50 protein-coding genes (2 of these 50 running past the window's edge) are annotated in these 56,439 nt (G+C 70.1%); 34 read left to right on the top strand and 16 right to left on the bottom strand.

The features are described from left to right. The 5 genes from AC3WXD_RS02175 to AC3WXD_RS02155 all read right to left on the bottom strand — a co-directional run. Positions 1-513, bottom strand: partial view of an arginase family protein gene (locus tag AC3WXD_RS02175; RefSeq protein WP_492323348.1) — the 5' portion only. It extends 405 nt beyond the left edge of the window; 513 of the gene's 918 nt are visible here — the first part of the coding sequence; its start codon is at positions 511-513; its stop codon lies off the left edge, out of view. A gap of 557 nt (positions 514-1,070) precedes the next feature. Next, positions 1,071-2,327 carry an alanine transaminase gene (gene alaC, locus AC3WXD_RS02170; protein ID WP_020204961.1) on the bottom strand — a complete coding sequence of 419 codons (1,257 nt, stop codon included), beginning with the start codon at positions 2,325-2,327 and terminating at the stop codon, positions 1,071-1,073. Between the two features lie 154 nt (positions 2,328-2,481). Further along, the gene (locus AC3WXD_RS02165; RefSeq protein WP_020204962.1) at positions 2,482-2,961 is read right to left on the bottom strand and encodes a winged helix-turn-helix transcriptional regulator; all 480 of its coding nucleotides are present in this window, start codon (positions 2,959-2,961) and stop codon (positions 2,482-2,484) included. Between the two features lie 138 nt (positions 2,962-3,099). Beyond that, a complete protein-coding gene (locus AC3WXD_RS02160; protein WP_059411892.1) occupies positions 3,100-3,915 on the bottom strand; it encodes a siderophore-interacting protein in 816 nt (271 codons plus the stop codon). Positions 3,916-4,007: 92 nt separating this feature from the next. Further along, positions 4,008-4,736 (bottom strand): PadR family transcriptional regulator, encoded by a 729-nt coding sequence (locus AC3WXD_RS02155; protein ID WP_492322933.1) that lies wholly within the window; start codon positions 4,734-4,736, stop codon positions 4,008-4,010. 527 nt (positions 4,737-5,263) lie between these two features. Between AC3WXD_RS02155 and trpB the strand changes: the two genes are divergently transcribed. The 5 genes from trpB (at position 5,264) to AC3WXD_RS02130 (ending at position 10,521) form a co-directional block, all read left to right on the top strand. Continuing rightward, positions 5,264-6,454, top strand: a complete 1,191-nt coding sequence (gene trpB, locus AC3WXD_RS02150) for a tryptophan synthase subunit beta (protein WP_492322932.1) — start codon at positions 5,264-5,266, stop codon at positions 6,452-6,454. Between the two features lie 2 nt (positions 6,455-6,456). After that, positions 6,457-7,272 carry a tryptophan synthase subunit alpha gene (gene trpA, locus AC3WXD_RS02145; RefSeq protein WP_492322931.1) on the top strand — a complete coding sequence of 272 codons (816 nt, stop codon included), beginning with the start codon at positions 6,457-6,459 and terminating at the stop codon, positions 7,270-7,272. 42 nt (positions 7,273-7,314) lie between these two features. Next, positions 7,315-8,226: a DMT family transporter gene (locus AC3WXD_RS02140; RefSeq protein ID WP_492322930.1), complete on the top strand. Its 912-nt coding sequence runs from the start codon at positions 7,315-7,317 to the stop codon at positions 8,224-8,226. 752 nt (positions 8,227-8,978) lie between these two features. Then, positions 8,979-9,377: an RT0821/Lpp0805 family surface protein gene (locus AC3WXD_RS02135; protein WP_020204968.1), complete on the top strand. Its 399-nt coding sequence runs from the start codon at positions 8,979-8,981 to the stop codon at positions 9,375-9,377. A 70-nt stretch (positions 9,378-9,447) separates the two neighbouring features. Continuing rightward, entirely contained in the window at positions 9,448-10,521 is a 1,074-nt protein-coding gene (locus AC3WXD_RS02130) for an NAD(P)-dependent alcohol dehydrogenase (protein ID WP_020204969.1), read from the top strand. 84 nt (positions 10,522-10,605) lie between these two features. On the opposite strand, the gene AC3WXD_RS02125 is transcribed toward AC3WXD_RS02130, so the two are convergent. The 3 genes from AC3WXD_RS02125 to AC3WXD_RS02115 all read right to left on the bottom strand — a co-directional run bounded on the left by AC3WXD_RS02125 (position 10,606) and on the right by AC3WXD_RS02115 (position 15,803). Beyond that, positions 10,606-12,165, bottom strand: coding sequence for an esterase-like activity of phytase family protein (locus AC3WXD_RS02125; protein ID WP_492322929.1), 1,560 nt, complete (start codon positions 12,163-12,165; stop codon positions 10,606-10,608). A 91-nt stretch (positions 12,166-12,256) separates the two neighbouring features. After that, positions 12,257-14,482, bottom strand: a complete 2,226-nt coding sequence (locus tag AC3WXD_RS02120; RefSeq protein WP_492322928.1) for a metallophosphoesterase — start codon at positions 14,480-14,482, stop codon at positions 12,257-12,259. A gap of 502 nt (positions 14,483-14,984) precedes the next feature. Next, a complete protein-coding gene (locus AC3WXD_RS02115; protein ID WP_059411822.1) occupies positions 14,985-15,803 on the bottom strand; it encodes a MetQ/NlpA family ABC transporter substrate-binding protein in 819 nt (272 codons plus the stop codon). A 239-nt stretch (positions 15,804-16,042) separates the two neighbouring features. On the opposite strand from AC3WXD_RS02115, the gene AC3WXD_RS02110 reads away from it, so the two are divergent. After that, positions 16,043-16,423, top strand: a complete 381-nt coding sequence (locus AC3WXD_RS02110) for a hypothetical protein (protein ID WP_155888303.1) — start codon at positions 16,043-16,045, stop codon at positions 16,421-16,423. A 91-nt stretch (positions 16,424-16,514) separates the two neighbouring features. On the opposite strand, the gene AC3WXD_RS02105 is transcribed toward AC3WXD_RS02110, so the two are convergent. Next, positions 16,515-17,270, bottom strand: a complete 756-nt coding sequence (locus tag AC3WXD_RS02105; RefSeq protein ID WP_020205762.1) for a sulfite exporter TauE/SafE family protein — start codon at positions 17,268-17,270, stop codon at positions 16,515-16,517. 240 nt (positions 17,271-17,510) lie between these two features. Here AC3WXD_RS02105 and AC3WXD_RS02100 point away from each other — a divergent pair, with 240 nt between their 5' ends. From AC3WXD_RS02100 to AC3WXD_RS02085, 4 genes are all read left to right on the top strand, one after another. Continuing rightward, a complete protein-coding gene (locus tag AC3WXD_RS02100; protein ID WP_492322927.1) occupies positions 17,511-18,725 on the top strand; it encodes a DSD1 family PLP-dependent enzyme in 1,215 nt (404 codons plus the stop codon). 384 nt (positions 18,726-19,109) lie between these two features. Beyond that, on the top strand, positions 19,110-20,555 hold the full coding sequence (locus tag AC3WXD_RS02095; RefSeq protein ID WP_492322926.1) for a cytochrome ubiquinol oxidase subunit I: 1,446 nt from the start codon (positions 19,110-19,112) through the stop codon (positions 20,553-20,555). 2 nt (positions 20,556-20,557) lie between these two features. Then, positions 20,558-21,565, top strand: a complete 1,008-nt coding sequence (gene cydB, locus AC3WXD_RS02090; protein WP_029044195.1) for a cytochrome d ubiquinol oxidase subunit II — start codon at positions 20,558-20,560, stop codon at positions 21,563-21,565. Then, positions 21,565-21,720: a DUF2474 family protein gene (locus AC3WXD_RS02085; RefSeq protein ID WP_492322925.1), complete on the top strand. Its 156-nt coding sequence runs from the start codon at positions 21,565-21,567 to the stop codon at positions 21,718-21,720. Before cydB ends, AC3WXD_RS02085 begins: the two co-directional genes overlap by 1 nt. Positions 21,721-21,750: 30 nt before the next feature. Here AC3WXD_RS02085 and AC3WXD_RS02080 read toward each other — a convergent pair whose 3' ends face one another. Beyond that, positions 21,751-22,290: an ankyrin repeat domain-containing protein gene (locus AC3WXD_RS02080; RefSeq protein ID WP_492322924.1), complete on the bottom strand. Its 540-nt coding sequence runs from the start codon at positions 22,288-22,290 to the stop codon at positions 21,751-21,753. Positions 22,291-22,438: 148 nt separating this feature from the next. Continuing rightward, a complete protein-coding gene (locus AC3WXD_RS02075; RefSeq protein WP_020205756.1) occupies positions 22,439-23,206 on the bottom strand; it encodes an SDR family NAD(P)-dependent oxidoreductase in 768 nt (255 codons plus the stop codon). Between the two features lie 139 nt (positions 23,207-23,345). Here AC3WXD_RS02075 and AC3WXD_RS02070 point away from each other — a divergent pair, with 139 nt between their 5' ends. The 9 genes from AC3WXD_RS02070 (at position 23,346) to AC3WXD_RS02030 (ending at position 33,812) form a co-directional block, all read left to right on the top strand. Then, positions 23,346-23,942 carry a TetR/AcrR family transcriptional regulator gene (locus AC3WXD_RS02070; RefSeq protein WP_059411825.1) on the top strand — a complete coding sequence of 199 codons (597 nt, stop codon included), beginning with the start codon at positions 23,346-23,348 and terminating at the stop codon, positions 23,940-23,942. Positions 23,943-23,990: 48 nt separating this feature from the next. Next, positions 23,991-25,301 (top strand): MFS transporter, encoded by a 1,311-nt coding sequence (locus AC3WXD_RS02065; RefSeq protein ID WP_020205754.1) that lies wholly within the window; start codon positions 23,991-23,993, stop codon positions 25,299-25,301. 278 nt (positions 25,302-25,579) lie between these two features. After that, positions 25,580-27,601 (top strand): LamG-like jellyroll fold domain-containing protein, encoded by a 2,022-nt coding sequence (locus tag AC3WXD_RS02060; protein ID WP_029044192.1) that lies wholly within the window; start codon positions 25,580-25,582, stop codon positions 27,599-27,601. Between the two features lie 23 nt (positions 27,602-27,624). Further along, a complete protein-coding gene (locus AC3WXD_RS02055) occupies positions 27,625-27,813 on the top strand; it encodes a hypothetical protein (protein WP_020205752.1) in 189 nt (62 codons plus the stop codon). A gap of 79 nt (positions 27,814-27,892) precedes the next feature. Continuing rightward, positions 27,893-30,049 carry a phosphocholine-specific phospholipase C gene (locus AC3WXD_RS02050; protein ID WP_492322923.1) on the top strand — a complete coding sequence of 719 codons (2,157 nt, stop codon included), beginning with the start codon at positions 27,893-27,895 and terminating at the stop codon, positions 30,047-30,049. A gap of 186 nt (positions 30,050-30,235) precedes the next feature. After that, positions 30,236-31,105: a LysR substrate-binding domain-containing protein gene (locus AC3WXD_RS02045; RefSeq protein WP_020205750.1), complete on the top strand. Its 870-nt coding sequence runs from the start codon at positions 30,236-30,238 to the stop codon at positions 31,103-31,105. A 122-nt stretch (positions 31,106-31,227) separates the two neighbouring features. After that, positions 31,228-31,914: an HAD family hydrolase gene (locus tag AC3WXD_RS02040; RefSeq protein WP_020205749.1), complete on the top strand. Its 687-nt coding sequence runs from the start codon at positions 31,228-31,230 to the stop codon at positions 31,912-31,914. A gap of 111 nt (positions 31,915-32,025) precedes the next feature. Further along, the gene (locus AC3WXD_RS02035; protein ID WP_059411828.1) at positions 32,026-33,054 is read left to right on the top strand and encodes a M14 family zinc carboxypeptidase; all 1,029 of its coding nucleotides are present in this window, start codon (positions 32,026-32,028) and stop codon (positions 33,052-33,054) included. Next, complete coding sequence (locus AC3WXD_RS02030; protein ID WP_059411829.1) at positions 33,051-33,812, top strand: alpha/beta fold hydrolase; 762 nt, start codon at positions 33,051-33,053, stop codon at positions 33,810-33,812. The genes AC3WXD_RS02035 and AC3WXD_RS02030 overlap by 4 nt, the downstream gene beginning before the upstream one ends. 10 nt (positions 33,813-33,822) lie before the next feature. Here the strand turns inward: AC3WXD_RS02030 and treF are convergent, their stop codons facing one another. The 3 genes from treF to AC3WXD_RS02015 form a co-directional block, all read right to left on the bottom strand. Further along, a complete protein-coding gene (gene treF, locus AC3WXD_RS02025; RefSeq protein ID WP_492322922.1) occupies positions 33,823-35,487 on the bottom strand; it encodes an alpha,alpha-trehalase TreF in 1,665 nt (554 codons plus the stop codon). 224 nt (positions 35,488-35,711) lie between these two features. After that, positions 35,712-37,889: an EAL domain-containing protein gene (locus AC3WXD_RS02020; RefSeq protein WP_492322921.1), complete on the bottom strand. Its 2,178-nt coding sequence runs from the start codon at positions 37,887-37,889 to the stop codon at positions 35,712-35,714. Positions 37,890-38,467: 578 nt separating this feature from the next. Further along, a complete protein-coding gene (locus tag AC3WXD_RS02015; protein WP_020423952.1) occupies positions 38,468-38,932 on the bottom strand; it encodes a hypothetical protein in 465 nt (154 codons plus the stop codon). Between the two features lie 633 nt (positions 38,933-39,565). On the opposite strand from AC3WXD_RS02015, the gene AC3WXD_RS02010 reads away from it, so the two are divergent. From AC3WXD_RS02010 to AC3WXD_RS01990, 5 genes are all read left to right on the top strand, one after another. Beyond that, positions 39,566-41,332, top strand: coding sequence for an FAD-dependent oxidoreductase (locus AC3WXD_RS02010; protein ID WP_492322920.1), 1,767 nt, complete (start codon positions 39,566-39,568; stop codon positions 41,330-41,332). Between the two features lie 272 nt (positions 41,333-41,604). Continuing rightward, positions 41,605-41,892: a hypothetical protein gene (locus AC3WXD_RS02005; protein ID WP_029043731.1), complete on the top strand. Its 288-nt coding sequence runs from the start codon at positions 41,605-41,607 to the stop codon at positions 41,890-41,892. Between the two features lie 224 nt (positions 41,893-42,116). Continuing rightward, positions 42,117-42,800: an alpha/beta hydrolase gene (locus AC3WXD_RS02000; RefSeq protein ID WP_492322919.1), complete on the top strand. Its 684-nt coding sequence runs from the start codon at positions 42,117-42,119 to the stop codon at positions 42,798-42,800. Between the two features lie 61 nt (positions 42,801-42,861). Further along, on the top strand, positions 42,862-43,257 hold the full coding sequence (locus AC3WXD_RS01995) for a hypothetical protein (RefSeq protein ID WP_020203560.1): 396 nt from the start codon (positions 42,862-42,864) through the stop codon (positions 43,255-43,257). Positions 43,258-43,773: 516 nt separating this feature from the next. Further along, entirely contained in the window at positions 43,774-43,947 is a 174-nt protein-coding gene (locus tag AC3WXD_RS01990; protein WP_155888108.1) for a hypothetical protein, read from the top strand. Between the two features lie 223 nt (positions 43,948-44,170). On the opposite strand, the gene mdtD is transcribed toward AC3WXD_RS01990, so the two are convergent. Then, a complete protein-coding gene (gene mdtD / locus AC3WXD_RS01985) occupies positions 44,171-45,574 on the bottom strand; it encodes a multidrug transporter subunit MdtD (RefSeq protein ID WP_052165894.1) in 1,404 nt (467 codons plus the stop codon). A 187-nt stretch (positions 45,575-45,761) separates the two neighbouring features. Here mdtD and AC3WXD_RS01980 point away from each other — a divergent pair, with 187 nt between their 5' ends. From AC3WXD_RS01980 to AC3WXD_RS01935, 10 genes are all read left to right on the top strand, one after another. After that, complete coding sequence (locus tag AC3WXD_RS01980) at positions 45,762-46,622, top strand: LysR family transcriptional regulator (RefSeq protein WP_059414203.1); 861 nt, start codon at positions 45,762-45,764, stop codon at positions 46,620-46,622. Between the two features lie 143 nt (positions 46,623-46,765). Next, positions 46,766-47,587 carry an aldo/keto reductase gene (locus tag AC3WXD_RS01975; protein ID WP_492322918.1) on the top strand — a complete coding sequence of 274 codons (822 nt, stop codon included), beginning with the start codon at positions 46,766-46,768 and terminating at the stop codon, positions 47,585-47,587. A 230-nt stretch (positions 47,588-47,817) separates the two neighbouring features. Continuing rightward, positions 47,818-48,699 (top strand): helix-turn-helix transcriptional regulator, encoded by an 882-nt coding sequence (locus AC3WXD_RS01970; protein ID WP_454733133.1) that lies wholly within the window; start codon positions 47,818-47,820, stop codon positions 48,697-48,699. 641 nt (positions 48,700-49,340) lie between these two features. After that, a complete protein-coding gene (locus AC3WXD_RS01965; protein ID WP_059414197.1) occupies positions 49,341-50,027 on the top strand; it encodes a hydrolase in 687 nt (228 codons plus the stop codon). A gap of 131 nt (positions 50,028-50,158) precedes the next feature. After that, positions 50,159-52,018: an amidohydrolase gene (locus AC3WXD_RS01960; RefSeq protein ID WP_492322917.1), complete on the top strand. Its 1,860-nt coding sequence runs from the start codon at positions 50,159-50,161 to the stop codon at positions 52,016-52,018. A gap of 40 nt (positions 52,019-52,058) precedes the next feature. Continuing rightward, positions 52,059-52,505, top strand: a complete 447-nt coding sequence (locus AC3WXD_RS01955) for a DoxX family protein (RefSeq protein ID WP_492322916.1) — start codon at positions 52,059-52,061, stop codon at positions 52,503-52,505. A gap of 40 nt (positions 52,506-52,545) precedes the next feature. Beyond that, a complete protein-coding gene (locus AC3WXD_RS01950) occupies positions 52,546-52,872 on the top strand; it encodes a XapX domain-containing protein (RefSeq protein WP_454733131.1) in 327 nt (108 codons plus the stop codon). 83 nt (positions 52,873-52,955) lie between these two features. Then, the gene (locus AC3WXD_RS01945) at positions 52,956-53,870 is read left to right on the top strand and encodes a glyoxalase (RefSeq protein ID WP_492322915.1); all 915 of its coding nucleotides are present in this window, start codon (positions 52,956-52,958) and stop codon (positions 53,868-53,870) included. Positions 53,871-53,897: 27 nt separating this feature from the next. Then, on the top strand, positions 53,898-54,599 hold the full coding sequence (locus AC3WXD_RS01940) for a YoaK family protein (RefSeq protein ID WP_020203570.1): 702 nt from the start codon (positions 53,898-53,900) through the stop codon (positions 54,597-54,599). Continuing rightward, positions 54,586-56,046, top strand: a complete 1,461-nt coding sequence (locus AC3WXD_RS01935) for an alginate export family protein (RefSeq protein WP_492322914.1) — start codon at positions 54,586-54,588, stop codon at positions 56,044-56,046. The genes AC3WXD_RS01940 and AC3WXD_RS01935 overlap by 14 nt, the downstream gene beginning before the upstream one ends. Positions 56,047-56,085: 39 nt before the next feature. Here the strand turns inward: AC3WXD_RS01935 and AC3WXD_RS01930 are convergent, their stop codons facing one another. Continuing rightward, a protein-coding gene (locus tag AC3WXD_RS01930; RefSeq protein ID WP_020203572.1) for an AGE family epimerase/isomerase crosses the window boundary here: on the bottom strand, positions 56,086-56,439 show its end. It continues 819 nt past the right edge of the window; only the last 354 of its 1,173 coding nucleotides appear in the window; its start codon lies beyond the right edge, outside the window — the gene reads right to left on this strand; the stop codon is at positions 56,086-56,088.

Genomic DNA, 56,439 nt, shown 5'->3' with positions numbered 1-56,439 from the left:
GAGGCCGCGCGTGCCCACGTGGAAGCTGTTGGCGGGGTCGACCAGCTTCTCCTCGGCCGCGCGCGTGAAGGTGGTGGCGGTGTTGTAGCCGCCGATGTCGTAGGTGTCGGTGTGCGAATCGAAATGCAGCACCACGAGGTCCGGATGGTGGCGCGCCACGGCGCGCATCTGCGGCAGGCTGACCGCGCCGTCGCCGCCCATCGTGACCGTCATCGCGCCGGTGCGCTGCACCTGCTCGATGGCCGCCTCGATCCGCGGGAACGAGGCTTCGACATCGCCCGGCGTGCACGCCACGTTGCCCAGGTCGGTCAGGCGCAGGAAGTCGAACGCGTTGTCGGTCTCGCCGGCGGGCGCCACGTCGTAGGGGCGCAGCAGGCGCGCCTGCTCGCGGATGGCGTCCGGGCCCTGCCGCGCGCCGATGCGGAACGCATGCGAGCCGCAATCGAACGGAATGCCGATGACCGTGGCCAGCGGCGGCAGCGCCGGGCGCTCGCGCGCCGCGGGTGCATTCATGAACGGCAGGGCCGGGGTGAACAGCGGGGAACCTCTTTGCATGCGGGCCTCTCAGGCGTGGGGGCCGGCGCCCGGTGCGGCGCGGCCTGTGATCTTGCACTCGAATCTTGCACTCTCTTCATATCGCACTGCGATACGATCAGATTGCAGTTTCAGTCGCAACATTTATGCCACCCGGCGCGCACGCACGCCTATCGGCGTTTTTACCTAGGAAGGACGGGGCTTTGCGCGGGCGGCGGGCCGCCGCCGCGCGCTGCCGGCCGCGTGTGACGGACCGGCAGGAATGCACCGCCAGAAGGCATGCGCGCACGGCGATGGTGCCGGAGCGTGCGCGAAGAAGAGGAGGAAGAAGGGAAAGAGGAAAGGGAAAGTGAAGCCAAGGCCGGCGCGGCCGGCGCCGGATCGCCGGCAGACCCGGTGCCGGCAAATCCGAATTCGCCGGCGGCGCCGACGGTTCGCGCCCCTCGCCCATGCAATGGGAGAGGGGCGAACACAAGCGGCAAGCTGACTCTGCCGCCGGCCCGGAGCCGGCAACTGCCGACCCGGCCCGCTCCAGCCTAAGTGCGCGCCTTGGCCGCGTGGCCGTGCGCCGCGTGCTCGTCCACGGGCACCTTGACCAGCCCGTCGGCGCGGAACATCGCCTTGATGCCGCGCACGGCCTGGCGGATGCGCCCTTCGTTCTCGATCAGCGCGAAGCGCACGTACTCGTCGCCATAGTCGCCGAAGCCGATGCCCGGCGACACGCAGACCTTGGCCTTGGCCAGCAGCTGCTTGGAGAACTCCAGCGAGCCCAGCGCGCGGTACGGCTCGGGAATGCGCGCCCAGATGTACATCGCAGCCTTGGGAATCTCCACCGGCCAGCCGGACTCGATCAGCCCGCGCGCCAGCACGTCGCGGCGCGCCTGGTAGTGCGCGGCGATTTCTTTCACGCACTGCTGGTCGCCTTCGAGCGCGGCGATGGCCGCCACCTGCAGCGGCGTGAAGGTGCCGTAGTCGTGATAGCTCTTGATGCGCGTGAGCGCCGCCACCAACTCCGGGTTGCCGACCATGAAGCCGATGCGCCAGCCCGCCATGTTGTAGCTCTTGGACAGCGTGAAGAACTCCACCGCGATGTCCTTGGCGCCCGGCACCTGCATGATCGACGGCGCTTTCCAGCCGTCGAACACGATGTCGGCGTAGGCCAGGTCGTGCACCACGAAGATGTCGTGCTTGCGCGCCAGCGCGATCACGCGCTCGAAGAAGTCCAGCTCCACGCATTGCGCGGTGGGGTTCGAAGGGAAGCCCAGCACGATCATCTTCGGCTTCGGGTAGCTGCCGCGGATGGCGCGCTCCAGCTCGGCGAAGAAGTCCACGCCCGGCACCAGCGGCACCGAGCGGATGTCGGCGCCGGCGATCACCGCGCCGTAGATGTGGATGGGATAGCTCGGGTCCGGCACCAGCACGGTGTCGCCGCGGTCCAGCGTGGCCAGCATCAGGTGCGCCAGGCCCTCCTTGGAGCCGATGGTGACGATGGCCTCGGTGTCCGGGTCGATCTCCACGCCGTAGCGCTCGCGATACCAGTGCGAGATGGCGCGGCGCAGGCGCGGAATGCCCTTGGAAGCCGAGTAGCCGTGGGTGTCGGGCCGCTGCGCGGCCTCCGTGAGCTTGGCGACGATGTGCGGCGGCGTGGCGCCGTCCGGGTTGCCCATGCTCATGTCGATGATGTCTTCGCCACGGCGGCGCGCCGCCATTTTCAGCTCGGCGGTGATATTGAAGACGTACGGGGGGAGACGATCGATGCGCGCGAAACGGCGCTTGCCTGCGGAGGCGGACATGTTTTTCCTTGAACGTAAGCGCCCGGAACCGTCCGAGCGACGCTGCCGGCCGTTGTTTGCGGCCGAACGGGAAAGATCTTAGCGGCGAACCCGCGCGGCGTCCAAGGATTTTCGCAACGCGGCGGCGCGCATCCGCATGCGGCGCATGCCGCGGCTAGCGCGCGGCCAGCTCGTCCACTTTGCGCACCTCGCGCACCTTGCGCACCACCGCGTCGTCCGGCCCCAGCAGGCGGCCGTCGGCGGCGCGCACCTCGAGCGGCGGCACCGGCTGGCCGTCCGCGGTATCCACCAGCACGGAATGCGCCTCGCCGGGCGCGTAGAAAAAGGCCTCGCCCCACTGGCGCAGCCCCACCACCACCGGGAACAGCGCGCGGCCGCGCGGCGTCAGCACGTATTCCTGGTAGGCGCTGCCGTCGGAGGCCGGCGCCTGCTCCAGGATGCCGTGCGCGAGCAGCGTGCGCAGCCGGTCGGCCAGGATGTTCCTGGCCAGCCCGAGGTTGCGCTGGAATTCGCTGAAGCGGCGCAGGCCGTCGAAGGCGTCGCGCACGATCAGCAGCGACCACCAGTCGCCGATCGCGTCGAGCGAACGCGCCACCGGACACTCGGCACCTTCCAGGCTGGTTCGCCGCACCATCGCGCCACTCCTTTCACACGCCGCCGGTGCCGCGCCGCGGGATGCGGCGCGCGGCGTGGCCCGCCCCAGACGATGGCGGCTCCCGCGGCGAAGCGGTTGCATTGTAAAACCGCACGGCGCCCCGGACAACCCGCCGCGTCAGTCGTCGATCGTCTCGTGCACGGCGGCCGCGCCCGCTTTCCAGTAGCTCGACGCGCGGATGCGGCTCTTATCGATGCCGCGCTCGCTCACCAGGTACTGGCGCACCGCGCGGATCGCCGCGCCCTCCCCGGCGGCCCAGACGTAGCCCTCGCCGCGCGGCAGCGTGATGGCGCGCAGCGCCCGCTCGAGCAGCGTGGCGTCGCCGGCCGGCGCGCCGTCGCGGTGCTGCCAGCGGACCTCGACACTGGCGCGGCTCGGCAGCGGGATCTCGGCCGCGGCGTTGTCCACCGCCACCACCACCAGCGCCTGCGCGCCGGCCGGCAGTTCTTCCAGGCGCCGGCCGATGGCGGGCAGCGCGGTCTCGTCGCCCACCAGCAGGTGCCAGTCGAAACCGTCCGGAATCACGAAGGAGCCGCGCGGCCCGCCCACGCCCAGGTACTGGCCCGGCGCGGCCTGCGCCGCCCAGGTCGAGGCGGGGCCGTCGCCGTGCAGCACGAACTCCAGGTCGAGCTCGCCGGCCACGGGGTCATGGCGGCGCGGCGTGTAGTCGCGCGCGGCCGGCCGCGGCGCGCCTTCGGCGAACACCGGGCCGTTGGGGCCGACTTCCGGCAATGCCGGCCTGGGCTGCCCGGGCGCGGGGAAGAACACCTTGACGTGATCGTCGAAGGAAGCGGAAACGAAGTCCTTCAGGTCGTCGCCGGCCAGCGTCACGCGCAGCAGCTGCGGCGACACCTGCCGCGTGCGCACCACCTGCAGCAGGCGCATCTTGAGGGCATGGCGGACACGTTGAACGGTAAGGTCTCGGGTGGTCATCGATATGGGGTCCGGTTGGTTGACGTCTGGCTGGTTCACGCCCGGCTGGCTGGCGTCCGGCTGGCTGACTTGCGTCATGCGCGCGATCAGCATCACGCGCCCGCCGCGCCGGGACCGGCCTCGATCTCCGCGACGGCCCGCGCGAGGATGGCCGCGATGCGCCGCTGCTCGTCCGGCGCGGCATCCGTGCGCATCAGCAGCGCGCGCTTGAGCGCCATGCGCGCCTCGACGAACTCCGGCAGCCAGCCGCCGCGCGCCTCGGCATCGTCGGCGGGGTTATCGCCGGGGTTGTCGCCCGAGCCCGACAGCGCGCGCCGCACCCACTCCATCTTGCGCGCCACGTGCTTGAGCTTGTTGAGCATCAGCGCCAGCCGCTCGCGGTTGGCATCCAGGTGCGCGCGGCCCGGCCCGGCAAGCTGGTAGCGCTTCTTGTTGCCCTCGCTGTCCACGGTGGCATAACCGACCTCCTCGAGGAAGGTCAGCGCCGGATACACCATGCCCGGGCTGGGCTTGTAGAAACCGTTGGTGCGCGTCTCCAGTTCCTTGATGAGCTCGTAGCCGTGGCTGGGCTTTTCCTCCAGCAGCGACAGCAGCAGCAGTTGCAGGTCGTCGGCGCTGAACTTGCGGCCGCGGCGCCAGGTATCGCCCTCGCCGTCGAAGCCGTCCCCGCCGCCGCCGAAGAAACCACCGGGCCCGCCGCCGTGGCGGTGGCGGCCGATGGCGTGGTGGCCAAAGAAACCCTCGGCGTGCGAGGCGAAATGAGAAGACAGTCGGGCAAGCATGTGGTGGCCCATCAGGCCCTTCGAGAAATGGTGACGCATGGCAGCGGCTCCTTGGTATCTGAAAAAATATCTTAAGATATATATCGTAAGTAATAAAGTCAAGGAAGAAACCGCAGGGGAGACACATCAACCGCAAACGAGGCAACCGGCCGGACCGCAAGAGCAAGCATTCCGGATCAAAGGCAACGAGTTCATCGCCCCGAAGGACAAGCACCTGCCTTCCGTTACGTGCCACGAGAAAAAGCGGAAATTTCCTCACCCAAGTTTGGTACTCGTCCTATAACGGCGACGCCGACTCATCGCCTACGCTTCAGACACTTGCACCCGGCACTTCGAAGGCACGCCGAACTCATTGCACGTTGCCGCCGTCCCGGCTCCTCGTGCTCGTGCGTTGGATGTCCCGACCTGATCGCGCGTGGCCCTCTGCGAAAACGTCATTCAGCACGCAGCAAGGGCACCCGTTCTCCCCCAAAAGACCGTGAAAGCTGTTTCGGGCCTATGGCTCGTCTTGCGCGAGTCGAAGCCAATTCTGACCGGCGTTGGACGCCTTCTTCAGGGAGAGAACGATGTTTGTCAATGTGGAACTGCGCAAGTACTTTGGACCCGGAGCGTTCGGCGGCTCGTTCATTTCCGAGAGCCTGGTGAGCGTCCTGCAGGAAGTGCAAGAGGCCTTCGACGGCGCGCGTCGCGACCCCTTGTTTCTCGGCGAGCTCTGGCGGTTAATGACAACCTTCGCTGGCCGGGAGACGCCATTGACCTATGCGGAAAGGCTATCCGAAAAATTTGGGCAGCATTTCTACCTGAAGCGCGAAGATCTGCTTCACGGTGGCGCCCACAAGACGAACAGCACGCTAGGGCAATTGCTTCTGGCAAAGCGGATGGGGAAGAGCCGCATCATCGCGGAAACGGGCGCCGGGCAACATGGCGTGGCAACGGCGATGACTGGCGCCAAGCTCGGCATGGCGGTGGAGGTATACATGGGCGCGCTCGACATCCAGCGCCAGCAGCAAAACGTCAAGCGCATGGAACTCTTCGGCGCCAGGGTACATCCGGTCGAAGCTGGCGGCGCAACGCTGAAGGATGCGATCAACGAGGCCATGCGGGATTGGATTACCAACGTGGGAAGCACCTATCACTGCTTTGGAACGGCAGCCGGACCGTACCCCTATCCCTCGATGATCAAGTATTTCCAATCGGTGATCGGCAAGGAAGCACGTAATCAACTGTTGTGCCTGGATCCCCGGCCCCCCTCGGCGGTCTTCGCCTGCATCGGTGGCGGCAGCAATGCGGTCGGGCTGTTCTCCGGATTCGAGCACGATACCGAGGTGGCGCTTTTTGGCGCGGAACCCGGCGGTATCGCAGACGGCACGGACAGGCACGCCGCAACGCTCACCAAAGGATCGGTAGGTGTCTTCCACGGGATGCGCTCGCTGTTCTTGCAGAATCAGGAAGGACAGATCACGAATACCCATTCCGTGGCGGCCGGACTCGATTACCCGGGCGTCGGCCCTGAACTCGTGGCGTTGCAGGAAACGGGACGTGCGTCGTTCGTGGCGATCAGCGATGCGGAAGCGCTCGATGCCTTCGAACAGTTGTCCCTTCTCGAAGGCATCATCCCGGCGTTCGAATCGGCCCACGCCCTCGCGCTGGCCATGAAGTGCTGCAAGGACTTTTCGCCAGGCAGCCGATTTGTGGTCTGCCTGTCCGGCCGTGGCGACAAAGACCTGGACCAATACTGGAACATCAGGGGGATCTGATCATGAATCGTTTTGCACGATTGTTCACTCGCCGGGATCGCCGGATGTTCGTCCCTTTCTTCACGCTGGGCGATCCCAATGCCATAGCAAGCTTCGATCTGATCTGCGCCGCGGTCGACGCCGGCGCCGACGCGGTGGAACTGGGATTCCCGTTCTCCGACCCCATCACCGACGGCCCGGTCAATCAGCGCTCGATGCGACGCGCCCTGGCAGCGGGCACCACCTATGCGACCTGCCTCGACATGCTCCGAAGGCTCAGGGAACGCTACCCGGCACTTCCCATCGGGCTGCTGCTCTACTACAACCTGCTCTTCATGCGCGGCGAGCGAGCATACAAGGAGCTGGCCGCGATCGGCGTCGACGCGGTGGTCTGCTCCGACCTGCCATTCGAGGAATGTGCCACGCACATGTGGCAACTGGCCGACAGCCGCATCGGCTGCATCCAGATGGTGGCGCCGAATACGCCGGTCGAGCGGGCGCGAAAGCTCATCGATAGCTCATCGGCATTCACCTACGTGATCAGCCGCTTCGGGACAACCGGCACGAGCGCCAGCTTCGAACAGCAGGCATTGGCCAGAATCGAACACCTCAGCAAGCTTGCAGACAAAGCCATCGTGGCCGGTTTCGGCATCAGCACGGTCGATCAGGTCCGCGACTTCTGGGCGGCAGGGGCAAATGGCGTGATCGTGGGCAGCCTGTTCAGTCTTCAGATCGAGCGTTGCCTGGAGGATGTTCCGGCCGCGCGCCAGTTCATCGAGGCATTCGTGGGACAGGTGCAGGCCGGAAAACCGCGCCTGGACTTTGCCGGGATCATCTGACATCGGCATGCCCGCGCACCCGACTCAAGGAGACCCCGCCCGATGCGCAGCATAGATTGGTTCCGTCTGCTTGTACTCAGCGCTGTCTGGGGAGCCTCGTTCATCTTCATGCACGTTCTGGCTCCCGTGCTTGGCCCGGTGGCGACCGCCGATCTGCGCGTTGCCATCGGCGGCATGGCATTGCTGGTCTACTTCGCGGTGATCCGCTTCAATCCCAACTGGACGACATACTGGCGTCAGTATCTCGTCATTGGGGCATTCAACGTCGGCTTGCCCTTTCTGCTCTTCTCCTATGCGGCGCAACATATCCCGGCGTCCTACTCGGCCATCATCAATGCCACCACGCCATTGTTCGGCGCGGTGTTTGCCGCGATCTGGCTGAAGGATCGCCTGACGAGAACCAAGGCGACAGGACTGCTGCTCGGCATGGCCGGCGTGGGCACCCTCACCAGCGGCGGCATGACAGCCGCCGCCTCGCCGGCGTTTGCCTGGGCGATCCTGGCGTGCCTGCTGGCTTCGGCTTCCTATGCCGGCGCCGGTATCTACATCAAGAAATTCGCCTCGGACGTCAACCCCATCGGGTCGGCAGGCTGCTCGCAACTGGTTGCCGCCGTTGGACTCCTTCCGTTCTGGGTCGCGGCACCGCCGAACGCGACCGTCGACACGGTCATCGTGTTCAACATGCTCTGCCTGGGACTGCTGAGCAGCGCGCTGGGCTTTGTCCTGTATTTCCGGCTGATCCGCGACATCGGCCCCGCGCGGGCCATGATGGTCGCGTTCCTGACGCCGCTCTTCGGCATCGTGTGGGGAATCGCCTTCCTGGGCGAGGCGCTGACGGCTCCGGTCATCATCGGAGGCGGGATGATCGTGGCTTCGACGATATTGATCCTGCGGCGAGGCATGGCAACACGACCGCAAGAAGCCCAAGCCGTGCCGAAAAGCGAAGCTGGCTAGTACAACAGCCCTCGGACAGTACCCGTAGCGCCTGCCGCTCCAATGCGCCTTTATCGCCACATGACGTGCCTTCGGATGACCCCTCGCCTGCCTTCCATGCCGCGCAGCACAAAGCCAGCCAGATCAGGAGAACATTCCATTGTTCTGCTGCCCCATCCTGCCCGCGAATGGGCCGGTGGCGAGCATTGCAGTTTTCCGCCGCAGCCCCCGCAAGCCGCGAGGGAAAAAATACCGGCCGCGAAGAAAAGCGCAAAAAGAAAGCCCCTGGCCGGGGTGGTCAGGGGCTCAAGGCAAGAGGCGGGTCGCGGGTTCCGCCCAAGGCCGGATCATAGAGCGCGAAGCGGGGTGCGCCATCACCTGATCGGGTGACATATCTCGTCATATTTGTCTTTTTTACACTTTTCGGCACTTGATGGCGAAGAAACTGCAAAACGCGCCGCCACGGGCTCGCGCAAGGTGCGCGCGCCGGCGCCCCGCTCCGCCCGGTTGGTGGCGCGCGGCCTTGATCTGTCGCAAGTTTTCAGGTGGGTCCGACGCCAGTTTCTGCGGCTATCATTACCGGGTACCGCCGCAACGGCGGCGGTAGCGTGAATGCCGCCCGCGTGGCCGGCACGCCGCGGCCGGAGTGGCGCGCATGCTTTCGTGACGGGATGCGGCGGCGGGAGGTATGCCGAGGCTCTCGCCAGGCCGCGGCCAGTCCGATTCACAATCAAGTCACAACCGATTCGTAACCTCTGCACAAGGACCCGTCCATGACACTGCGCCAGTTGTTCCGCGCCTCGCTGGCATGCGCCCCGCTGCTGGCGCTGGCTCCGGCCTCGCCCGCGTTCGCGTACTTCGACAACTTCATCAACTCGACCGTGGTCGGCAAGATGAACCAGAAGGAATCCGCCTCGCTGGCCCAGCACGTGCGCAAGGTGCTCGACACCGGCGCCGACGGCGCCGCCGTGCCGTGGAACTACCCCGCCACGCGCGGGCGCCGCGCCATCGAGGGCTCGATCACGCCGCTGCGCACCAAGACCGACCAGGGCCAGTCCTGCCGCCAGTTGCGCACCCAGCTCCAGCGCGACGGCCTGGAGGACAACTGGACCAGCTGGTTCTGCAAGCAGGGCGACGGCAGCTGGAAATCGCGCAGGGTAAGCGACGACTGAACGCCGCCGGCCCGGCGGGCCGGCGGCGGCAACCATGCGACCGGACACGGTCGCGAGCGAAGGAGATCCCATGCCAACCATGCAAGCAGCGGTATTCCTCGGACCCAACCGTATCGTGCTCCAGGAAAAGCCGATCCCCGACGTCGGCCCCTCCGACGCCCTGATACGCATCACCACCACCACCATCTGCGGCACCGACGTCCACATCCTCAAGGGCGAATACCCGGTGGCGCAGGGGCTCACGATCGGGCACGAGCCGGTCGGCATCATCGAGAAGCTGGGCAAGAACGTCACCGGCTACCACGAAGGCCAGCGCGTGATCGCCGGCGCGATCTGCCCGAGCTTCCATTCCTACGCATGCCAGGACGGCTGCTCCTCGCAGGACGGCCAGGGCCACGGGCACGGCTACAAGCCGATGGGCGGCTGGCGCTTCGGCAACACCATCGACGGCACCCAGGCCGAATACGTGCTGGTGCCCGACGCCCAGGCCAACCTCGCGCCGATCCCCGACACGCTCACCGACGAGCAGGTTCTGATGTGCCCCGACATCATGTCGACCGGCTTCGTCGGCGCGGAGAACGCCAACATCAAGATCGGCGACATGGTGGCCGTGTTCGCGCAGGGCCCGATCGGCCTGTGCGCCACGGCGGGCGCGCGGCTGCGCGGCGCCGGCCTGATCATCGCCATCGACGGCATCGACGAGCGCCTGGAGATCGCGCGCCGCATGGGCGCCGACGCCACCGTCAATTTCCGCAAGGTGGACGTGGTGGACGAAGTGCTGCGCATCACCGGCGGGCGCGGCGTGGACGCGGCCATCGAAGCGCTCGGCACGCAAGGCACGTTCGAGTCCGCGCTGCGCGTGCTCAAGCCCGGCGGCACGCTGTCGAGCCTGGGCGTGTATTCCAGCGACCTGCGCATCCCGCTCGACGCCTTCCATGCCGGCCTCGGCGACAACCGCATCATCACGTCGCTGTGCCCCGGCGGCAAGGAACGCATGCGCAGGCTGATGCGCATCATCGAATCCGACCGGCTCGACCTCGGACCGCTGGTCACTCACCGCTACAAGCTCGGCCAGATCGAGCAGGCCTACGAACTGTTCGCGAATCAGCGCGACGGCGTGCTGAAGGTGGCGATCACGCCGTGACGGCGGCGGCGCCATGCCGCGCATGCCACACATGACACGCAGGCGCTGCCGGCCCATACCGCGGCACGGCAGCGCCCGCGCCCGTCAGGCCACGGCGAGCGGCTTGGGCAGGCGGATCATGACGAACTCGTTGGCGTCGACGCCGGAGGGCACGCGCGAGGGCGAGCCGCCCGGGTAGTTGTTGTCGTTGACCAGCAGCAGCGTGCGCGCGTCCACGATGGCGATCGCTTCGATGCACTCCATCGGGTAGGCGAACACGCCGTCGATGGTGTCGCTGGCGCCGAGCCTGGCCGGGTCGAGCAGCTGCATCAGGTCGGCCACTTCTTCCTTGACCAGGAAGCCGTCCGCGTCGACGCGGTCGAGGCTGATCTTGAAGATGCGCTTGAAGCGCGCCGCGTTGCGCCAGGTGTTCGACGCGGCGAACTTGCCGGTGCGCACGTCGCCGGCGCCGCTGTCCTTTTCCACCACCAGGAACTCGCGGTCGTTGACGGCGACCATGTCGTTGACCGAGTAGTACTCGGTCTCGAGGTTGCCGTCGCCGTTGAGGCGCTGGCCGCTGCCGACGCGGTAGCGGTAGCTGGTCTCGAAGTTGAGCGTGCCCAGGTTGAAGACGTTGATGATGCGGCTGCGCACGTCGTCGCCGGCCACTTCCTTCTCGTACATGCCGTACAGGCGCGTGCGGCTGGCGTTGATGGCCAGGCTTTCGAGGCCGCCGGAGCCGCCCAGGTTGGCCTGCGCGGTGGTGCCGTTGGCGACGAGATAGGGATTGTTCGGGGTCTGCACCAGCGGGTTGGCGCCGAGCCGGCGCAGGTTGGGCATCTGCACTTCGCGCGCGAGCAGCCTGCCCTGCCTGTCGAACTTGAGCAGGAACGGGCCGAATTCATCGCCAATCCACAGGTTGCCGCTAGCGTCGAGCTGCATCGATTCGGGATCGATGTCGTAGCCGGTAAGCAGGCGGCCGTTGACGATGGCGCTGTCCACCGGGATGGTCTGGCCGGCCGGCGAGACCGAGGTGCCGGGATAGTTGGCCATGTCGGCCACGATCGGGTAGCCGATGCGGCGGTCGGGGTCGCTCAGGCGGATATAGCTCTCGGGAGTGAACGCGGCCAGCGGCGCGCCGGTCTGGAAGTGGACCGGGACCACCCTGCCGGCGGCCCAGTCGAACGACACCGCGTAGATGTGCAGCAGCGCGTCGGGCGAGGCGCCGCGGCCGCCGAAGCCGTTGTCCTGCAACGCGTAGAACGTGCCGGCCTTGGGGCCCGGGATGATGGCCGAGAAGCCTTGCATGGGCTGCCTGGCGTTGAACGGCAGCGCGTAGCGGTAGACGTTGGTGGCGCGGTCGTAGTCGCCGCCCGAGATGAACTGGCCGCTGGTGGGGCCGGCCACGAAGCTGTCGGCCGGCAACACGGCGCGGCCGAGCAGCGTGGGCGCCTTGACTTCGGCCTCGGGCGTGACCGCGGGCGGGTTGGTGGCCGGCGGCACCGGCGCGCTGCCGGCGGCCGGCGGCGCATCGTCGCCGCCGCCGCAGCCGGCCAGCAGGGAGGTGGACACGCCCAGCATGGCGAGCGTGGTGGCGCCCAGGCCGCCGCGCAGCAGCTGGCGGCGCGTGGTGTCGGGCAATGCGTGTTCGCGTGATTGGCTCATGGAGTCGCAACGATAGGAATGGGGAGTCGGAGGCGCGCGGCAAGCCGGCCCGCCCGCGCGGGCGGGCCGGTCCTGCGCGCCACGCCAGGCATCAGAACAGGGACGGCTCGGTGCTCAGGTCGGTGAGCTTGTTGGCCTTCAGGTCGATGACGAAGTGCTTGGTCGGCGCGCCGTTGGCGAGCTTGAGCAGGATCGCCATCAGCGGCTTGAAGCGGGCCTGGAACAGCGCCCCGGCGGTGTTGCTGTCCTTGACCTGGTCGCCGGTCATGGCGAGCGTGGCCGAGGTGGACTGCAGCGCCTCGGCCAGCAGCTTGTACTGGCGGGCGCGCGCTTCGGGGATGTCGGAGAACGCCAGGTCGCCGGCATTGGCCAGGCGCACGAAGTCGCCGGCCAGGTCGATCGCCTTCCAGTCGTTGAAGTCTTCGAGGCGCATGCCGTTGGCCTGGGCCAGCGCGCGGGCGCGGGCTTCGGCCGCGGCGTAGTCGGTGGCGTAGGCCGGGTTGGCCGCGTTGGTGCCGCCGCCGTCGGCCAGGCAGGCGAAGAAGGCGTTGGTCAGCAGGCCGTGGGTGCCGGTGTTGGCCAGTTCCTTGAGCGTGACGCTGGTCTGCAGCTGCGACAGCACCAGCAGGTCGGAGCCGTACAGCGGGCTCTTGACCAGCTCGCGCATCTCGCAGCGCCAGTCGTCCTTGAGCAGGCGCAGGCGCACCAGCTCGGCCATGTAGCGCGAGCTGAAGTCGGCGTAGTTCTTGGCGTCGAGGATGGAGAGGTTCCACAGCTCGCCGCCGCCCGGGATCATGAAGCCGTAGGTGGTGAAGTACTTGTGCTCGTCGCGGTAGTGCTCGAACAGCTCGTCGAAGCGCGGCACGTTGTCGATGCGCACGGTCTGCACTTCGAGCTTGTCGTCGGCCTGGATCGACATCAGCTTGTAGGCCGGCACGTAGGCCGCCATCGACGGCGCCTGGATGTTGAACAGCGCCTGGCCGCCGTCATAGTTGCGGATGGCGGTGTCGTTGAAGTGCATGTGGCCGCCCACGTGCACCTTGAGCCCGGTCTCGGCCAGCGCCTTGGTCACGTTCTCGGCGGGGCGGCGCACCATCTGCATCTTGCCCGCGCCCAGCAGCGCGATGATGTCGTCGGAGGCGCCGTTGAAGAACTCGCTCATCGGGAAATGGCTGAACGCCACCACCTGCTTGCCGGCGGCCTGGCCGCGCGCGACCACGTCCTTGAGCCAGGCGATCACGTGCTGCTTGTGGGTCAGCATGGCGTTGTAGCCGGCGTCGCCCGAGCCGTTGAAGTCGGCGGCGGTGGTGCCGGCGCCGGTGGGAATGTAGACGTTGGCGTCGATGCCGACCAGCCACACGCCATCCACCGGCTCGACCAGGTAGGTGGTGTCCGGCACGGTCTTGCACAGCGTGTAGCCGGCCTTCTTGTACGCGCCGCCGGTGCCTTCCTTGCAGATCTCGTACTGGCGGTTGGTCCACGCGGCCTGGTCCTTGGCGACCTGGAACGAGTAGCTCTTGGTGTCGTAGGTGCTGTACGGCGTCTCGAAATAGCGGAACTTGGCCTTGGGCATGAAGCCGTGCTGCTCCAGCGCCTGGGTCACGCCGGCGTAGCCCATTTCCAGCACTTCTTCCGTGCAGTAGGACCAGTTCTGCTTCGACCAGCTGCCCGCGTAGGGGTTGGAGCAGTCGCCGTTGCCGCCGCGGCTGTAGATCGGCTGCGGGAAGCCGACATCGCCGTGGTTCGGGTCGATGCCGAGGTAGTCGCTCTTGCCGCCGGCGCGCGCGAACGGCTTGTTGGGATCGTGGTTGCCCGGGGCGGCGAAGAACTCGATGCCGTATTTCTCGGCGTATTCGTCCAGCACCTTCTTCAGGCCGCGGATGTGCACCGGCTGGCCGTCGTCGGAGAAGTCGCCCGGCAGCGCGATCAGCTTGACGCCGCGCGCCACCGCGTCGTCCAGCGCGGCGATGAAGGCGAAGTAGTTCTCGTTGAACAGGCGCGTGGAGGTCATCTGCGCCTGCATCAGGCGGATGGTGGCGTTGCGGCCCGACTTCTGGTTCGGGATGCCCGGGAACGAACCGTCCTGGAACGTGGCGTAGACATCGTGGAAATGGATGTCCGGCATGAAGGCGACCAGCGTCGGCGCCGGCTGGGCGGGCGCGGCCGGCGGCGGCGGCGTGGTGCCCGCGGGCGGCACGGTGGGCTGGCCGTTGTCGGTGTCGCTGCCGCAGGCGGCCAGGAAGGCGAACAGCGAGGCGGCCAGCAGCCTGGGCAGGCGGCGGGCGGGTCGGAAGACAGGCGGTGCGGTGGATGTCATGCGGCGGCTCGCAATGTGGTTTTCGTCGGAAATCGTCGGGAATGGCCTGCGCATGTGACGCGCAAGACCCGGAAAGCCGCCGAATGGTAGGCACCGCAGGTGACAGGGATGTGGCTAAATGTATGCTTTGAATATCACTTCAGAGAGTTATGAATGTATGCAAATGTCATGGCATTCGCGGCGCCGGGCCGGACTGCCTGACGCCGGCATGCGCCGGCACGCCGGGTGACGAGCCACGCCAGCACGACACGACAAGCGGAAACAGGAGAGGCGCGGCGACCCCGCGCTCAGGGATGGCCACCGAAGCGGCGGCTCGCGGCATATCCGGCGCCGGGCTTCATCGGCGACAGCGAACCGTCGCGGAGCGACACGCGCCGGCGGTTCGAGGAAATCGCGGGAGGAAAATCGGGAAGGCAGCGCCGGGCGGATGAGGTCCGCCCGGGGAACGAAGGCAAGAAGACCGGCGCTGAACGCCGGCCCGGATGCCAGTCGGGAACGGCGCTCAGAATGCCGGCAGGATCGCGCCCTTGAACTGCCTGGCGAGGAAGTCGCGCACTTCCTGCGACTGGTAGGCCGACACCAGCGGCTTGACCCACGGCTTGTCCTTGTCCTGCGTGCGCACCGCGATCAGGTTGGCGTAGGGGCCGCGCAGGTCTTCGATGGCGATGGCGTCGCGCGTGGGGTTCAGACCGGCCTTGACGGCGTAGTCGGTGTTGATCGAGGCGGCGGCGAGGTCGTCGAGCGAGCGCGGCAGGATGGCCGAATCGAGCTCGACGATCTTGAGCTTGCGCGGGTTGGCGGCGATGTCGAGCGGCGTGGCGTTCTTGCCGCTCTTGCCGGCGCCGTCGCGCAGCGTGATGAGGCCTTCCTTCTGCAACAGCAGCAGCGCGCGGTTGCCGTTGGAGGGATCGTTCTGGATGCCGACCTTGGCGCCTTCGGGCAGGTCCTTGAGCGACTTGAACTTCTTCGAGTAGAAGCCCATCGGCGCCACGTAGGTCAGGCCCACGTTGGCGATCTTGTAGTGGCGCGCCTCGATCTGGCTGTCGAGGAAAGGCTGGTGCTGGAAGCCGTTGGCGTCGAGGTCGCCGGCGTCGAGCGCGGCGTTGGGCTGGGCGTAGTCGTTGAACTCGACGATCTTCACATCCAGGCCGCTGCGCTTGGCCACGGTGCGCACGACTTCCCAGATCTGCGCGTCGGGGCCGCTCATGGTGCCGAGGCGCACCACCTGGTCGGCGGCGAGCGCGGACTGCGCGGCGAAGCCCGGCAGCACGGCGATGGCGGCGGCCAGGGCGATGGATTTGAACAGGGTACGGCGCTGCATGCAGTCTCCACGAAGGTTGGTCGCGGCCGGAGCGGCCGCTGTGGTGAGGGGCGCGGCCGGCGCTCGTGACGCCGGCTCGCGTGGCAGCGATGTTAGCGCCGCGCCCTGCGGCGCGGAATGAAGGTGTTCGCCTATCGATATGCGCGGCATGTCGCCGCGTGCATCGTCCCGTGCATCCGGATGCGGCGGACGAATCCGGTAGAATCGCGCTCCCCGCGACACCGGACCCGGCCACGCCCATGACACAAGATCCGCCCTCCCCGCCGGCCGCGCCCGCCTTGCGCATCCTGTTCGCGTTCGGCGCGGACGCGGGCACCGTGCTCGAGATCAAGCGGCTCGGCCTGCCCGCCGGCACGCCGCGCGCGCGTCTCTACCAGTGGCTGTGGCTGGACGGCGCGCACTCGCCGCCGCGCGCGCAGCCGCTGCGCTTCGTGTCGATGGCGGAGGAGCCCGGTGCGCCGCTGCCGCAGCGGCGCGTGTTCGAAGAAGGCGTGCTGCGCTTCGGCGGGCAGGCCGCCGAACTGACGCTGGCCGGACAGCGCCCGCTCGCGCTGCGGGCCTGCGCGTCGCCGGCGCCCGAGACGATGGCGGCGGTGGCGGCGTTCGCCGCGGCAGGCTAGCCGGCGCGGGACTTTGCCATGCCGCCGCGAGCCGGTTCGCGCGCAGCGGCAGCGGCATCCTCCATACCCGAAGGCGCGCGGCGCCCGGCGTTTAGTGCGCCGCTGCCAGCAGCCGCGGCAGCGAGGCGGTCAGCAGCACCACGCCCGAGGCCGTCAGCAGGCTCAGCACGATGCGGCGGAAGGCGATCTCGCTGATGCCGATGTACAGCCGCGCGCCGAGGATGCTCGGCACCAGCATGGCCGGGCCCACCACCAAGAACATCGGCACCATGTCGCGCGTGACGATGCCGGTGCCGACGTAGGTCGCCATCGTCACCGCCAGCGTGGCCAGGTTGAAGTTCTGGATGATGGCGCGCTGCTCGTCCTTGGGCAGCCCGCGCAGCGTGCACCACAGCGTGGGAATCACGCCGCTGAAGCCGCCGATGCCGCCCATGATGCCGCCGGCGGTGCCGGCCAGGCCATCGGCCAGGCGCCCGCCGAAGCGCACGCGCGGCAGCTGCGCAGACAACAGCATGAGCGGGCACCAGATCACCAGGAACGCGCCCAGGCAAGCCTTGAACAGGTTGGCGTCGAGCATCGGCAGCACGGCCACGCCGATGGGAATGCCGAGCACGCCGCCGGCCACGAACGGCAGCAGCTGCCGCGGCGAGAAGCCGCGCCGCACCGTGAGCGCCGCCACCACCTGCCCGGTGAGCGAGCCGAACACCGCCATCGCCGCCGCCAGCCGCGGCTCCACCGTCCATACCCAGAACGACATCGCCACCATGCCGAAGGCAAACCCGGACAGGCCCTGCACGAAGCCGGCCACCACGGCGCCGAGCGCCACGATCAGGAGAGGAAAGTCCATCGGGAGTCAGGATGCCGCTGGCGGCAAGTGCGCGAGGCGCATCGTGCGAAAGCCGCAAACTATGCGCCGAATCGGCCCGCTTGTCATCCGCCGCCAGGCCGGCGCGCGCGCGGCGGCGGCGCCGGCACAGGTCCGCATGGGAGGCGCCGCCGGCCGATTTGACAGCGCCGGTCCGCACCCCACATCATCGCAGGCACGGCCAGGCTCCGCCTTGCCATCCAGCCCAGGACCACCCGCCCCATGACCCACGCCACGCCCGCCTCGCCGGCTTCGCTCGCCTTGCCGGACCTGCGGTTGCCGCCCGCCGCCGAGCCCGGCCAGCCCGTGACCGCCATCGACACCCCCGCGCTGGTGCTCGACCTGGACGCCTTCGAGCGCAACCTCGCGCGCATGCAGCAGGCGGCCGACCGGGCCGGCGTGCAACTGCGCCCGCATGCCAAGGCGCACAAATGCCCGGCCATCGCGCTGGCGCAGATCGCGCGCGGCGCGGCCGGCATCTGCTGCCAGAAGGTCAGCGAGGCGGTGCCGTTCGTGCGGGCGGGCGTGACCGACATCCACATCAGCAACGAGATCGCCGGGCCGGCCAAGGCCGCGCTGCTGGCGCGGCTCGCCCTGCATGCGCGCATGAGCGTGTGCGTGGACGACGCGCGCCAGGTCGAGGCGCTGGCCGCGGCCGCCGCGCAGGCCGGCAGCACCATCGGCGTGTTCGTCGAGATCGACGTGGGCCAGGGCCGCTGCGGCGTGGCCGGCGCCGCCGCCGCGCTGCGGCTGGCGCAGGCCGTCCAGGCCCATGCGCGGCTGGCGTTCCGCGGCCTGCAGGCCTACCAGGGCGGCATCCAGCACGTGCGCGAGTACGCCGCGCGCAAGCGCGCGGCGGCCGAGGCCGCGGCCCGCACCGCGGCCGTGGTGGCCGCGCTGGCGGAAGCCGGCGTGGCCTGCGCCACGGTCACTGGCGGCGGCAGCGGCAGCGTGGAGTTCGACCTCGCCAGCGGCGTCTACACCGAGATCCAGCCCGGCTCCTACGTCTTCATGGACGGCGACTACGGCCGCAACGAATACGGCGGCGCGCTGCGCTTCGAGCACAGCCTGTTCATCGCCAGCACGGTCATGAGCGTGGCCGCCGCCACGGCGCCCGCGCCGGCCACGCCGCGCGTGGTGCTGGACGCGGGGCTGAAGTCGATGGCGGTGGACTCCGGCCTGCCGCTGGTCTGGGGCGCGGACGGCCACGACCTCGCGCTGGCCTACGTGGCCGCCAACGACGAGCACGGCATCGTCGAGGCGCTGCCGGCGCCGGGCGCGCGCGCCGCCCCGCTGCTGCCGGCGCTGGGCAGCCAGGTGCTGCTGGTGCCCGGCCATTGCGATCCCACCCTCAACCTGTACGACGACATCGTCGGCGTGCGCGGCGGCACCGTGGCCTGCGTGTGGCCGGTGGCGGCGCGCGGGTTGAGCCGCTGAAACGGCGGGCCGCGCCCGGGCGCTGCGGCGTTATACCGCAGCGCAGCAGACTGATACCGTCTTTTTAAGCGCATTTGCTTCTGTTATCCACGCCGGGCCGCCGGTAGCATGGGGTCCATCGCATGCGCCGGGGCGCGGTCCGCGCTCCGGGCGCAAGCCCAATATCCGGCCTCCGCACATGGACAACCCCGCATCAGGCCTGCCCGCCCGGGCAGGCTTCCGCCCCCGCCGCCGCCCGCCCGCGGCATCCGCGCCACATCGCGTGCGCCCCCGCCCGCAAGCGCCCTTCAATGCGCTCGCGCCGTGGTCTACGCTATCCCTACGCGCCGGCCGGTGTCTTGGACAAGCCACCCCGGCCCACCCCCGCCTCACGGAGACCACGCCATGCCCGGCCTGAGTGCGCTCGACCTCGCCCGGATCCAGTTCGGGTTCACCATCTCGTTCCACATCATCTTTCCCGCCATCACCATCGGCATGGCCAGCTACCTCGCCGTGCTGGAAGGCTGCTGGCTGCGCACGCAGAACCCGGTCTACCGCGACCTGTACCACTTCTGGTCCAAGATCTTCGCGGTCAACTTCGGCATGGGCGTGGTGTCCGGGCTGGTGATGGCCTACCAGTTCGGCACCAACTGGAGCTTCTTCTCCGACTTCGCCGGCAGCGTGACCGGCCCGCTGCTGACCTACGAGGTGCTGACCGCGTTCTTCCTCGAGGCGGGCTTCCTCGGCGTGATGCTGTTCGGCTGGAAGAAGGTCGGCCCCGGCCTGCACTTCTTCGCCACCCTGATGGTCGCGCTCGGCACGCTGATCTCGGCCACGTGGATCCTCGCTTCCAACAGCTGGATGCAGACCCCGCAGGGCTACGAGATCATCGACGGCCGCGTGGTGCCGGTGGACTGGCTGCGCGTGATCTTCAACCCGTCGTTCCCGTACCGGCTGGCGCACATGAGCGTGGCGGCCTTCCTCGCCACGGCGCTGTTCGTCGGCGCCTCCGCCGCGTGGCACCTGCTGCGCGGGCGCGACAACCCGGCCATCCGCAAGATGCTGTCGATGGCGATGTGGATGCTGCTGGTGGTCGCGCCCGTGCAGGCCGTGATCGGCGACATGCACGGCATCAACACGCTCGCCCACCAGCCGGCCAAGATCGCCGCGCTGGAAGGCCACTGGGAAAACCGCGGCAACGAGCCGCTGCCGCTGATCGTGTTCGGCTGGCCTGACATGGCGCGCGAGGAAACCCGCTTCGCGCTGGAGATCCCGCGCCTGGGCAGCCTCATCCTGACGCACACGCTGGACGGCCAGATCCCCGGCCTGAAGGCGTTCCCGCCGCAGGACCGGCCCAACGCCACCATCCTGTTCTGGAGCTTCCGCGTGATGGTCGGGCTGGGCGTGCTGATGATCCTGCTCGGCCTGTGGAGCCTGCTGCTGCGCCGCGGCGAGGCGCTCTACCGCGCGCGCGCCTTCCTGCGCGTGGCGCTGTGGATGGGCCCGGCCGGGCTGGTGGCGCTGCTGGCCGGCTGGTTCACCACCGAGATCGGGCGCCAGCCGTGGGTGGTGTACGGCGTGATGCGCACCGCCGACGCGGTCTCGCCGCACGGCGCGCCCGAGCTCGCGCTGACGCTGGCGCTGTTCGTGGTGGCCTATGTGTTCGTGTTCGGCGTGGGCATCGCCTACATGATGCGGCTGGTGCGCAAGGGCCCGGTCATGCACGAAGGCGACGACGATGAGGACGAGGACGCCGCCCGTCCGGGCCATCCGGCGCACACGCCGGCGCGCCCGCTGTCCGCCGTCGACGACCGCGGCGACGTGCCCGCCATCAACACTTCCGGGAGCTGAACATGGGTGTCGACCTCTCTTTGATCTGGGCCGTCATCATCTTTTTCGGGGTGATGATGTACGTGGTGATGGACGGCTTCGACCTCGGCATCGGCATGCTCTATGCCTTCGTGCCGGACCGCCATGACCGCGACGTGATGATGAACACCGTGGCACCGGTGTGGGACGGCAACGAGACCTGGCTGGTGCTCGGCGGCGCCGGCCTGCTGGCCGCCTTCCCGCTGGCCTACTCGGTGGTGCTCAGCGCGCTCTACCTGCCGCTGGTCCTGATGCTGCTCGGGCTGATCTTCCGCGGCGTGGCGTTCGAGTTCCGCTTCAAGGCCAACGACCGCGAGCGCCACGTGTGGGACAAGGCCTTCATCTGCGGCTCGCTGGCGGCGGCCTTCTTCCAGGGCGTGGCGCTGGGCGCGTACATCGACGGCATCCGCGTCAGCGGCCGCGTCTTCGCCGGCGGCCCGCTGGACTGGCTGCAGCCGTTCCCGCTGTTCTGCGGCGTCGGCGTGGCGGTGGCCTACACCGTGCTGGGCAGCACCTGGCTGATCGTCAAGACCGAAGGCGACCTGCACCGGCGCATGCTCCATCTCACCGGCCGGCTGGCCTGGGTCCTGCTCGGCGTGATCGCCGTGATCAGCATCTGGACGCCGCTGGCGCAGCCGCGCATCGCCGCGCGCTGGTTCAGCCTGCCCAACCTGATCTGGTTCGCGCCGGTGCCGCTGCTGGTGCTGCTGTGCATGTACCGGCTGGTGCGCTCATTGCGCGCCGACGCGCGCATCGCGCCGTTCCTCTACACGCTGGCGCTGGTCTTCCTCGGCTACAGCGGGCTGGCCATCAGCGTGTGGCCGAACATCGTGCCGCCCAGCATCTCGATCTGGGACGCCGCCGCGCCGCCGCAGAGCCAGGGCTTCACGCTGGTCGGCGCCCTGTTCATCATCCCGTTCATCCTGATGTACACGGTGTGGGCGTATTACGTGTTCCGCGGCAAGGTCAGGCACGGCGAGGGGTATCACTGATGGCCGCGAACCGGCGCGATGACGGCACCGCGCCGCGCGGCTGGCTGGCGCGCGTGGGCTGGCTGCTGGCGATCTGGATCGCCAGCGTGGCGGCGCTCGGCGTGGCCGCGCTGCTGCTGCGGGGCGTGATGCGGCTCGCGGGGATGCACGCCTGACGGCCGCACGCCGGCACGCGCCATAGCGCGCTACTGCCCGTCCTTCCCCGCCAGCAGCGCCGCGGCATTGCGCGCGCCCATCATGGCCGCGGCTGCCGCGGCGGTGGCGCCGCCGGCATCGCGCGCGCCGACATTGGCGCCACGCGCGAGCAGCAGCTCGACGATCGCCGCGCGGTCGAACATCGCCGCCACCATCAGCGCCGTGCGGCCGTCGGGCGAGGCGCCCTCGACGTCGGCGCCGTGGTCCAGCAGCAGCGCGGCGATCTCCGCGTAACCCTTGAACGCCGCGCCCGCGAGCGGGGTCTGGCCGTTGTCGTTGCGCAGGTCCGGCGCCGCGCCGCGCGCGAGCAGCACGCGCGCGGCCTCGGCGTGGCCGTGGTAGCAGGCCAGCATCAGCAGGCTGTCACCCTTCTCGTTGCGCAGGTCGGGCGACAGGCCGCGCTCGAGCAGGCCGGCGAGCGTGGCCGCGTCGCCGGCGCGCGCGAGCGCGAAGACCTCGGCCAGCGCGGCCTGCATGCGCTCCTGGTCAGGGTCGGCCTGGGGTGCGGATGGGGATGAGGATTGCGTCATGGCGTGGTCCCGTGCGTCCGGTCCGGTAGCTTGAATCCGGCTACTTTGCCGCATCGGCGGCCGCTTGGGAAGCCGGCCGGAGGAAAGCGCGGGCCACGCGCCGCCGCGCTCAGGCAACCCGTTCAGGCAACCCGTTCAGGCAACCCGTTCAGGCAACCGACAGCGCGCCGTCCACGCCGATGCTCTGCCCGCTGATGAAGCGGCCCGCCGGCGAGGCCAGCAGCACGGCCAGCCCGGCCACGTCCTTCGCCTCGCCGATGCGCCGCATCGGAATCGCCGCGGCCAGCCGCGCTTCCTGCTCCGGATTGCCCCACAGCGCCTCGCGCGAGAACTCGGTGCGCACCGGGCCGGGGTTGATGGCATTGACGTTGATGCCCTTCGGGCCGAGTTCCAGCGCCAGGCTGCGCACGGCCTGGTCGGTCGCGCCCTTGGTGATGCTGTACATGCCGAGGAAGGCCGAGCCGCGCTTGGCGGCGATGCTCGACGTGAACACGATGGCGCCGTCGCCGCGCGCGATCATCTGCGGCGACAGCGCGTTGACCAGCATCAGGTTGCCGCGCACGTTGCCGCCCATCGCCTGGTCGAACAGCTCCGGCCCCTGCGTCAGCAGCGAGCCGGGCGTGGCGCCGGCCGCGGCGTTGAGCACCAGCGCGTCGACCCGGCCGTAGGCGGCCAGCGCCTGCTCGGCGAAGGCGCGCACGCTGTCCACGTCGGCGATGTCGCAGGCGATGCCCCGGGCCTGGATGCCTTCGGCGGCAAGCGTGGCGGCGGCCGCTTCGGCGCCGGCGCTGTCGCGCCCGGACACCACCACGGCGGCGCCCGCCGCGCCCAGCGCGCGGGCCATTTCCAGGCCCATGCCCTTGGTAGAGCCGGTGACGACGGCCACGCGGCCGGTGAGATCGAACAGGTTCTGCATGACAAACACTCCTTGGTGAGGACACGCGCCGCGGCCCGGGGGCGGGCCGCGGCTTCTTAAATGATGGTCGACATCTATTGAATAAATTATGGTCGTCATATAAAATCCGGTCAAGCAAAGTTTTGGCAGGAGAACGAACATGGCGCGCGCATCACGAGAACAGGCGGAAAAGCACCGCGAAGCGATCGAGGCGGCATCCACGCGGCTGTTCCGCGAACGCGGACTCAACGGCGTCAGCGTGGCCGAGCTGATGGCCGGGGCCGGGCTGACCCACGGCGGCTTCTACGGGCATTTCGCCTCCAAGGACGAACTGGTGGCGCTGGCGTGCCGGCGCGGCTTCGAGGAATCGGCGCAGCGCTGGGCGCGCCGCCTGGGCCGCGCCGGCGACGACAAGCACGCCATGCGCGCCAACCTGGTCGAGCCCTACCTGACGCAGGAGCACTGCGCCGCGCCCGGCGAAGGCTGCTCGGCGGTGGCGCTGGCCAGCGACGTGGCGCGCGAGCCCGTGGACAAGCCGGTGCGCCAGGCCTACCTGGACGGCCTCAAGGTCATGGTCGAGGACTGGATCAAGACCGTCGAGCACGCCGACCCGGCCGAGCGCCGCAAGCTGGCGCTGGCCGAGCTGTCCATGCTGCTGGGCGCGATGACGCTGGCGCGGGCCACCGCCGGCGATGCGCTGTCCGACGAGATCCTCGCCGCCGCGCGCGAGATGCTGCTGGGCCCGCTCGCGCCATAACGCGCGCACCCGCCCCGAACCACAACGAACTCCGCCCCCGGAACATTCATGTTTGCTCAAGCGCTTTCCAGCCGGCTCGACCGGCGCGGCATCCACTATGCGTGGCTGATCGCCGCCCTCACCTTCGGCGTGATGCTGACCACGTCGGCCGCGCTCGGCCTGCCCGGCGCCTTCCTCAAGCCGCTCACCCGCGAAATGGGCTGGGACACCGACCAGATCTCGTCGATCCTGGCCGTGCGCTTCGCGCTGTTCGGCCTGATGGCACCGTTCTCGGCCATCCTGATGGAACGCTTCGGCGTGCGCAACGTGGTCTGGGCCGCGCTGGCGCTGATCGCCGGCGGCATGGCGCTGGCCACGGTGGCGACGCAGTTGTGGCAACTGTTCATCGCCTGGGGCCTGATGCTGGGCATCGGCTCCGGGCTGACCGCGCTGGTGCTGGCCGCGGTGGTGGCCAGCCGCTGGTTCAGCGCGCGGCGCGGGCTGGTGATCGGCATCCTCACGGCCAGCTCGGCCACCGGGCAGCTGGCGTTCCTGCCGGTGGCGGCCTGGCTGATCGAGCACATGGGCTGGCGCACCGCCGTGCTGCCGGTGCTGCTGGCCTGCGCCGCGCTGGCCGCGCTGGTGTTCTGCTTCATGCGCAACCGCCCGTCCGACGTGGGCCTGGCCGCCTACGGCGAAGTTCCGCAGCAGGTGCATGCCGCGCCGGCCCAGCCGCCCGCGCCGCTCACGCTGCGCGGCCCCTTCGTGGTGCTGCGCGACGCCGCCCGCACCCAGACCTTCTGGGTCCTGGCCGGCACCTTCTTCATCTGCGGCCTGAGCACCAACGGCCTGATCCAGACCCACTTCATCGCGCTGTGCGCGGACTTCGGCATGGCCGCGGTGCCGGCCGCCGGGGCGCTGGCCATGATGGGCGCCTTCGACTTCGTCGGCACCATCCTGTCGGGCTGGCTGTCGGACCGCTACGACTGCCGCAAGCTGCTGTTCTGGTACTACGGCCTGCGCGGGCTGTCGCTGTTCTGGCTGCCGCACTCCACCTTCACGCTGTATGGCCTGTCGATCTTCGCCATGTTCTACGGCCTGGACTGGATCGCCACGGTGCCGCCCACGGTGCGGCTGGCGGGCGCGGCCTTCGGCAAGGAGCGCGCGCCGATGGTGTTCGGCTGGATCTTCGCCGCGCACCAGGTGGGCGCGGCCACCGCGGCGTTCGGCGCCGGCCTGACGCGCACGCTGCTGCTGACCTACACCCCGGCGCTGTACGCGGCCGGCGCCGCCTGCGCGCTGGCGGCCCTGCTGGCGCTCGCCGCCGGGCGCCGCACCGTGCGCGACGACGGCGCGCAGGTGCAGGCCGCCAAGGCCTGAGACCGGGCCGGGCGCCTTGCCCGGTCTCCCCGGAACACCACCCAACGTCTCCCAACGCCCGCCTTCGCGCGGGCGTTTTGCTTTTCCAGATCGCCTCCGCACCCGGCCCGTGCCTGTTCCATCAGGAATACAAATGGGCGCATCAGCATTCTTTGCCTGCATGTCACCCGGCTGACAACCCCTTTTCTTACTCTGCCAACGCGTCACGGGGAGCGTGATCGGCAGCGCCGCGATGGCGGCGCGCGGCTTGAGAAACAACGGAAAAGAGGGAAGCAGACATGGCATGGAAACAGCAGGCACGCATGGCGTGCAGCCTGGCCCTGGCGGGCGTGGTGGCCGCGTGCGGCGGTGGTAGCGATGCGCCGGCGACGGCGGCCCCGGACCAGGGCGGCAGCGGCGGCGCCACGCCGGGCGCGGCCGGCAAGAAGATCCTGCTGGTCGGCGTGGACGGCGCCACCTACAGCCAGTTGCAGAATGCGCTGATCCAGCACGGCATGCCCAACCTGGCCACGCTGGCGATCACGCCGTCGTCCACGGGCGGCAGGCTGGGCACCATCAGCGAACAGGCGCCGCTCGACGCGCCGAGCTGGGCCACGGTGCTGACCGGCAACTGGCAGGACCGCCACGGCGTCACCGACGACCAGGCCGCCGCGGCCGGCCTGAAGGCCCCGAGCCTGTTCCAGTACCTGCGCGCGGCCAACACCGGCGCGACCCGGCAGCGCCTGGGCGCGGCCACCGGCGCGGCGGCGCTGCCGCTGCTGCTCAAGGCGGACGCCGCCGCCGGCAACCTCGATTCGCTGCGCGACTGCGCCTACGACGACAACTGCGTGACGCAGGAAGGCGTGAAGCTGGTGCAGTCCGGCTACGACGTGGTGTTCGCCCAGTACACCGCGCCCGACCTGGCCGCCGCGAGCCAGGGCTTCAACGGCGGCGCCTACGCCACCGCGCTGAGCGGCTTCGACCAGGCGCTCGGCAAGCTGCTGGCCGCCGTGCAGGCGCGCCGCCAGGCCAACCCCGGCGAAGACTGGCTGGTCGCCGTGACCGCCAGCCACGGGCTCGACGCCACCGGCGCCACCACCACGCTGCCCACGGTGGAAAACCGCACCGCGTTCATCGCGCTGAACAAGCCCTTCAACGCGCTCGCCGGCAACCTGCCCGCGGCGCCGGCCAACGCCGCCGCGCTCTCGGCCATGCCGAGCGAGGCCGACCTGCTGCCCACGCTGCTGGCGCACAGCGGCACCGCACTGCCGGCCGCCCAGTACAAGATCGACGGCGCCGCGCTGACCGGCGAGGCCGGCGCGCGCGCCATGAGCTCGGTGGTCGGCCAGTTCAGCAACACCCTGGTGCTGTCCTGGCAGAACCCCACCACCGCCAGCGGCCCCATGACCCTGCTGCGCGACGGCGTGGTGATCGAGTCCGCGCTGCCCGCCGGCACCACCAGCTACGAGGACACCAAGCTCAACCCGCCCGACAGCGGCCTGTACCGCTACAACTACACGCTGGTGCGCAACGGCGTGCCCGTGTCCCTGCAGGCGCAGATCAACTACGTCAAGCCGATCGTGCTGGCCGACACGCTGCGCAACAACCTCGCCGCGTACTACAGCTTCGAGACGCTGCCCGCGCTCGATGCCAAGGGCACCACCACCATCGGCCCGTGGGTGGCCGGCACCGACGGCGGCTCGCTCGGCACCGACAACTTCGGCGCCAAATCGCTGAAGGTCAACTCCAACATCGACGCCTACGTGCTCAAGCAGAGCGGCGCCGACATCGCGCTGTCGCCGCAGTTCACCATCGGCTTCTGGTTCAAGTCCGACTGCACGCAGGGCAACGGCACCGGCGAGCCGATCCTGTCGAACAAGAACTACGTGTCCGGCGCCAACGCGGGCATCGCCTTCGGCCTGTTCGGCAGTTGCGAGGTGCGCTTCAACATCGGCAGCGGCGGCAAGCGCGACGACATCCAGGGCATGACGTTCAGCGCCAACCAGTGGGCCTACCTGGCCCTGTCGGTCAACGCCACGGCCAAGACCTTCAGCGCCTACATCATCGACCCGGTGCTCGGCGTGCAGAAGACCGAGAACAAGGCCATCGCCAACACCGACGTGACCAAGCTGGGTGGCCTGGCGACCGGGCAGTGGGGCATCAACGACGATGCCACGCATGCCTACGTGCCCAACAACGGCGGCTCGCTCAAGGGCGTGATGGAGTTTAACGACCTGGCCATGTGGACGCGCCAGCTCAGCCTGTCCGAACTGCAGACCATCACCGGCTCGCGCCAGCCGCTGTCCACGCTCAACCCCTGATTCCCCCCAAGAGAGCCCGTCACATGAAGCCTTCCAAACCGATCCTCGCCCTGCCCGGCTGGCTGGCGGCCCTGGCGCTGTGCGCCGCGCTGACCGCCTGCGGCGGCGACGACAGCAGCCCCGCCGGCGCCCAGCAGCCCGCGCAACCGTCCCAGCCTTCGCAGCCGGGGCAGGAGCCCGCCGTCACGCCGAAACTGCGCTGCGCGCCCTGATGCGCCTGCCCGGCGCCACGCGCCGGGCCGCCATCGCACGCACCGATCCGCCGAACCAGCCTAGCCAGAACAGACAACGATGAGCCTTCACAGCAGACGCAACTTCCTCAAGATGGCCAGCGGCACCACCGCCGCGGCCGCGGCGCTGGCCGCCTTCCCGCCGTCGATCCGCCGCGCGCTGGCGATTCCCGCCAACAACGCCACCGGCACCATCCGCGACGTGGAGTACGTGGTGATCCTGATGCAGGAGAACCGTTCCTTCGACAACTACTTCGGCACGTTCAAGGGCGTGCGCGGCTTCGGCGAGCGGTTCCCGATCCCGCTGGCCGGCGGCCTCGACGTGTGGCAGCAGGGCTATACCAACCGCATCGTGCGCCCGTACCACCTGGACAGCACGCAGGGCAACGCCCAGCGCGTCAACGGCACCCCGCACAGCTATCCCGACGCGCAGAACGCCTGGGACCTGGGCCGCATGAACAAGTGGCCGACCTACAAGAACACCCAGTCGATGGGCTACTACACCGAGGCCGAGCTGGGCTTCCAGTTCGCGCTGGCCAACGCCTTCACGCTGTGCGATGCGTACCACTGCAGCTTCCACGGCGGCACCAACACCAACCGCCTGTTCCACTGGACCGGCACCAACGATCCCACCGGCGCCCGCGGCGGCCCCGTGATCGACAACAGCGGCGACTCGATGGGTGCCTCCACCAGCGGCTACACCTGGACCACCTACCCGGAACGCCTGCAGGCCGCCGGCGTGAGCTGGAAGCTCTACCAGAACATGCCGGACAACTTCACCGACAACCCGCTGGCCGGCTTCGTGCAGTACCGCAAGGCCAACGAGGCCAAGGGCAACGCGGCCAACGGCAGCCCCTACACCGCGTACAGCGCGGCCACCGATGAAGCCATCAACCCGCTCATCAAGGGCATCGGCAATACCATGCCCGACAACGGCTTCCTGCAGTCGTTCAAGGACGACATCGCCGCCGGCACGCTGCCGCAGGTGTCGTGGATCGTGGCGCCGGCCAACTACTCCGAGCACCCCGGGCCTTCCAGCCCGGTGCAAGGCGCCTGGTACACGCAGGAAGTGCTCAACGCGCTGACCGCCAACCCGGACATCTGGAGCCGCACCGTCCTGCTGATCAACTTCGACGAGAACGACGGCTTCTTCGACCACGTGCCGCCGCCGTGCGCGCCCGCCTACGACAGCAACGGCGTGCTGGCCGGCAAGTCCACCATCGCCACCGACGGCGAGTACCACACCGACAAGCACCCCTACGGCCCCGGCCCGCGCGTGCCGATGTACGTGGTGTCGCCGTGGAGCCGCGGCGGCTGGGTCAACTCGCAGGTGTTCGACCACACCTCGGTGCTGCGCTTCCTCGAAGCCCGCTTCGGCGTGGCCGAGGCCAACATCAGCGCCTATCGCCGCGCCGTCTGCGGCGACCTGCTCTCGGCCTTCAACTTCGTCAGCCCGAACAGCGCGGCGCTGCCGGCCATCCCGGCCAGCACCAAGGCCGGCGCCGACGCCCTGCGCACCGCGCAGGAAGCCCAGGCGCAGGTGCCGGTGCCCAGCGAGAGCGCGCAGGCAGCCGCGCCGGCCAACCAGGAAGTCGGCCAGCGCCCGTCGCGCGCGCTGCCCTACGAGCTGCACGTAAGCGGGCGCGAGGACCCGGTGTCGCGCGCCATGTGGCTGCTGTTCAGCAACAGCGGCACCGCCGCCGCCGTGTTCCACGTGTACGACCGCCTGCACCTGGACCGCGTGCCGCGCCGCTACGCGGTCGAGCCCGGCAAGGAACTGCACGACAGCTGGGACGTCTACGCCGCCGACGGCGGCAAGTACGACCTGTGGATCACCGGCCCGAACGGCTTCCACCGCAGCTTCAAGGGCAACGTCAGCGCCGTGGCGGCCGCCGGCGGCACCGCGCCGGAAATCCGCGTGTGCTACGACGTGGCCAACGCCGCGGTCTACCTGACCATGATCAACACCGGCGCGGCGCCCTGCACCTTCACCGTCAAGCCGGGCGCCTACCGCGCCGACGGCCCGTGGTCGTTCGACATCCCGGCCGGCAAGCAGCTCGACCAGCACTGGCCGCTGAACCTGCAGGACAACTGGTACGACTTCGTCGTCACGGTGCCCCAGGGCGGCTTCCAGCGGCGCTTCGCCGGCCGCCTGGAAACCGGCGCGGACGGCAAGTCCGATCCCGCGCTGGGCATGCCGGCGCAGATCGTGACCTGAGCCCCGCCGCGCGGACCGGGGCAGCGCGCCCCGGCGCGCGTCCGGCGCGCGTCCGCCCCCCTGCGGCTCCTATCGGGTCCACCCCCGGCCCGCCGTGCGGCGCCGCCCTGTCCGGCGGCGTTGCACGGAACTGTCACAAAGCGCCGCTAGACTGGCGCGCTTGCCTCATTCCCCACGGATTCCCCCATGCTTGGCGACCTGTTGACGACATTCTATGAAGTGGCGCGGCAGGGCAGCATCACCACCGCCGCCAAGCAGTTGCGCGTCAGCCAGCCCACCGTCACGGGCCGCATCCGCCAGCTCGAGGAGAGCTACGGCGTCGAACTGTTCTACCGGCGCGCCGGCCGCGTCGACCTCAGCGACGTGGGCGTGGCGCTGATGCCGGTGGTCGAGCAGCTCATGCAGCACGAAGGCAGCGCGGATTTCCTGCTGCGCAACGCCGGCAACCTGCACCTGGGCAACCTGCGCATCGGCGCCACCGGTCCCTACTACATCCTGCCCAGCGTGGCGGCGTTCCGCGAGCGCCATCCGGCCATCGAGATCAGCCTCGACATCGGCAATTCGCAGCAGATGCTGGACGCGCTGTTCGAGTACCGCATCGACGTCGCGGTGTCCTCGCACGCCGTGGACGACGAGCGCCTGGCCCGCATCACGCTGGCATCCGACCCGATGGTGCTGGTGGTCCACCCCGGCCACGCGCTGGCGCGCGCGCCCAGCGTCAGCCTGGAGCAGATCGCCGCCTGCCACCTGCTGATCCGCGAGCACGGCTCGATGACGCGCAAGGCGGTCGAGACCGCGCTGGAGAAAGCCGGCCTGCGGCTGCCGTCGAGCACCGTGATCGGCAGCCGCGAGGCCATCTACGAAGCCATTCGCCAGGGCCTCGGCGCGAGCGTGGTGCCGCTGGGCGAAGTCCCGCGCGATGCCGGCCTGTGCGCGGTGCCCTTCTCCAGCCAGCCGCCGATCCTGCACGAGTACCTGTACTGCCTGCAGGGCCGCACCCACACGCGCCTGATCGGCGCGTTCCTGGAGTGCCTCGCGCCGCGCGCGGCGGCATGAGCGAACGCGCGGCCGGCGCGGCGCAAATACGCCGATAGCCGTATCGGAATTCTTGCGCCGCGCATCATCGGCGAGTCACCGCGCCTGCGCATGCTTTCCGGTTTTCCGACCGGAGACGGCGCATGTCCTGCCTTGCCTTGTTTGACCTCGACCACACCCTGCTACCGCTCGACAGCGAATACGAATGGGCGCGCTACCTGGTGGCGGCCGGCGCCGCCGACGCGCGCGAGGTCGAGGCCAACAACGCGCTCTGGCTGGCCGAGTACGGCGCCGGGCGGCTCGATTTCCACCGCCACGCCGGCTTCGCCCTCGGCCTGCTGGCGCGCCATCCGCGCGCGCGCCTGGAAGCGCTGCGCGACGGCTTCATGCGCGAGGTCATCGCACCGGCCATCCTCCCCGAAGCGCTCGCGCTGCTGGCGCGCCACCGCGAGGCCGGCGACCTGTGCTGCATCGTCACAGCGACCTGCCGCTTCGTCACCGAGCCGATCGCCGCGGCGCTCGGCGTCGCGCACCTGGTCGCGGTGGAGGCCGCGTGCGACGCGCGCGGCGAGTTCACCGGCGCCGTGCAGGGCGTGCCGAGCTTCGGCGCGGGCAAGATCGAGCGCGTCGCGCAGTGGCTGGCCGCGCTCGGGCTGTCGTGGGACGGCTTCGAGCGCACCGCGTTCTACAGCGACTCCCGCAACGACATCCCGCTGCTGGAAGCGGTGAGCCACCCGGTCGCCACCAACCCGGACATGGCGCTGGGCGAGCTGGCCGCGGCGCGCGGCTGGGCGGTGCTGGAGCTGTTCGCGGAAGAAATGGCCGGCTAGGCCAGCCGCACGCCCCCGCGCCCGGCGCGCGGCGGCGTCACGGGGATTTCATATTCGCGGCGGATGATGGGAGGCACGCCCGCTTGCCTGGACCCGGATCTGCCCTCGCCCATGCCCCCGCCCGCCGCCGACGGTTTCGCCGAGATGCGGCAACTGGAAGCCATCCTCGAAGCCGGCGCGCATCGCCTGGATGTCTGCCGCGTCGGCGAGGTCGACGCGGGCGGGCGGCGCTTCCCCCTCTACACCGCCGGCATCGGCTCGGACGACCCGCGCGCGCCGGCGATCGGCTTCTTTGCCGGCATCCACGGCCTGGAGCGCATCGGCACCCACCTGCTGCTCGACTACATGCGCATGCTGCTGTGGCGGCTGGAGTGGGACGACCTGCTCGAGCGGCAGCTGCAGTCGGTGCGGCTGCTGTTCATGCCCATCGTCAATCCCGGCGGCATGTGGGCCTACCGGCGCGCCAACCCCAACGGCGTGGACCTGATGCGCAACGCGCCGCAGGATGCCGATGGCCGCGTGCCGCTGCTGGCCGGCGGCCAGCGGCTGGGCGCGTGGCTGCCGTGGTACCGCGGCAGGCTGGGTGCGCCGATGGAGCAGGAAAGCCAGGCCATGCTGCGCGTGGTGGCGCAGCAGTTGCAGCAGCGCCCGCTGAGCTTCGCGCTGGACTGCCACTCGGGCTACGGCTGGGGCGACAGCATCTGGTTTCCCTACGCGCGCACCGCGGCGCCGATGGCGCACCTGCCGGAGATGTTCGCGCTCAAGACCATGTTCGAGCAGGCCCACCCGCACCACGGCTACGCCTTCGAGCCGCAGAGCCACCAGTACCTGCTGCACGGCGACCTGTGGGACTGGGCCTACGACCACACCCCGGCGCCCAACATCTTCCTGCCGATGACGCTCGAGCTGGGCTCGTGGCTGTGGATCAAGAAAAACCCGCGGCAACTGTTCTCGCGCCACGGCTTCTTCAACCCGGTCAAGGCGCACCGCACCGAGCGCGTGCTGCGCCGCCACGCCAACCTGCTCGACTTCCTCGGGCGCGTGGCCTACGCGCCCGAGCGCTGGCTGCCGCAGGGCGAGCGGCGCGCGCAGCTGCTGGCGCTGGCCACCGCGCAATGGCAAGGCAGGCCACCCCGATGAGCGACTGGATCCTGCTGCGCGGCCTCACGCGCGAAGCGCGCCACTGGGGCGCCCTGCCCGCCGCGCTGCAGGCGCGCTGCGGCATCGCGCGCATGACGCTGCTGGACCTGCCCGGCAACGGCGCGCAGGCGGCGGTGCGCGCGCCGCCAGATGTGGCGGCGATGGTCGAGCACGTGCGCGCCGGCGCGCGCCGGCAGGCGCTGGCGCCGCCCTACCGCGTGCTGGCGATGTCGCTGGGCGCGATGGTGGCGGCGGAATGGGCGCGGCGCTATCCGCGGGAGATCGGCGCGCTGGTGCTGGTCAACACCAGCATGCGGCCGTTCGGCAGCGTGGCGCAGCGGCTGCGCCCGCGCAACTGGCCGGCGCTGGCCGGCATGGCGCTGCGCTGGCATGACGGCCCCTATTGCGAGCGCACCATCCATCGCCTCACCTGCAATGCCGTCGCCACGCGAGAGACCGACGTGGCCGCCTGGAGCGCGATCCGCGCCAGCGCCCCGGTCAGCCGCGGCAACGCGCTGCGGCAGTTGTGGGCGGCGGCGCGCTACCGCGCCGGCGCGGCGCCGCCGTCCTGCCCCACGCTGCTGGTGTCGTCGACCGCCGACCATCTGGTGGACCCGGCCTGCTCGGCGCGGCTGGCGGCGGCGTGGGGCGTGCGGCACCGCTGGCACCCGTGGGCCGGCCACGATCTGCCGCACGACGACCCGGCCTGGCTGGCCGCCACCGTGGCGCACTGGCTCGGCGAGACCGGCGCGGCCTAGCGCCGGCCGGTCAACCGTGCTCGCCCGCGCGCGAGGTGCACGCCGCGTGGACGGGATGCTGCGCCATCAGCCGGCGCACCACGCCGTTGGTCCAGCCGAAGCCGTCCTGCAGCGGATACTCGCCGCCCCCGCCGCCCACCGCGCCGTGCGGCGCCGGGCGCAGCGCGTACTTCTCCACCAGCTTGCACTCGCGGCGGTAGAGGCTGGCCACGGTATGCAGCCAGCGGTGCGCGATCTCGCGCGCCAGCGCATGCTGCCCGTGGCGCGCAAACCCGCCGATGGCCAGCCATTGCAGCGGCGCCCAGCCGTTGGGCTGGTCCCACTGCTCGCCGCTGATGCGCTCGGTGGTGGCGATGCCGCCGGGCAGCAGCAGGCGCGCGGCCACGGTGCGCGCCAGCAGCGCCGCCTGCGCCGGGCTGGCCGCGTCCACGTAGAGCGGCATCACAGTGGCCGCGGTCAGGCCGGCGCGCGGGCAATGGCGCTGCCAGTCGAAATCGAACCACGCGCCTGCGGCCTCGTTCCACATCAGGCGGTCGATGGCGCCGCGCCGCGCCCGCGCGCGCGCCAGGAAATCCGGCGCGTCGGGGTCGCCGGCGGCGGCGGCCAGCTCCGCCAGCTTGGTTTCCAGCTTGTACAGCAGGCAGTTGAGGTCGACCGGCAGGATGGCCGTGGTGCGCACCGTCTCCAGCCCGCCGCCGGGGTCCTGCCAGCGCGAGCTGAAGTCCCAGCCCGATTCGGCCGCCGCGCGCAGGTCGCGGTAGACCTCGGGCGCGGGGCGCGACGACGACGCGGCGGTGGCCACGTCCTCGATGTAGGCTTCCTCGCGCGGCGTGTCGCGCTCGTCCCAGTAGCGGTTGAGCAGGCTGCCGTCGGCGAGCCGGACCACGCGCCGGCATGCCTGGCCCGGCGCCAGGCGCTCGGCGCCGCGCATCCAGAACGCATGTTCCTTGCGCAGCTGCGGCAGGTAGGCCAGTTCGGGCTGCACGCCGTGGTCCTCGAACAGTTCCACCATCAGCGCGAACACGGGCGGCTGCGAGCGGCTCAGGTAGTAGGTGCGCGTGCCGTTGGGGATCACGCCGTAGGTGTCGAGCAGGTACGAGAAATTGGCCGCCATGCCGTGCAGCAGGCCGTGCCGGCCGCTGGCGGCGAGGCCCAGCATGGTGAAGTAGGAATCCCAGTAGTACAGCTCGGCGAAGCGCCCGCCCGGCACCACGTAGGCATGGGGCAGCGGCAGCAGCGAGCCTTGCGGCGGGTGCGCGGACGGGTGGCGCGTGAGCACTTCCCAGAGGCCGTCGATATGGTCGCCGAGCGTCTGCGCCCGGTCGGAGACATAGCTGCTGCGCGGCACCTGCGGCAGCGTGAAGTGCTCCCGCACGAACGCCGCGAGGTCGAAGCCGGCGGCGCCCGCGCGGGCGCGGTAGGCCGCCAGGATCGCGGCCGGGTCCTGGCGCGGCATGGCGTCGGTGAAGGTCTTGCTGTCGTCGAACACGCGCGCCGTCTGCACGGCGACGAACAATTCCTGGTAGCGGTCGGCGGGGGTGAGCGGATCGGCGTGGGGACAGCCCTGCAGGCGGTGCGGGACGACATGGTGGCCGCCGGTGCGGTCGGCCACCTCGCGCACGCGGCCCGCGTGCGGCAGCCCGGCCGCGGCGGCGGTGCCGGGACGGTTCTTCATGGCTGGCCTGCGCCGCCGCGTTCCGGCGCGCTAGTGATCCGTGCTGGCATTCCCGCTCCCGCTGCTTGTCCGCGCGGCGGCCCGGGCGGCCGCCGATAAGGCATCAGAGTGCGGCCCGGCGGGCGAGTTCCGGCGCGCCGGCGGGCGCGGCAGGCACGGCGGCGCGGCGCGCCTCGCGCATCACTCCCGCATCACTCCCGCATCACTCCCATGCTGTTCGCGCGTCAGCGTTGCCCGGCGCGCACCGCATGGGCGCGGCGAAAGTCCTCGAACGGCAGCGGCCGGCCGAGCAGTACGCCCTGCGCCTGGTCGCAGCCTTCGGCGCGCAGCAGGCGCAACTGGTCGTCGGTTTCCACGCCCTCGGCCAGCACCGGGATCGCCAGGCTGCGGCCGAGCGCGAGGATGGCGCGGATGATGGCCCGGGCCTGCCGGTCGGCGGCGATCTCGGCGATGAAGGTGCGGTCGAGCTTGATCTTGTCGAACGGGAACGAGCGCAGGATGTCCAGCGACGAATACCCGGTGCCGAAGTCGTCGATGGCGATGGTCACGCCCAGCGCCTGGATGCGGCGCAGGATGTCCAGCGCGCGCGCCTTGTCGCCGATGATGGTGGACTCGGTGATCTCCAGCTCGAGCCGGCCCGCTTCCAGCCCGGTTTCTTCCAGGATGCCGGTCACCAGCCGGACCAGGTTGCCGTGGATGATCTGCACCGGCGACAGGTTGACCGAGATCTTGCGCGGCGCGTCCCAGTGCACGGCCGCGCGGCAGGCGCTGCGCAGCACCCACTCGCCGATCGGCAGGATGGCGCCGCAGGTCTCGGCCAGCGGGATGAAGCTGTCCGGCGTGATCAACCCGCGCGCGGGATGCCGCCAGCGCAGCAGGGCCTCGCAGCCGATCGCCGCGCCGCTGGCGATGGCGGTCTGCACCTGGTAGTCCAGCACGAACTGGTCGGCGGTGATGGCCATCCACAGCTCGCCGGCGAGCGTGCGGCGCTCGCGCTCGGCCTCGTCCATGCGGCTTTCGTAGAAGCAGATCGACTCCGACAGGCTGCCCTTGGCGCGGCGCATGGCCAGCCCGGCGTTAGCGGCAAGCTGTTCGGCGCGGATGCCGTCGCCGGGAAAGACCGCGACGCCGATGCTGGCCCCGGCGGTCAGCTCGAAGCCGTCCAGGCGCACCGGCTCGCTCAGGCACGTCACCAGCCGCGCGATGAACTCGCTCAGCTCGGGCTGCTGCGCGAAGCGCTTGACGGCCATGAACTCGTCGCCGCCCACGCGCGCGATGAACTCGCCCGCGTCGAGCTGCGCGGCGATGCGACCGGACACCGCGCGCAGCACGGTGTCGCCGGCGGCGTGTCCATAGAGGTCGTTGATTTCGCGGAAGCGGTCCAGGTCGATGCCGAGCACGGCCACCCGGCTGCCCTGCTTGCGCGCGCGCGGCAGCTCCTCGTCGAGGTGGTCGATGAAGAAGCTGCGGTTGGGCAGGCCGGTCAGCCCGTCGTGGCGGGCCATATGGTGGATGGTGGCCTCGATGCGGCGCTGCTCGGTGATGTCCTCGCAGGTGGTGACCCAGGCGCCGTCGGCCAGCGTGCTGTGCGACAGCGCGATGGCGCGCCCGTCGGGCAGCGCTTCCACGCTGCGCCAGCGCGGCTGCCGGCGCAGGATGTCGAGGTGCCGCTCGGCCAGCGCCTGCGCGTAGGGCTCGGCGCGGGCCTCGGGCGGCACGGCGTGGGCGGACGGGGTGGACTGGGCCGACGCGGTGGACTGCGTGGACAGCCGGCCCGCCGGCGCGCCGGGCGCGGCGGCCTCGCTCGCGCGCGCGCCGGTCATGGCGCGGCACACGTCGAGGAAACCGGCGCCGGGCGCCAGCCCGCCGGCGGCCGTGCCGAAGATCGCCTCCATGCGCCGGTTGGCCAGCACCAGCGTGCCGTGCGCGTCGAACATGCACAGGCCCTGCGACATGTTCTGCAGCGCCAGGTCCAGCTTGCGCGTGACCTCGGCCAGGCGCTCGGCGTCGGCCTTCTGCTGCGTCATGTCGCGCGTGATCTTGGCGTAGCCGAGCAGGCGGCCGGCGCGGTCGTGGATGGGGGTGAGCAGCACGTGCGCCCAGAAGCGGCTGCCGTCCTTGCGCACGCGCCAGGCGCCGGCCACCTCGCAGCGGCCCAGCTCGCGGGCCCGCTGCAGGGCCTGCCCGGGCAGGCCGGCGGCGCGGTCCTCGGGCGTGTAGAAGCGGGAAAAATGGCTGCCCAGGATTTCCTCGCGCGCATAGCCCTTGGCGCGCTGCGCGCCGGCATTCCAGCTACTGACGCTGCCGGACGGATCGAGTGCGTAGATCGCGTAGTCGGTCACGCCCTGGATGAGCAGGCGAACGAGTTCCGTCTCGGCGGGCGGACCTTGGATAGGCGGCATGAATGGTGTCGGCGTTATCTGTTTATGCCGCCCGGACACGCACTCGCCCCTGGCGGGACGAGTCCCTTGCGCGTGCAGGCGGAGGGTCGCGCCGGCGCTGCCTTTGCGCCGGTCGCCTACGGGGGATAACGGCAGCGCGCCGCGGAAATTTACCCTGGGGCGGGCCGGCCGCGGCCGGGGACGGCGGTCACGCGCGCGCGCCGTTCCGCGCCGGGCACGTTCCCGGCGTGGAACATGGAACGCGCCTCCCGTGGATCACGAGGCAGGCCCGCGCAGGCCAGGAGGCGGGAAAACGCGCGACGGATTCGCGGCGCCGAAAGAATGGCGCAAAAAAAACGGCGTGCCGGCAAAGGGCACGCCGTCGGGGGACTGCGGCGAGGCAGGTCAGGCGGGAAGAGTCTGCGCTACCAGAGTGACCATCGAGCCACTGGCGACACAGACCAGGGCCCAGCCTGCCAGCAGACGGAAACTCTGCCAACGGCTCATGATGCGCTCCTGGTATCCGCGCGCCGCCAGGGCGGCGCGACGGGGTGAATCGGGGTCGGCGTCAGGCGCTGTCCTGCCTGCCGCCGGGTGCCTCAGGCGTTGGCGCCGTCGAGGTAGGGATCGGCCTTGCCGCTGCGGGCGCCGTCGTAGAACGGGTTGCGCTTGCCGTTGCCGCGCGCGCCGTCGGTGTACGGGTCGGCGCTGCGGGCGGGCTCGGCCGATACGCCGCTGCGATCGAGGCCGGCCACCATGCGGGCGCCGTCGGTGTACGGATCAGCGCTGCGGGCCGGTTCGGCCGACACGCCGCTGCGGTCGAGGCCGGCCACGGTGCTGGCGCGCGCGCCTTCCGTGAACGGGTCGAACTTGCCGGTGCGGGCGCCTTCGGTGAACGGGTCGAACTTGCCGCTGCGCGCGCCGTCGGTATAGGCGTCGCGCACGCGGTAGTTGTAGCCGTACTTGTCGGCGGGGACGGTGCCGGCCTGCGCGGCGCCGGTGGCGAAAGCCGCGGCAAGAGTGGCGGCGGTGAGCAGGGACTTGGCAAGAAGCTTGGCGTTCATGATGTTCTCCAATCGAAGCATGGGTCCGGGGGTCTGCACTGGCCGCGGGGACCGGGATTTATCCGGGAAGCCGTCCGTCTTGCCCGATTCGCGCTTTATCTATTGATAGGTAGACAAGCAGGGCAAAAAAAATGACTTCCGTCTTTGTTGCTGTTTGCTGCACTGGACGCCGGTGCCGGGTGGGCCTTGCTGCACTGCCGTTACCGTGGCGCCGCATCCATGAGACGAATCTTATCTATCTGTAGGTAGATAGTCAAGGGTTTTCACCAGGTTGTTTTAGAAATCCTTTTCAGGTGCGCCCGGCAACGCTTTGTGCGCCGCGCCCGGCATGCCCCGGGCCGGAGTGCCGGCGCCGGCCCGCCCGCCTCCCGCTCGCCGCCGGGCCGGCGCCGGCGCAACTGGCATCGCCGCCCTCGCCCGCTTGTACTAGGCTTGGCATGTCGGGCGACATCGGGGCAGCGCCGGGGCGGACACGCCGGCCTCCGCCGCCTGCGCCGGGTGCGCGCGGGCAGACATCGGCGCCAAGGGGGATTGCCGCAGTGCGGCATCGCGTGCAAACTGCCCCACGCACCTGCAGCACCCGCATCCATCCGCGCCGCGCATGCCGCGGCGCTCCCGGGAGGCCATACCGTCATGAGCGCAGAGCATTCCACCGGCAGCATCGGGACGAACCATCCGCAGGTCATGCCGCCGCCCGGCCAGGCCCTCGAGCCGGACCCGGCGGCGGCGGCGTTTTCCCCGATGGAGTCGCGCCGCCACCAGATGTTTCCCCGGCTCACGGACGCGGAGATCGCGCGGCTGCATCAGTTCGGCACGGTGCGGCAGTGGTGCGCCGGCGAATTCCTGTTCCGCATCGGCGAGTCCGCGCATGGCATGACGGTGCTGCTCAAGGGCCGCGTGCGCATCCAGCAGCGCGACGCGCTGGACCGCGCCAGCCTGGTCGGCGAGCATGGCCCCGGCTACTTCCTGGCCGAAGTGGGCCAGTTGTCGGGCAAGCCGGCCATCGTCGACGGCGAAGCGATCGAGGACGTCGAGGCCATCGCGATCCCGCCCGAGCGGCTGCGCGCGCTGCTGGTGGCCGAGGCCGAGCTGGGCGAGCGCATCATGCGCGCGCTGATCCTGCGCCGCGTGGGCCTGATCGAGCGCGGCAAGGGCCCCACGCTGCTGGGCCGCAGCAGCGAGCCCAAGCTGCTGCACCTGCAGGCCTTCCTGCGCCGCAACGGCTATCCGCACACCGTGGTCGACGCCGACACCGATCCCGATGCCGGCGCCCTGCTCGAATTCAGCGGCGCCTCGCCCGGCGATTTCCCGCTCGTGATCTGCCCCGGCGGCGCCGTGCTGCGCGCGCCCGACCCGGGCCAGCTTGCCACCTGCCTCGGGCTGGTGCCGGAGTTCGACCCGGACCATGTCTACGACGTGGTGGTGGTCGGCGCCGGGCCCGCCGGCCTGGCCACCGCGGTGTACGCCGCCTCGGAAGGCCTCTCGGTGGCGGTGTTCGATTCGCTCTCGCCCGGCGGGCAGGCCGGCGCCAGCTCGCGCATCGAGAACTATCTCGGCTTTCCCACCGGCATCTCGGGCCAGGCGCTGGCCGGACGCGCGTTCGTGCAGGCGCAGAAGTTCGGCGCGCACCTCGCCATCCCGCTGCAGGTGGTGGCGCTGCATTGCGGAGAACACCCGCAGCGCATCGAACTGGACGACGGCCGCCAGATCCCCGCGCGCACGGTGGTGATCGCCAGCGGCGCGGCCTACCGCCATCCGTCCATCGCCGCGCTCGAGCGCTTCGAAGGCCGCGGCGTCTACTACTGGGCCTCGCCGGTGGAAGCGCGCCTGTGCAATAGCGAGGAGGTGATGCTGGTCGGCGGCGGCAATTCCGCCGGGCAGGCCGCGGTATTCCTGGCCGCGCACGCCAGCCGCGTGCACATCCTGGTGCGCGGGCCGGGCCTGGAGGCCAGCATGTCGCGCTACCTGATCGAGCGCATCGCGGCCCAGCCCAACATCGAGCTGCACACGGGCGCGGAAATCACCACGCTGGCCGGCGACGAGCGCCTGGCCGGCATCGGCTTCCGCTCGCGCGACACGGACCAGGTCACGCACCTGCCGATCCGCCACCTGTTCCTGTTCATCGGCGCCGATCCCAACACCGCATGGCTGCGCACCTGCAACGTGCGCGTGGACGAGAAGGGATTCGTGCTGACCGGCGCCGACACGCCGCATGAAGGGCCGGGGCCGGCCTCGGCGCTGGAGACCAGCGTGCCGGGCGTGTTCGCGATCGGCGACGTGCGCTCCAACTCCACCAAGCGCGTGGCCGCGGCGGTGGGCGAAGGCGCGGCCGTGGTGGCGCAGATCCATGCCTACCTGGCCAGGCTGGCGCGGCCGGAGGCGGGCACGCTGGCGATGTAGGCGCCGATGCGGGGATCACAATGCGGGGATCGATACGGGGCCGATATGAGGCCGATATGAAGTCGATGCGGGGCCAATGCGGAGGCCGGCAGCCCGCCCGATTCGTCCGGACATAGGCCCGGGTAGCCGGCCAATAAATCTACTCCTGCCGCATGGCGCCCGCAATCGACCTTGTGGACGGCATGCGACAAAACCTGAAATGCGTGTTTCTTGACTATATTGGAAGCAATGGCAGGCGCTTCAATTCGAGGCCGTTTTTTGGGAGGTATGCCATGCGTTCGCTTGCAGACATGTTTAGTCCGCCCACCCCGGAGAAAATCGCAGCAAGAGAATTGCAGCAAATGCGCCTGACGTTGTTCCAGGCCGAGCGTCGTCTGCTCGAAGCACAGATGCAGGTCGACTACTACCGCGACCTGGTCGCCTTCCTCGAAGATGTGTCCGCCACCGGCGTCGAGAACGTGGTGGACAAGCGGCGCGCCCCCGGCAGCGCCGAGCCCTCGCTGGCCCCGCGCAGCGCGCCGGGCCTCGTCACCATACCAGCGGTTCCTTCGGCAGCCTGACGCGCGGCATGCCGGCGCCCCGGTGCCGGCATGCGCGGTGCCGCGTCCGCGCCAGCGCGCGCCACGCCTGGCGCGCCGCCGTCGTGCGTTGTCGCGCATTGTCGTGCGCGGTGCCGTCATGGCGCGCGCGGCGCGCCGGCGCGTGCCGCCGCCATGCGATACTGGCCGCCTTGCGCGGCGGGGCCGCGCCATCGCCGCCGCGCGGCGCCAACCGGAATCCCGACATGAGCGAGCTGCTGCCATCCATTGAAATCGAAAGCGCGCCGTCGCCCACGTGGTCCGTGATCTGGCTGCACGGGCTGGGTGCCGACGGCAGCGATTTCGCGCCGGTGGTGCCCGACCTCGGACTCGGCCCCGCCCCCGCGGTGCGCTTCGTCTTTCCGCACGCGCCGGCCATCCCCGTGACCTGCAACGGCGGCTACGTCATGCCCGCATGGTACGACATCGCCTCGCTCGACGACGCGCGCAGCCACTGCGACGAGGCCGGCATCCGCACCTCGCGCGAGGCCGTCCGCGCGCTGATCGCGCGCGAGAACCAGCGCGGCGTGCCCAGCCATCGCGTGGTGCTGGCGGGCTTCTCGCAGGGCGGCGCCATCGCCTATACCGCGGGCCTCACGCATCCCGAGGCGCTCGGCGGCATCGTCGCGCTGTCCACCTACATCCCGTCGCCGGCGCTGCTGGCCGCGGAGTTCAGCGAAGCCAACCGCGCCACGCCCGTGTTCGCCGCGCACGGCGTCGAGGACGACGTGGTGCCGGTGCCGCTCGGCATGCTCGCGCGCGACACCGTGCGGCAGCACGGCTGCCCGGTCGAATGGCATGCCTATCCCATGCCGCATACGGTCTGCATGGAAGAGATCGCGGCGATCGGCGCCTGGCTGAACGCGCGCTTCGCCGCGGCCGCGGCCTGACCCGCAGCCGCGCCGGCCGCGTCGTGGTAGTCTCGCGGCCATTGCCTTTCTTGCCCACCCGATGAAAACCACGCCACCCGGCACCGACGCCCCCGCCACCCCCCAGCCTCGCATCGACTTCGATACGCGCAAGGCGCTGCTGTTCGCGCTGACCGCGGAGCGCCTGTCGGCCTATTACGAACACGGCCAGTGGATGACCGATGGCCAGGGCGCGACCCTGGCCGGGCTCTGGCTGTCACGCTCGAAACTGCAGCTCGCGTTGGCCGAGCGCCGGCTGCTGTCGCAGCTCAGCGACGACTTCGCGCGGCAACTGGCGGGCACGCTGTCGCGCGAGGCGGGGTTGTATGTGTCTCACGACATGATGGAAGCGCTTGACCCCAATTATCAGTCTGCGGTCGCGCACGATATGTTGGATGAGTGTGCGAGGTTGTTGCGGGAGAATGGGGTTACGGAGTGATTCAAGTGTGCTGGCGGCTTGGGCCTCATTGGCTGTTTGGAGGCATCAAGTCTGCTGGCCGCCGTGGGCCTGGCGGCTTGGGCTTGGTAGCCCGTTCGCACACATGTAAGTGTCACTTTTCTTTTCTCGAAAAGAAAAGTAACCAAAAGAAAGCGATTCTTGCAGAAGGCTGGGCGCTCAGACTTCAGGTCTGATGGTGGTTTCGTGGTGGGCGCGTTGGCTTCGATACGACTGCTGACGCTACCGGCACAGGCCGCGGCGCCATCCCGGATGCGGTCGTTTCACATTCCGGCTCCATGATGGCCGAGGCCCGCTCCGTTCGGGCTTCTGCCGTTACCGACTCAAGCGGTCACGACATAGCGCTCTCGTGTTTTCGTGGTGGGCGCGGTGGACCCGGCGCGGGTGTGTTGGGTTTCGGTCAGCGTTGAGCGTTCTCGTGCCAGGCGCATCTCAAGCCGTGCCGGGTGCATCCCAAGCCGGGGCCACCGCGCCCACCACGAAACCAGCGCCGTTTCTATGACGCACCCATCCGCCCCGGTCGCGGCAGCAGCCAGAACCACCTGGGCCATCGCCATCATGCAGTGCCACCACGAATCGCACGCCACCCGCAACGCCGCAGGCGAGCAAGCCGGTAGCGTCAGCAGCCATATCGAAGCCACGAACCGCACCACGAAACTGGCAACACCTTGAAGGCTGAGCGTCCAGCCCCCTGCAAGGGTCGCTTTCTTTTGGTTACTTTTCTTTTCGAGAAAAGAAAAGTGACACTTACATGTGTGCGAACGGGCTACCAAACCCAAGCCGCCAGGCCCGCAGCGGCCAGCAGACTTGACACCCCCAGACAACCAACCAAAGCCCAAGCCACCAAGACCCACAAAGGCCCGAAGAAGACAAAGACCAGACCCCACCTAACCAATCATCTCCCCGCCACCCCCACCGCCGGCCGCCCCTTATCGAACTGCGCCACATCGAGCCGCCGAAACACCAGCGCCGACAGCAGCGTAATCGTCCCCACGCTGAAAAAGGCCAGCCGGTACGCAGTCCCCCCCTCCCCCAACTGCCCCGTGAACAGGCTCACCAGACCGCCGCCGATGGTCACGCCCAGCCCGATGGCCAGCATCTGCACCATCGAGAACAGGCTGTTGCCGCTGCCCGCGTCTTCCACGCTCAGCCCCTTGAGCGTGACGCTGTTCATGGCGGCGAACTGCATGGAGTTGGTGGCGCCGAACAGGGCCAGTTGCGCGATCGACAGCGCCAGCGGCCAGCCCGGCGAGATCGCCGCGAACGAGGCGATCGAGCCGCCGACCAGGACGGTGTTGACCAGCAGGAAGTTGTCGTAGCCGAAGCGCTTGACCAGCGGCACGATGCCGCGCTTGGCCACCACGCCGGCCAGCGCGGCCGGCAGCAGCATCAGCCCCGAATGCAGCGGCGTGTAGCCGAGTTGCAGTTGCAGCAGCAGCGGCATCAGGAACGGCACCGCGCCCGAGCCGATGCGGCACACGAGGTTGCCGGCCAGCCCGACGCTGAAATTGGGCTCGCGGAACAGCGACAGCCGGAACAGCGGATTGGCCCGGCGCCGCGCGTAGGGGATGTAGAGCAGCGCCGACAGCAGGCTGAGCGCGAACAGGCTGCCGCTCCAGGCCGCGTGGCTGGCCTCGCGCGGGGTGTCCAGCGCCAGCGAGAAGGCCACCATGCACAGCGACAGCAGCCCGCAGCCGATGAAGTCGAACGCGGGCGGGCGCGCCAGCGCGTTGTCGGGCAGGTAGCGCAGCACGGCCAGCAGGCCGATCGCGCCGACCGGCACGTTGATCAGGAAGATCCAGTGCCAGGCCACCGTCTGCACGATCCAGCCGCCCAGCACCGGGCCGAAGATCGGCCCCACCTGCCCCGCCACCGAGACGAAGGCGAGTGCCGCGATGTACTGCTCGCCGGTGACGCTGCGCAGCACCGCCAGGCGCCCGATCGGCAGCAGCATGGAGCCGCCGATGCCCTGCACCACGCGCGCCACCACGAGCTGGTCCAGGCTCTGCGCGGTGGCGCAGAACAGCGAGCCGAGCACGAAGATCAGGATGGCCGTGAAGTACACGCGGCGCGTGCCGAAGCGGTCGGCGAGCCAGCCGGAGGCCGGCGTGAGCATGGCCATCGTGAGCGTGTAGGCCACCACCACCGGCTTCATGTCGAGCGGCGTCTCGCCGAGGCTGTGCGCCATCGCGGGCAAGGCCGTGTTGACGATGGTGGTGTCGAGCGTCTGCATGAAAAAGCCGGCGGCGACGATCCACAGCATGGCCGTGTGCGATTTCTGCGAGGATTGACTGTGCATTCTGGTACATCTCTTGAAGAACCGGCGGGGGCCGGCGTGGCATCCGGGCAGGACAGCGCCCGGCGGCACGCGGAAAAGGCGCGCGCAGGAAAACGCCACGAATGTGTCGATGTTAATGACTGGCGGCCCAATCGGGAACCCCGCTGGACATATTGACTGTCATCGGTCAATCCGATGACAATGCCGCATGCTCAATCCTGTCTGGGTCAAGACCTTCGCCACCGTCGCGGCCGCGCACAGCTTTACCGACGCCGGGCGCCAGCTCGGCCTGTCGCAATCCAGCGTCAGCGACCACATCCGGCGCCTCGAACAGCACGTGGGGCGCCGCCTGTTCGTGCGCGACACCCACACCCTGGCCATGACCGCCGACGGCGAGGCGCTGCTGGCGCACGCCCGCCTGATCCTGGAGGCCATCGCGCGCGCCGAGTCGCAGTTCAACGCGCCGCGCCTGCAGGGCCGCGTGCGGCTGGGCACCTCCGAGGATCTCGTGCTCGGCACCATGCCCAATGTGCTGGCGGCGTTCCGCAACTCGCACCCGGACGTGGAGCTGGAGATCACCATCGGCATGACCGGCAAGCTCTACGAGCTGATGGACGCCGGCGCGCTGGACCTGATGATCGGCAAGCGCCGCGAAGGCGACCGCCGCGGCGCGCCGCTGTTCCGCGGCAAGCTGGAGTGGCTGGCGCGGCCCGGCACGGTGGCCGACCTGCGCCAGCCGCTGCCGCTGATCCTGGTGACGGAGCCCAGCGTCACGCGCGCCATCGTGCTCGACACGCTGGCCAAGGCCGGCACGCGCTGGCAGATCGTCTGCACCAGCAGCAGCCACTCGGGCTGCATCGCCGCGGCGCGCGGCGGGCTGGGCATCACGGTGCGCGCGCAATACCTGTCCGGGCGCGGCCTCGCGCCGCTGGTCAACAGCGACGCGCTGCCGGCGCTGCCCGAGGTGGAATTCATCTCGCTGCGCGCGGGCCGCCTGAGCCGCCCGGCCGAGACGCTGCTGCAACTGCTGCAGAAAAGCGACCTGCGCGGGTCCTCGCTCGACGAGTAGCGCCCCGGTCCCGCCATGCGGACCCGCGATCATGAATGAAATGCGCGGCGCGCGCTTTATCCGGCAACCCGGCCGTGCGACATTGCATGCCGGCACTGCGGCGGGCTCGCGCGCAGGCTTCAACCAAGTTGGGGTTCATTGAAATGGAAGGCTTGCAGACACAGGGCATCCGCATCCCGCGCCTCGGTTTCGGCACGTTCCGCATGCCCGGCGGCGACTGCCAGCCGGTCGTGGAGAGCGCGCTGGCGCTCGGCTACCGCCATGTCGACACGGCCGAGATGTACCAGAACGAAGCGGCCGTCGGCGCCGCCATCGCCGCGTCCGGCGTGGCGCGGCAGGACCTGCACCTGACCACCAAGGTGTGGCACGAGAACCTGCGGCCCGATGCCATCCGGCACGCGCTCGACGCCAGCCTCGGCAAGCTCGGCGTCGACTACGTCGACCTGTACATGGTGCACTGGCCGTCGCACGACATGGACCTCGGCGCCGTGCTCGCCACCATGCAGCGCTTCCTCGAAGCCGGCACGGTGCGCGCCATCGGCGTGTGCAACTTCAACCTGGCCATGCTGCGCAGCGCGATCGAGGACATCGGCGCGCCGATCGCCTGCCACCAGGTGGAGTACCACCCGTTCCTCGACCAGTCGCGCATGCTCGCCTACCTGCGCGGCAAGGGCATCCCGCTGGTTGCCTACGCGCCGCTCGCGCAGGGCCGCGCCGCCGCCGACCCGGTGCTGCAGGGCATCGGCGCGCGGCATGGCGCGAGCGCCGCGCAGGTGGCGCTGGCGTGGCTGCTGGAGCAGGACGGCGTGGCGGCGATTCCCAAGGCGCAGCGCCGGGAAAGCCAGCAGGCGAACCTCGACGCGCTCAGGCTGCGGCTCGACGACGAAGACCGGCGCGCCATCGCGGCGCTGCCGAAGAACCTGCGCTACGTCACGCCGCCGTTCGCGCCCGACTGGGACGCATGACGCTGGCGCCGGGCCCGCGCGCGCCGGCGGCCGCATGTGCCCGGCCCGGCGCCGCGCAAAAGCGCCAAGAGGGGCCAAAGAGGCCAAAGGGGACGCCCTGCCGCTTTTTCGGTCTTTTGCCCCGGCGCGGCGCGCTGCCCATTGCGCCGTGCGCGCGGCGATAGCACACTGGCATCTTCCGGGCGGCCTTCCGCCCGCCCGCAACGCTTCGCCAAGGACACTGCACACCCATGACGCAAAGCGCGGCACGGACGCCTTCCCCCGCGGCCCCGGCCCTGATCGTCGAGCGGCTCGACACCACCCACGCCACCATCGCGCGCATGCGCTGCGACGCGCCCGGCGGGCTGCCGCCGGCGCCCGCCATTCCCTCGCAGGATGCGTTTTCCGCCATCGTCCAGCTGCGTCCGTTCGCCGCCCATACGCTGTGGCGCGACGGCCGGCAGGTGTTCGCCGGCGGCCACGGCGAGGGCGCGCTGGCCATCACCAGCCTGCAGCAGAGCTGGCGCTGCCATCATCGCGCGTCGTTCGACAACGTGCGGCTGCAGGTCAGTTGCGACGAACTGCAGGCCTTCGCGCGCGAGCACGGCGCGCGCGCGCCGATTTCCCTGCGCAACCCCGAGGGCGAGGCCGACGGCGTGATGCTCTCGCTCGCGCGCGCGCTGCTGCCCTCGCTGGAGGCGCCGGAACAGGCCTCGCGGCTGTTCCTCGACCAGTTGGCCACGACCATGATGGCGCACCTCGTCGCGCACTACGGCAGCGCCTCGGTGCACATGCTGAAGACGGCCATGCTGTCGCGCCGGCAGGAAGCGCTGGCGAAGGAATACCTGGTCGCGCACGCGGGCGAGGACGTCTCGATCGAGATGGTGGCTGCGCACTGCAACCTGTCGCGCAGCTATTTCATCAAGGCCTTCAAGCAGAATACCGGGGTCACGCCCTACCGCTGGCTGCTGGAGCACCGCATCGAGCAATCCAAGGCATCGCTGCGCCAGGGCATGCCGATATCCGAAATCGCCGCGCTGCACGGCTTTTCCGACCAGAGCCATTTCACGCGCATTTTCAGCGCGGTGGTCGGCATTCCGCCGGCAAAATGGCGGAATCGCAACGACCTATAAACGCCACGCCGTCAGCAAGTTCCCCCGGCACCGGCGCCGACATAATCCCGAAATAATCACCGGAATAATCGCGGCCACGATGTGACCCGGCCGCGCGCGGGCCATGCCGGCGCGCGGGCCCGAACCGGCGCAGAAACCCGCACCCGCGCCCGCGCCCAAGCCCGCGCCGGCCATCGCCGCGCCCGCACCCCCGGCGCGCAGCCGGCCTTGTCTGGCCTTGTCCGGCCTGGCCCGGTTTCCCGCGCCCTCCGCTGCGCCGCACCACGCGACCACACTTTTCGCTAACTTTGCTGCCTTTCGTACAAGACACGGCGCAGGCGATCCCATAATCTCCGTACCCATATATCGCCCCGCCGCCGGCATATGTGCATGCGGCATTGCCACGGTCCCGCCACGCGGGCCGCTGGGGGCAGTCGAATATTTTCATCACCGCTTCCTGATTCCTTTTTTGTAAAGCGCAAGCGCTTGCACTAGATTCGTTGATACCAGATTCGCCACCGCCCCGTGGAGAATGACGTGCCTCACGCCATGCATGGCACGCCAATGCTGCAAGCCGATGTCGATCGCCGATGCCGGCTTCCCGACGTCGTCCTTGTCTCTTGCGAACCCGCCCCAGCAATGGTGCGCAACCGGAAATCGCCATGACCAATCCGAAGCTCGAAGTCCTGACCCCCCAGAACAGCCAGCTGATCATCATCGACCATCAGCCGCAGATGGCCTTCGGGGTGCAGTCCATGGACCGCCAGGCCCTGAAGAACAACGTGGTGGGCCTGGCCAAGGCCGCCAGGATCTTCAACATCCCCACCACCATCACCACCGTCGAGTCCGCCTCGTTCTCCGGCTACACCTACCCGGAGATCCTCGACGTCTTCCCCGGCCACAAGCTGCTCGAACGCACCTCGATGAACTCCTGGGACGACCAGAAGGTGCGCGACTCGCTCAAGGCCGCCGGCCGCAAGAAGGTGGTGGTTGCCGGCCTGTGGACCGAGGTCTGCAACAACACCTTCGCGCTGTGCGCGATGGCCGAAGGCGACTATGAGATCTACATGGTGGCCGACGCCTCGGGCGGCACCTCCAAGGAGGCCCACGACTACGCCATGCAGCGCATGGTCCAGGCCGGCGTGGTGCCGATGACGTGGCAGCAGGTGCTGCTCGAATGGCAGCGCGACTGGGCGCACCGCGATACGTACGATGCCGTGATGGCCCTGGTGAAGGAGCACTCCGGCGCCTACGGCATGGGTGTCGACTACGCCTACACGATGGTGCACAAGGCGGCGCAGCGCGCGGCCGGCGCGCACGAAGTGCTGGCGCCGGTGCCGGCCAGGTAACACGCAGCGCGGGCAGGCGCCGGGCCGCGTCCCGGCGCCCTGTCCTTTCCGCCCGCCGGGGCGGCCGCGGATTCGCCGCCGGTCCGCAGCCATCGCCCCCGGCTGACGCCCCCTATTCGCAGGAGCCTCCCATGAACGCACCGGCCACTCCCGAACTGATCCTCGTCAACGGCAAGTTCGCCACGCTCGACCGCGCCAACCCGCAGGCCGAGGCCGTCGCCATCCGCGACGGCAAGTTCGCCGCGGTCGGCGGCAGGCACGAGATCATGCAGCTTGCCGGCCCCGCCACCAAGGTGATCGACCTGCAAGGCCGCCGCGCCATCCCCGGGCTGATCGACAGCCACATGCACATCATCCGCGGCGGCCTGAACTACAACATGGAGCTGCGCTGGGACGGCGTGCGCTCGCTGGCCGACGCCATGCGCATGCTCAAGGAGCAGGTCGCGCGCACGCCCGCGCCGCAATGGGTGCGCGTGGTGGGCGGCTTCACCGAGCACCAGTTCGCCGAAAAGCGCCTGCCCACCATCGAGGAACTGAACGCCGCGGCGCCCGACACGCCGGTGTTCATCCTGCACCTGTACGACCGCGCCATCCTCAACGCCGCCGCGCTGCGCACGGTCGGCTACACCAAGGACACGCCCAACCCGCCGGGCGGCGAGATCGTGCACGACAGCGCCGGCAACCCGACCGGCCTGCTGCTGGCCAAGCCCAACGCCACCATCCTCTACGCCACGCTGGCCAAGGGCCCGAAGCTGCCGCCCGAGTACCAGAAGAACTCCACGCGGCATTTCATGCGCGAGGTCAACCGGCTCGGCGTGACCGGCGTGATCGACGCCGGCGGCGGCTACCAGAACTACCCCGAGGACTACGGCATCATCGAGGAGCTGCACAAGGAAGGCGACCTGACCGTGCGCCTGGCCTACAACCTCTTCACGCAGAAGCCCAAGGACGAACTCAACGACTTCAAGAACTGGGCCGGCAAGGTCAAGCCCGGCCAGGGCGACGACCTGTACCGCCACAACGGCGCCGGCGAGATGCTGGTCTACAGCGCGGCCGACTTCGAGGACTTCCGCGTCGAGCGGCCCGACATGCCGCCCTCGATGGAAGGCGACCTCGAGCCCGTGATCCGCCTGCTGGCCGAGAACCGCTGGCCGTGGCGGCTGCATGCCACCTACGACGAAACCATCTCGCGCGCGCTCGACGTCTACGAAAAGGTGGCCAGGGACGTGCCGTTCGACGGCCTGCACTGGTTCTTCGACCACGCCGAGACCATCACCGACCGCAACATCGACCGCATCGCCGCGCTCGGCGGCGGCATCGCCGTGCAGCACCGCATGGCCTACCAGGGCGAATACTTCGTGGAGCGCTACGGCGCGCGCGCGGCCGAGGCCACGCCGCCGATCAAGCGCATGCTCGAGCGCGGCGTCAAGGTCGGCGCGGGCACCGATGCCACGCGAGTGGCATCGTACAACCCGTGGGTGTCGCTGTACTGGCTGACCACCGGCAAGACCGTGGGCGGGCTGTCGATGTACCCGCAGGCCAACCTGCTGGACCGCGAGACCGCGCTGCGGCTGTGGACCGAGGCCAACACCTGGTTCTCCTCCGAAGAAGGCAAGAAGGGCGAGATCAAGGCCGGCCAGCTGGCCGACCTGGTGGTGCTGTCGGCCGACTACTTCAGCGTGCCCGGCGACGAGATCCAGGACATCACTTCGGTGCTCACGCTGCTGGGCGGCAAGCCGGTCTACGGCGACGGCGACTTCGGCAAGCTCGCCCCGCCGCTGCCGCCGGCCATGCCGGACTGGTCGCCGGCGCGCCACCACGGCGGCTACCAGCCGCGCCCGCAGGCGGCGGCGCTGCGCACCGCGTGCGCCTGCGCCAGCGCCTGCGGCGTGCACGGCCACGCGCATGCGCGGGCCTGGGCGTCGAACGTGCCGGCCGCGGACGAGAGCACCTTCTGGGGCTCGCTCGGCTGCTCGTGCTGGGCGTTCTGATGCGCGCCCGGACGCCGCGCGCAGGACACCGGAGCCAACCATGAGCAAGACCACTGCCGCCGTCGGGCCCGCCCAGGCCGGCGCGCGGGCGCGCCTCGCGCCGGCCTGGGTGCGCTGGCTCGCGCTGCTGGCGCTGTGCGCGGCCTACCTGCAGGGCGGGCTGGCCAAGCTCGCCGACTTCGGCGGCGCCATCGCCGAGATGCAGCACTTCGGCCTGGCGCCGGCGGCGCCGCTGGCGGCGGCCACCATCGCGCTGGAGCTGGGCGCCTCGCTGCTGATCCTCACCGGCTGGCTGCGCTGGCTGGGCGCGCTCGCGCTGGCCGGCTTCACGCTGATGGCCAGCTTCCTGGCGAACCGCTTCTGGGCCGCGCCGCCCGCCGAGCAGTTCATGATGGCCAATGCCTTCTTCGAGCATGTCGGGCTGGCCGGCGGCTTCCTGCTGGTGGCGTGGGAAGACATCCGGCGCGGCAGGCCGGCGCAGCGCTAGGCCCGACGCCCTCCTCTCAATCCCTTTCCTGGAGCCCCCGATGAAGCTCTATCTCGTCTCTCTCGCCGCCGGCATCCTGGTCGGCATCATCTACGCGCTGCTGCAGGTCCGCTCGCCGGCGCCGCCGGTGGTGGCCCTGATCGGCCTGCTGGGCATGCTGATCGGCGAACAGGTGGTGCCGCCCATCAAGCGCATGATCGCCGGCGAGCCGGTCACGGCGGCGTGGTTCAGTTCCGAGTGCGTGCCCAAGATCACCGGCACGCCGCCCAGGACGCCCACCACGACGCCGGCCGCGACGCCCGCCGGCATGCTGGCCGAGAACCAGCCCGCGACGCCGCCCGGCGAGGACGCCGCCGAGCCGCGCTGACGCGCCCGCCCCGGGCCGCTGCCCGGGCCGCGCCACCCGTGTTTCCTCACCCGTCGATTCAGATTCAACAAGAAGAGGTTTTCATGCGTTCGATCCGAACCTTCCTGACAGCCGCCGCGCTGGTCGTGGCCAGCGTGGCCGGTCCCGCCGCCAGCGTGGCGCACGCCCGGACCCAGGCCCCGGCAGCGACCGTCTCGGTCGGGCCCCAGTACGACACCACCCACGTGTACGTCGCCCCGGCCGATTTCAGCCGCTTCGTCGACAGCCTCGTCGCCACCTTCGGCGGCACGACCTCGAAGGAGGGCGAGTTCACGGTCACGCCCACGCCCAGCCTGACCATGTCGCAGCTGGTGCTGACGCCGGCCGGCACCTTGTCCGTGTTCGGCTTCAAGACGCCCGTCCCGTACCCGTTCGGCGCGGAGCGCACCGGCTATCTCGTGACCGACATGGACAAGGCCATCGCCGCGGCGCGCGCCGCGGGGGCCGACGTCATCGTCTCGGCGTTCCCCGACCCGATCGGCCGCGACGCCGTCGTGCAATGGCCGGGCGGCGTCAACATGCAGCTCTACTGGCACGCCACGGCGCCGGACTACCCGAAGCTCGCGACCATTCCCGAGAACCGCGTCTACCTGTCCGCCGACCGCGCCGACGCCTTCATCCGCGGCTTCGTGCGCTTCTCGCACGGCAAGGTGGTGTCGGACAGCGCGCGCGCGCCCGGCGTCGAGATCGGCCGGCCGAACGATACCTACCGCCGCGTGCGCATCGAATCCGGCTTCGGCAAGATCACCGTGCTGGTGACGGACGGCCACCTGCCCTATCCGTATGGGCACGAGCTGACCGGCTACGAGGTCCCCAGCCTTGCCGACACCCTGGCCAAGGCGGCCGCGGCCGGCGTGTCGGTGCTGGTGCCGCCCTACGCGGCCGACGGGCGCGACGCGGCCATCGTGCGCTTTCCCGGCGGCTACGTGGCGGAGATCCACGCGGCCAGCGGCCGTTGAACCGGCCCGGCCAACGGGAGGCGCCGGATGAAACATGAAGACACCGTGCTTGCCGTCGTCGCCGGCTTCGTCGACACGCTCGGCTTCGTGGCGCTGTTCGGCCTGTTCACCGCGCACGTCACCGGCAACTTCGTGCTGATCGGCGCGGAGGCCGCGGGGCTGGGGCAAGGCGTGCTGATGAAGCTGCTGGCGTTCCCGGCCTTCATCGCCGGCGTGGCGCTCAGCAGCGCCGTGGTCAGGGCGCGCGGCGGCAAGCCGCCGGCCACCGCGGCGCGGCCGCTGTACGCGCTGCAGGCGGCGCTGCTGGCCGGCTTCCTCGTCGCGGGCCTGTACGCCGCGCCGGTGCGCGACGCGCAGGCGCCCGCCGCCATCCTGTGCGGGCTGCTGGGCGCGGTGGCGATGGGCGTGCAGAACGCGCACGCCAGGCTGGTCGGCCGCCCGGGCGTGCCCAACACGGTCATGACCGGCAACGTGACGCAGGCCGTGCTCGATACGCTCGACGCGCTGCTGTCGCATCCCGACGCCGCCGCCCGGCGCATCGCGCGCGAGCGCCTGATGCGCACGCTCGGGCCGCTGGCCGGCTTCGGCATCGGCGCCATCGCCGGGGCCACGACCTACGTGCGCCTGTCGTTCGGCGCGCTGGCGCTGCCGCTGGCGCTGATCGTGTGGCTGGCGTTCAGGTCCGGCGCCGGCGCGCCGGCCACGGAGAGCCGCGATGCCGCCCGCTGACCGCGCCGCCCGCCACCGCCATGCGCGGCGGCTCGCCCGCGCCGCGCTGTGCCTGGCCGCGTGCGCGGCGCTGCCGGAGCGGGCCGGCGCGCAGGAGGCGCCTGCCGCAGCCGCCGCAGCCGCCGCCTGCGCCGAAAAGCGGCCCGCGGCCATGTTCAACCGCTGGCAGGAAGACTGGTCCGTGCTGGCCAGCCCGTGCGTGCCGCGCCAGCCGTTCGACGCGCTGAAATACATCCCGTTCTCCGGCGACCCGGACACCTACCTGTCGCTGGGCGCCAACCTGCGCGAGCGCGTCGAGGTCAACAACTCGCCGGTGTTCGGCCTCGGCGCCGCGCGCGCCAACACCTACCTGCTGCAGCGCGCGGAGATACACGCCGACGCGCGCCTGGGCAAGTACGTGCAGGTGTTCGTCCAGCTGGAGGACGCGCGGCCGTTCGGCAAGGACACGGTGAGCCCGGCCGACAAGAACGTGGCGGACGTCGAGCAGGCCTTCATCGCCGTCGTGCATCCGCTCGGCGAAGGCGTGTTCAAGGCGCGCGTGGGGCGCCAGCAGATGGCGTTCGACTTGCAGCGCTTCGTCTCGGTGCGCGACGGCCCGAACGTGCGGCAGGCGTTCGACGCGCTCTGGGCCGACTGGGAAATCCACCGCTGGCGGCTGATCGCCTACGCCACGCAGCCGGTGCAGTACCGCGACAACCAGTCGTTCGACGACGTGTCCAACCGCGACCTGACCTTCAGCGGCGTGCGCGTGGAGCGGCAGAACGTCGGCCCGGGCGACCTGTCGGCCTATTACTCGCGCTACAACCGCCGCAACGCGCGCTTCCTCGACGGCGGCGGCGACGAGCACCGCAACGTCTTCGACGCGCGCTATTCCGGCAACGCGAACCACATCGACTGGGACGTCGAGGGCATGGTCCAGACCGGGCACGTCGGCAACCGGACGATCAACGCCTGGGCGCTCGGCTCGCTGGGCGGCTACACCTTCGCCACCGTGCCGTGGAAGCCGCGCGCGGGCCTGCAGGTCGACGCCGCCTCGGGAGACCGCCATCCCGGCGACGGCCACATCGGCACCTTCAACCCGCTGTTCCCGAACGGCTACTACTTCACGCTGGCCGGCTACACGGGATATTCGAACCTGATCCACGTCAAGCCCTCGATCACGGTCAAGCCGACCAGCAAGCTGTCGGTGCTCGCCGCGGCCGGCTTCCAGTGGCGCGCCACCACCGGCGACGCGGTCTACGCGCAGGGCAACGCCACCGTGCCCGGCACCGCCGGGCGCGGCTCGCGCTGGACCGGCATGTACCTGCAATTGCGCACCGAGGTCACGCTGGCCGCCAACCTGGTCGGCGCGGTCGAGGCGGTGCACTTTCAGGTCGGCGACTCGATCCGCGAACTGGGCGGGCGCAATGCCGACTACGTCGGCGTGGAGCTGAAGTACGGCTGGTAGCCGGCGGCGCTGCTCGTCAGTTGCTCGTCAACTGCACGGTCAGCCGCATGATTCGGCCAGCGCCTGGTACGCCGTGGCGAGGTGGTAAGGCGTGGTCGACGGCATCTCCGCGCGCGCCACCGTGCCGTCCGGCGCCAGGCACTCGTGCCAGCCGCCGGCGTGCAGGAAGCGCGCCGGGAACGCGCGCAGCCACGCGCGCAGGTGCGCCAGCGCGGCGGCGTCGCCGCGCACCGCGAGCGCGCGCGCGAACTCGGTCTGCGCCCAGATGCGCTGGGTGGCGTCGCGCGGCGCGCCGTCGAGATGCAGCGCGGCGGCCACGCCCATCGTCTCCAGGTCCACGCCGTGCGCCAGCGCGAAGTCGAACGCGCGCGCCAGCGACTGCGCCAGCGCCGA

This window comes from Cupriavidus sp. FW216-B1 (assembly GCF_058789195.1).
Note: the sequence above shows the minus strand (reverse complement) of the source record. Positions and strands in the feature narration are given on the sequence as shown.

Bases quoted from the DNA above. Each gene is read 5' to 3' on its own strand.
- AC3WXD_RS01995 (WP_020203560.1), top strand. From the start codon at position 42,862: ATGAAAACCACGCCACCCGGCACCGACGCCCCCGCCACCCCCCAGCCT.
- AC3WXD_RS01940 (WP_020203570.1), top strand. From the start codon at position 53,898: ATGAAACATGAAGACACCGTGCTTGCCGTCGTCGCCGGCTTCGTCGAC.
- AC3WXD_RS01935 (WP_492322914.1), top strand. From the start codon at position 54,586: ATGCCGCCCGCTGACCGCGCCGCCCGCCACCGCCATGCGCGGCGGCTC.
- AC3WXD_RS01970 (WP_454733133.1), top strand. From the start codon at position 47,818: ATGACGCAAAGCGCGGCACGGACGCCTTCCCCCGCGGCCCCGGCCCTG.
- AC3WXD_RS01955 (WP_492322916.1), top strand. From the start codon at position 52,059: ATGAGCAAGACCACTGCCGCCGTCGGGCCCGCCCAGGCCGGCGCGCGG.
- trpB (WP_492322932.1), top strand. From the start codon at position 5,264: ATGTTTGTCAATGTGGAACTGCGCAAGTACTTTGGACCCGGAGCGTTC.
- AC3WXD_RS02115 (WP_059411822.1), bottom strand. From the start codon at position 15,803: ATGCAGCGCCGTACCCTGTTCAAATCCATCGCCCTGGCCGCCGCCATC.
- AC3WXD_RS02130 (WP_020204969.1), top strand. From the start codon at position 9,448: ATGCCAACCATGCAAGCAGCGGTATTCCTCGGACCCAACCGTATCGTG.
- AC3WXD_RS01945 (WP_492322915.1), top strand. From the start codon at position 52,956: ATGCGTTCGATCCGAACCTTCCTGACAGCCGCCGCGCTGGTCGTGGCC.
- trpA (WP_492322931.1), top strand. From the start codon at position 6,457: ATGAATCGTTTTGCACGATTGTTCACTCGCCGGGATCGCCGGATGTTC.
- AC3WXD_RS02050 (WP_492322923.1), top strand. From the start codon at position 27,893: ATGAGCCTTCACAGCAGACGCAACTTCCTCAAGATGGCCAGCGGCACC.
- AC3WXD_RS02085 (WP_492322925.1), top strand. From the start codon at position 21,565: ATGGCCGCGAACCGGCGCGATGACGGCACCGCGCCGCGCGGCTGGCTG.
- AC3WXD_RS02080 (WP_492322924.1), bottom strand. From the start codon at position 22,290: ATGACGCAATCCTCATCCCCATCCGCACCCCAGGCCGACCCTGACCAG.
- AC3WXD_RS02105 (WP_020205762.1), bottom strand. From the start codon at position 17,270: ATGGACTTTCCTCTCCTGATCGTGGCGCTCGGCGCCGTGGTGGCCGGC.
- AC3WXD_RS02010 (WP_492322920.1), top strand. From the start codon at position 39,566: ATGAGCGCAGAGCATTCCACCGGCAGCATCGGGACGAACCATCCGCAG.
- AC3WXD_RS02065 (WP_020205754.1), top strand. From the start codon at position 23,991: ATGTTTGCTCAAGCGCTTTCCAGCCGGCTCGACCGGCGCGGCATCCAC.
- AC3WXD_RS02160 (WP_059411892.1), bottom strand. From the start codon at position 3,915: ATGACCACCCGAGACCTTACCGTTCAACGTGTCCGCCATGCCCTCAAG.
- AC3WXD_RS02015 (WP_020423952.1), bottom strand. From the start codon at position 38,932: ATGAACGCCAAGCTTCTTGCCAAGTCCCTGCTCACCGCCGCCACTCTT.
- AC3WXD_RS02040 (WP_020205749.1), top strand. From the start codon at position 31,228: ATGTCCTGCCTTGCCTTGTTTGACCTCGACCACACCCTGCTACCGCTC.
- AC3WXD_RS01990 (WP_155888108.1), top strand. From the start codon at position 43,774: ATGACGCACCCATCCGCCCCGGTCGCGGCAGCAGCCAGAACCACCTGG.
- AC3WXD_RS01980 (WP_059414203.1), top strand. From the start codon at position 45,762: ATGCTCAATCCTGTCTGGGTCAAGACCTTCGCCACCGTCGCGGCCGCG.
- AC3WXD_RS02110 (WP_155888303.1), top strand. From the start codon at position 16,043: ATGACACAAGATCCGCCCTCCCCGCCGGCCGCGCCCGCCTTGCGCATC.
- AC3WXD_RS02095 (WP_492322926.1), top strand. From the start codon at position 19,110: ATGCCCGGCCTGAGTGCGCTCGACCTCGCCCGGATCCAGTTCGGGTTC.
- AC3WXD_RS02030 (WP_059411829.1), top strand. From the start codon at position 33,051: ATGAGCGACTGGATCCTGCTGCGCGGCCTCACGCGCGAAGCGCGCCAC.
- AC3WXD_RS01965 (WP_059414197.1), top strand. From the start codon at position 49,341: ATGACCAATCCGAAGCTCGAAGTCCTGACCCCCCAGAACAGCCAGCTG.
- AC3WXD_RS02165 (WP_020204962.1), bottom strand. From the start codon at position 2,961: ATGGTGCGGCGAACCAGCCTGGAAGGTGCCGAGTGTCCGGTGGCGCGT.
- mdtD (WP_052165894.1), bottom strand. From the start codon at position 45,574: ATGCACAGTCAATCCTCGCAGAAATCGCACACGGCCATGCTGTGGATC.
- AC3WXD_RS02100 (WP_492322927.1), top strand. From the start codon at position 17,511: ATGACCCACGCCACGCCCGCCTCGCCGGCTTCGCTCGCCTTGCCGGAC.
- AC3WXD_RS01950 (WP_454733131.1), top strand. From the start codon at position 52,546: ATGAAGCTCTATCTCGTCTCTCTCGCCGCCGGCATCCTGGTCGGCATC.
- cydB (WP_029044195.1), top strand. From the start codon at position 20,558: ATGGGTGTCGACCTCTCTTTGATCTGGGCCGTCATCATCTTTTTCGGG.
- AC3WXD_RS02155 (WP_492322933.1), bottom strand. From the start codon at position 4,736: ATGCGTCACCATTTCTCGAAGGGCCTGATGGGCCACCACATGCTTGCC.
- AC3WXD_RS01960 (WP_492322917.1), top strand. From the start codon at position 50,159: ATGAACGCACCGGCCACTCCCGAACTGATCCTCGTCAACGGCAAGTTC.
- alaC (WP_020204961.1), bottom strand. From the start codon at position 2,327: ATGTCCGCCTCCGCAGGCAAGCGCCGTTTCGCGCGCATCGATCGTCTC.
- AC3WXD_RS02020 (WP_492322921.1), bottom strand. From the start codon at position 37,889: ATGCCGCCTATCCAAGGTCCGCCCGCCGAGACGGAACTCGTTCGCCTG.
- AC3WXD_RS02070 (WP_059411825.1), top strand. From the start codon at position 23,346: ATGGCGCGCGCATCACGAGAACAGGCGGAAAAGCACCGCGAAGCGATC.
- AC3WXD_RS02125 (WP_492322929.1), bottom strand. From the start codon at position 12,165: ATGAGCCAATCACGCGAACACGCATTGCCCGACACCACGCGCCGCCAG.
- AC3WXD_RS02035 (WP_059411828.1), top strand. From the start codon at position 32,026: ATGCCCCCGCCCGCCGCCGACGGTTTCGCCGAGATGCGGCAACTGGAA.
- treF (WP_492322922.1), bottom strand. From the start codon at position 35,487: ATGAAGAACCGTCCCGGCACCGCCGCCGCGGCCGGGCTGCCGCACGCG.
- AC3WXD_RS02075 (WP_020205756.1), bottom strand. From the start codon at position 23,206: ATGCAGAACCTGTTCGATCTCACCGGCCGCGTGGCCGTCGTCACCGGC.
- AC3WXD_RS02045 (WP_020205750.1), top strand. From the start codon at position 30,236: ATGCTTGGCGACCTGTTGACGACATTCTATGAAGTGGCGCGGCAGGGC.
- AC3WXD_RS02140 (WP_492322930.1), top strand. From the start codon at position 7,315: ATGCGCAGCATAGATTGGTTCCGTCTGCTTGTACTCAGCGCTGTCTGG.
- AC3WXD_RS02120 (WP_492322928.1), bottom strand. From the start codon at position 14,482: ATGACATCCACCGCACCGCCTGTCTTCCGACCCGCCCGCCGCCTGCCC.
- AC3WXD_RS02135 (WP_020204968.1), top strand. From the start codon at position 8,979: ATGACACTGCGCCAGTTGTTCCGCGCCTCGCTGGCATGCGCCCCGCTG.
- AC3WXD_RS02055 (WP_020205752.1), top strand. From the start codon at position 27,625: ATGAAGCCTTCCAAACCGATCCTCGCCCTGCCCGGCTGGCTGGCGGCC.
- AC3WXD_RS02060 (WP_029044192.1), top strand. From the start codon at position 25,580: ATGGCATGGAAACAGCAGGCACGCATGGCGTGCAGCCTGGCCCTGGCG.
- AC3WXD_RS02000 (WP_492322919.1), top strand. From the start codon at position 42,117: ATGAGCGAGCTGCTGCCATCCATTGAAATCGAAAGCGCGCCGTCGCCC.
- AC3WXD_RS02005 (WP_029043731.1), top strand. From the start codon at position 41,605: ATGCGTTCGCTTGCAGACATGTTTAGTCCGCCCACCCCGGAGAAAATC.
- AC3WXD_RS01975 (WP_492322918.1), top strand. From the start codon at position 46,766: ATGGAAGGCTTGCAGACACAGGGCATCCGCATCCCGCGCCTCGGTTTC.